This window comes from Burkholderia sp. WTPI3, assembly GCF_021483755.1.
Lineage (GTDB): Bacteria > Pseudomonadota > Gammaproteobacteria > Burkholderiales > Burkholderiaceae > Burkholderia.
The window spans coordinates 1-57383 of the sequence record NZ_JAGIXF010000010.1; the positions used below are offsets into that span (position 1 = coordinate 1).

Consider the following 57383-nt stretch of genomic DNA (forward strand, 5'->3'; position numbering starts at 1 on the left):
TCAGATCGTCAACAACTTTTTTAACTGCTTCGTCGCGACGGCTGGGGTTCAACTCCGTGTGCGCCAAGGCTTTGCAACAACCTCGACCGCACCGCTTCCCTTCTTCCCCCGCGCCTTGTTTCCGTTAGCGCGAAAGAGGCGTGATTCTATGCACCCGCCGCCGATCGCGCAAGAGGTTTCTCGAAAAAATTCAAGGCCCCGCACGCTGCCGCGTGCGGGGCCTTGAATAGAGGCACCCGAATCGTCAGGCCGCTCGTACCTGGCGCGCAACTATCTCCATATAGTGATCGAGACTCGGCGTCGCCTTGCCTTCTTCCTTGGCCGTATCGTCCCAGCGACGCAGACGCAGCGCGTCCTCCGCGAACGGGCGCTGCAGGAATGCCGCCGTCTCCTCTTCACTGAAGATACCGCCCTGCAACCCGAGGCTGCGCACCGAGTCCGGCGACAGGCTCTCGAAGTATCCTGCGTCCGTCCGGCACAGACACCGCTTCGCATCGACATGCAGGCGGATCGGCTCCAGCACCGCATCGGGAAACAACGGTCGCAGGAACGGCAGCACATAATACTGATGCAGATCGTCAATCCCGCGCGCGCTCGGCGTCTCGCCCTGCCGATTCAGCAGATGCCCGAGGTCGTGCAGGAATGCCGCCGCGACCAGCGCTTCATCGGCGCCCGCCTCTTCCGCGAGCAAGCCACTCTGCAACGCATGCTCCAGCTGCGTGACCGGTTCGCCGCTATAGGCAACATGGCCGTGCTCGCGATACAGCCCGTGAATCTCTTCGACAGTCAGTGCCATCCGCTCACTCCCAAGGCAGCGAAAACGTCTTCAAGTTCGTGAAGCTTTTCATCGCCTCCTGAACGCCTTCCTTATAGCCAAGCCCCGAATCCTTGATCCCGCCGAACGGCGACAGCTCGATCCGGTATCCAGGCACCTCCCAGACGTTCACCGTGCCGACGTTCAACTCGTTCACGAACCGCACGACCGCGGCCGTGCTGTCCGTGCAGAGCCCCGACGACAACCCGAACGCCGTCCCGTTGCAGATCCGGATCGCATCGTCGATCGTGTCGAACGCGATCACGGGCGATACCGGGCCAAAAGTCTCCTCGCGCACGATCGTCATCGACGGATCGACGTTGTCGAGCACGGTCGGCGAATAGAGCGCGCCGCGCCGCACGTTGCCGGTCAGCAGGCGCGCGCCTTGCGCAACGGCCTCACTCACCCGAGCCTCGAACAGCCGCGCCGCCGCGTCGTCGATCACCGTGCCCATCTCGTTCGCGGAATCGAACGGATCGCCGTAAGTCCAGGCGCGCGTCTTCTCGACGAGCAGATCGGTGAATGCCGGCGCAATCGAGCGCTGCACCAGCATGCGCTTGACGGCCGTGCAGCGCTGGCCCGAATTCCGGTACGAACCGAGCACGGCCAGCGACGTCGCCCGCTCGAGATCGGCATCGTCGAGCACGATCAGCGGATCGTTGCCGCCCAGCTCCAGCACGATGCGCCGGTAGCCGGCCCGAGCGGCGATCGCCTTGCCGATCGACACGCCGCCCGTAAAGGTAATCAGCGACGCATGCGGATGCGTGACGAGTTCGTCCGCGATTTCGCGCGGATCGCCGGTCAGCACCTGCAGCATCGGTTTGGGCAAACCGGCCTCGTAGAGCAGGTCCGCCAGATAGAACGCCGACAGCGGCACTTTCTCGGACGGCTTCACGATCACCCGGTTGTTGGTCGCGATCGCCGGCGCGATCTTGTGCGCAACCTGGTTCATCGGATGGTTGAACGGCGTAATCGCGACGATCACGCCGTCGAGCGGCTGCCGCTGCGAAAACACGCGGCGCGCCTTGCCGTGAGGTGTCAGGTCGCACGAGAAGCTCTGCGCGTCGTCACGCAGCGCTTCGATCGACGCGAACTTCAGCACGTCGGCGACACGGCCGATTTCGTAGCGCGAATCCCGTTTCGACAACCCCGATTCGAGCGTGATCAGATCCGATGCTTCCTCGGTACGCTCGCGCAGCAGCGCGGCCGCGCGCTCGAGGATCTGCGAACGTTCGTAGCGCGTGAGCGTCGGCCGGTACGCCATCGCGTAGTCGAACGCGGCACGCACGTCGTCGACGCTCGCCAGCGGCGCCGTCCCGACACGCGTGCCGGTATACGGATCGGTGACGTCGAACACGCGCTCGCGCGTCGCGCGCGTGCCGCACCAGCGCAGCGCCTCGGCGCGAAACGCGGGGTGATCCTGTCGGGGATGAGCCATCATGATGGGATCCGGTTCAGCACGAAATCGAAAACGTCGAAGTTGCGCGGACGACGCGCAGGGTCGTCCCGCTCGATCCGACGGTTGAACAGCAACGGCACTTCCTGCTCGGACACGCCGCCGTGCGAACGCAGCGGGACGGTCAGGCCGGACAGATCGTGTTCGCGCTCGCGTGTGCCGAGCGTCATGTCGCGCCGTGCGATCACGACGAGGTCGCCGATCCGGTCGGGCGGCAACTCGAAGCGCGCGGCCGCTTCCGCGTTGTCGAGCACGAGCTCGACGCCGTCGAGCCCGCCCACGCGCCACATCGCGTCAGCCCGGTCGACGCCGGACGCCAGGTACACAGTGGCGAACGACCCAAGCGCGCCGTGGTGCACGACATACGGGTCGGTGATCGGCAGGATCACGCGCACGGCTTGCGCCCCATACCAGCCGTCGAACGCATCCTGCAGATAGATCACGTTCGGGCGGCCCGTCGCAGGATCGTGCTTCGCGTTCATCCCGTGATCGGCGGTCAGCCCGATCGCCCAGCCGAGTGCATCGAGTTGCGCGAGGTAACCATCCATCATCGCGTAGAACGCATTCGCGCCGGCGCTGCCCGGTTCGCACTTGTGCTGCACGTAGTCGGTGGTCGACAGGTACATCAGGTCGACCTGACGCGTCTGCGCGAGCCGCACGCCGGCCGCGAACACGAATTCCGACAACGCCGCGCTGTATACGTCGGGCGACGGCAGTCCGACCCAGTCGAGCACGTCGACGATCCCGTTTTCCGCGAGGTTGGCCTGCGCGGCCTTCTCCGCGGAGAAGCAGATGCCTTTCATCTGCCAGCCGAGCAGCCGGCGCAGCTTGTCCTTCGCGGTGACCACCGCAACCCGCGCACCTGCACCGGACGCCGCCGCGAGCAGCGTTCCGGCCCGCAGGTAGGCCGGGTCGTTCATCATCACTTCGGCGCCGCGACCACCGTCGGCGGCCGGATCCCAGAAGTAGTTGCCGCAGATCCCGTGGACCGACGGCGGCACGCCGCAGACGATCGACAGGTTGTTCGGGTTGGTGAAGGTCGGCACGACGCAGTCCGCGCGCCACGCGGTGCCTTCCGCGATCATCCGGCCGATGAACGGCGAGACGCCTGCTTCCACCGCACGTTCGAGATAGTCGTACTCGCAGCCGTCGACGCAGACGACGACGGTCGGTTCGACCGGCAGGCGGTAGCGCCGGCCGTTCACTTCGACGGAACGTCCCGCGAGATCCGTCGACGCCTTGCCCGTAGCGGCTTGCTCGCCGGGCTGCCGCAATGCGAACGCGGCGTTCATGATACCGCCCGCTTGCCGCGCGGCACGCGCGCAGCGATCAGGAGCAGCGCCGCGAGCGACGCGCCGAGCATCAGCAGCGACAACGCCGATGCGGGAAGGTAATAGCCGCGCTCCACCTGGCCGATCACGACGATCGGCACGGTCGCGAAACCGGGCGGATAGACGGTCAGCGTCGCACCGAGTTCGCCGAGCGACAGCGCGAAACCGAGCGCGAGGCTCGCGCGCAGCGCCGGCACGAGTTGCGGCAGCAGCACGCGACGCAGCACCATCGCCGGCGGCGCACCGAGGCTCGCCGCGGCTTCGCGCAGCACGGTCAGTTCGGGACGCAACGCGGCAGCCGCGCACCGATAGCAGAACGGCAGGATCAGCGCGAGCTGCACGAGCACGACGATCGCCGCCGAGCTCGACAGGTCGAGCGGCTTCTGGTGATACGCGATCAGCACCGCGAGCCCGAGCACGACGCTCGGCACGCCGTTCGGCACCATCACGAGCGCGTCGACAACCGCACCGAGGCCGCGCCGGTCGCGCCCTTCGAGCGCAAGCGCGAGCCACAGCCCGAGGATCGTGCCGATCGCCGACACGCCGAAGCCGATTTCGAGGCTCGTCAGCAGCGCGTCGTATTCCGGCGACCCGAGCCGTTCGAACCAGCGCAGGCTGTAGCCGGCCGGCAGGATCGTGCCCGACCATTGCGTCGATACGCTCGACAACGCGACGACCACCACCGGCAGCACGAACAGCCAGAAGCACGCGAACGCGGCCAGCGCGAGCGCCGCACGCGACGCATGCTTGAGCAGCGTGTCGCCCCAGCCGATCTGGTGGCGCGGCACGGCTTGCCCGATACGGAATTCAGCGGACATCGTTCCCTCCCGTCGCACGCCGGTTCACCCGGCGATAAACCGCATACAGCGCCAGCGACAGCGCCAGCATCACGACCGCGCCGGCCGACGCGGTCGGCAGATCCAGGTCGACGGTCGCGCTGCTGTAGATCGCGACCGGCAGTGTCACGAGCCGCGCGCTGCCGAGCACGAGCAGGATCCCGAACTCGTTGAGCGTCAGCAGGAAGCACAGCACGGTGCCGGCGGCGATGCCCGGCCACGCGATCGGCAACACGACGCGGCGCGCGAGCATCCAGCCGGACGCGCCGAGGCTGCGCGCCGCTTCGATCAGGCGCAGGTCGAGCGTCGCGAACGACGCGAGCGTCGGCCGCACGACGAACGGCGTGTAGAACACGGTCTGCGCGAGAATCACGCCGCCGATGCCGAACAGGAAGTCGAGCGGCGGATTCTCGAGATGGAACAGGTGCTGCAGCCCGATGCTGACCGAGCCTTGCGAGCCGTACAGGAAGATCAGCGTGAACGCGACGAGGAACGACGGGAACGCGACGTACAGTTCGAGGAAGCGCGTGACGAGCGACGCGCCCGGGAACGGCTTGAAAAACAGCAGCGCGGCGAGTAGCACGCCGAGCACCGACGCGGTGCCGGCGCTTGCGAACAGCACGCCGATCGTCGTCAGCAGCACGTTGCGCGTATCGGGGTTGTCGAAGAACGTCCGGTACGCGGCGAAACTCAGCCCGTGATCGCCCGACACGCTCAGCAGCACGAGCCGGATCAGCGGATAGACGACGAGCGGGCCCAGCACGACGATCGCGAGTGCGGCCAGGTGCAGGTCGCCCATGCGCTTGCGGCGCCGCGCGACGGCGGCGTGCGCCGCGGCCGACGCGAGCACGTGCGGCGGCAGGCCGGCTTCAGGGCTCGATAAGGACGACATCGTCTGCCTCGCAATGCAGGGAAACGCGCGCACCGCGCTCGGGAGCCGCACCGCGGCCGCGTTGCATCGTGACGCGCACGGGTTCGCCGGGCGCCGCGTCGATCACGACCGAGATCGACAGGTCCGCACCTTGCCACTCGACGGACGACACCGTGCCGTGCAGGCCGCCGGCCGCCGGCGGCATCACGGTCAGGCGCTCGGGGCGCACGCATGCCACCTTGTCGCGCACGTCGTGGCGCGGATCGCCGAGCGGGAAAATCACGCGCGGCGGCAACAGGTTGGCCGGGCCGAGATAGCGCGCGACGTAGCCATCCTGCGGCGCGTCGTACAACTGCTGCGGCGTGCCGAGCTGCGCGATGTGGCCGTCGCGCATCAGCAGCGCGCGGTCGGACAGCACGAGTGCGTCGTCGCGGTCGTGCGTCACGCAGACGACGGTCAGGTTCGGCAGGCGCTCGTGCAGCGCCTTCAGTTCGCTACGCACCGATGCGCGCAGGTTGGCGTCGAGCGCCGACAGCGGCTCGTCGAGCAGCAGCACGTCCGGCTCGATCACAAGCGCGCGGGCCAGCGCAACGCGCTGCTGCATCCCGCCCGACAACTGCGCGGGCAGGTGGTGGCCGGCATCGCCGAGCTGCACGAGCTTCAGTGCGTCGGCGACGCGGCGCGTCACTTCCGACGAGGCCATTCCGCGGGCGCGCAGCCCGAATGCGACGTTCTCGAACACCGACAGGTGCGGGAACAGCGCGTAATTCTGGAACAACAGACCGAGGTTGCGCTTGTGCGGCGGCGCATGGGTCAGGTCGCGTCCGGCCACGGTCAGCGTGCCGGTCAGGCCGTCGGCCTTCACGAACCCGGCGATGAAGCGCAGCAGCGTGGTCTTGCCGCAGCCGCTCTTGCCGAGCACGGTCAAAAATTCACCGGCGCCGATCGACAGCGACAGATCTTCCAGCACCGTGCGTGCGCCGTAGCGCACGCTCAGGTGTTCGATCCGCACGCCGCCCGGCGCGCCGGACCGCAGCGTTGCATGCGGCTCGGCGGCGCCGAATGCACCGGGATGGGTCAGGGTGGTTTCCACCGGGTTCATCCTCTCGCTCACTATTACAGGCGGCGTACGCCGATCACTTCGGCTTGACGACGTCGAGTTGCTTGCCCGAGCTGCCGATCACGTCCTTCTTCCAGCGCTCGATCCACTCCGGCTTCTTCGCCATCACCTGATTCCAGTCGACCGAGATCAGCTTCACGCCCGCAATCGCCTTCTTCACCGCTTCACCGTTCTTGCCTGTCAGCGGCACGTCGGTGCGGCCCGGGATGCCGTACATGTCCGGCACCTTCGACTGCACTTCCGTCGACATCAGGTAGTCGATCAGCTTCTTGCCGGCGTCCTGGTTCGGGCCGCTCTTGATCAGGCCGATGCCGTACGGCAGCTGGAACGTGGTCGGCTGGTCGCCAGCCTTCGCAGCCAGGAAGATCGGCTTGACGGACAGCGCGCCATGCTCGGCGTCGTCGAGGTCCATCTGCAGGTCGCCGTTCGCGACGCTGATCTCGTTACGCGACAGCAGCACGTTCAGATAGCCGGTGCCCTTGGTGTGGAACTTCACGCTCTGCGACAGCTTCGCGAGATAGTCGAACGCCTTGTCCTCGCCCATCAGCGTGGTCGTCAGGATCAGCACGGCCATCCCGTCGCCGGCAGTGGCCGGGTTCGAGTACGCGACCTTGCCGGCGTAGCTTGGCGACAGCAGGTCGGCGAACGTCTTCGGCTGGTTCTTCACGACGTCCGGGTTGATCGCGAACGAGAAGTAGTTGTTCACGAACGTGGCCCACGTGCCGTCTTCCGCCTTCGCGATCGCCGGCACGTTCTTGTAGTTCACGCTCTGGTACGGCTGCAGCAGGCCCATCTGGCCGGCTTGCTGGATGAACGGCGGCAGCGTGACGATCACGTCCGCCTTCGGCGAATTCTTTTCGATGTTCGCGCGGTTGACGACTTCGCCGCTACCCGCCGTCACGATGTTGACCTTGACGCCCTCCTTCTTCTCGAATGCCGGCAGCACGTCGCGATACAGGTTCTCGAGACCGTCCGCCGTATACAGCACGACCGCGTTCGCGGCATGGGCGGGCATCGCCACGCCTTGCAGCAGACCGGCGGCACAGGCGGCCAGCGCGAGCTTGCGGAACGCGCCGGCAGCGGCGCGCGAGGAATTCTGCAGTGTCATCTCACTTCTCCATAGGCGGAACACCAAGCGGCCGGGGCACGATCCGGCTCTTTCAGTCGGGCAGACCGACAACCGGCCGGCCTCGCTGCCGCGCTGCAGGTGGTTTCGCGCGGCAACCGAAGGATCACAGCGTTCGATGACAAACCCGTGACGAGTGCCACAATTTCCAAAAAATGACACATTTTGCCAATATTATGCAAGTCATTCAGAAACGCCGACCGGCGTTTCGTCCGACCATTGCAGGAGAAAAACCATGTCAGCCCCGATTCTGCTCACGCCCGGCCCGCTCACCACCTCCGCCACAACACGCCACGCGATGCAACATGACTGGGGCTCGTGGGACGCCGCATTCAACGCGTTGACCGCCAGCGTTTGCGCGGATCTCGTCACGATCGCGCGCGGTGGCGACGAGTATGTATGCGTACCGATGCAGGGCAGCGGCACGTTCTCGGTCGAAGCCGCACTCGGCACGCTCGTGCCGCACGACGGCGTCGTGCTCGTGCCCGACAACGGCGCGTATTGCGCGCGCATCCTGAAGATCCTCGGCCGGCTCGACATCGACGCGATCGCGCTCCCGTTCGGCGAGGACGCAGCCGTCGACCCGGCGGCAGTCGAAGCGGCGTTCGCGCGCGAGCCGCGCATCACGCACGTCGCACTCGTGCACCTGGAAACGAGCGCCGGGATCCTGAATCCGCTCGACGCGATCGCGGCCGTGTGCCGGCGGCACGGCAAGCGGCTGATCGTCGATGCGATGAGTTCGTTCGGCGCGCTGCCGATCGCGCTCGCGGACAGCGGAATCGACGCGCTGATCTCGGCAAGCGGCAAGTGTCTGGAAGGCGTGCCGGGGATGGGGTTCGCGATCGTACGGCGCGACGCGCTCGACGCCTGCGAAGGCAACTCGCCGTCGCTCGCGCTCGACCTTCACGACCAGTACGCGTATCTGCGCAAGACGGGCCAGTGGCGCTTCACGCCACCGACCCACGTGATCGCCGCGCTGCGCGCCGCGCTCGACCAGTACCTCGCCGAAGGCGGCCAGCTCGCGCGCGGTGCGCGTTATGCGGAAAATTGCCGGACACTGGTCGAATCGATGCGCGCACTCGGCTTCATGCCGTTCCTCGACGCGAGCGTGCAGGCGCCGGTGATCGTCACGTTCCACGCGCCCGACCATCCCGCCTATGATTTCCGCCGCTTCTACGACGCGGTGCGCGACGCGGGCTTCATCCTGTATCCGGGCAAGCTGACGCAACTCGAGACGTTCCGCGTCGGCTGCATCGGCGCGATCGATGCCGGCGACATCCGGCGCGCGGTGGCGGCGATCGCGCAGGCGGTCGAATCGCTCGGGATTGCCATGCAGCGCGCGTGACGCTCGTGCCAGCCGGACGCTCAAACAAAAAAGCCCGGCGGCCTTTGAGGCCGCCGGGCGAACGCACCGAGAGTGCGTGGAGCCGTACTTACAGTTCGATCCGCTTGATGTCGCCGACGACGAAGATGTACGACAGCGCGCCGATCAACGCGATCACGCCGATGAACACAAGCGCGCCGACGAACGACCCGGTCGATGCGACGATGAAGCCGACGACGAGCGGCGTGACGATCCCCGCGAGGTTCGCCGCGAAGTTGAAGATGCCGCCCGTCACGCCGAGCAGGCCGTCCGGCGCGATGTCCGACACGAGCGTCCAGCCGAGCGCAGCCATGCCCTGCGCGAAGAACGCGACCGACATGATCGCGATCACGGCCTCGTTGCTCTGCACGTAGTTCGCGAGAATGATCGTCGAAGCCAGCAGCAGGCCCGCGATGATCGGCAGCTTGCGCGCGAGGTTCGCCGACTTGCCGCGACGCAACAGCCAGTCGGAGAAGATGCCGCCGAACATCACGCCAACCGACGCGGCGATGAACGGCATCACCGCGAAGAAGCCGATCTTCAGCCAGCCCATGTGGCGTTCGGTTGCAAGATAGGTCGGAAACCAGGTCAGGAAGAACACGAGCGTCGAGTTGCCGGCGAACTGGCCGAGGCAGATGCCCGCGAGCTGGCGCTTCTTCAGCAGCCGGCCGGCCATCGACCAGCTGAACTGCTTCTGTCCGCCCTTGCCGCCCTTTTCAGCTGCGCCGCCCTTGCGTGCGCCGTGCACGAGACCGCCGCCCGCTTCGATGTACGCGAGTTCCTCGGCGTTCGCGCCCGGATGGTTGCGCGGCTCGTGATAGAACTTCCACCAGACGAGACCGAACACGATGCCGATCGCGCCGACGACCCAGAACAGCGAGCGCCAGCCGAACGCGCCCATCAGCGCGAACAGCACGGGGCTGAAGAACGCGAGGCCGATGTATTCGCCGACGGTATAGGTGCCCGTCGCCATCGCGCGCTCGCTCTGCGGAAACCACGTCGCGACGACGCGGCTGTTGGTCGGGAAGCACGGGGCCTCCGCGACGCCGAGGCCGAGGCGGCACGCGAGCAGCGTCCCGACGCCAGGCACGAAGCCCTGCAGGAACGTGCACAGCGACCACAACGTCATCGACCAGTAATAGGTGACCTTGCTGCCCAGGCGGTCGAGAAAGAGACCGCCCGGCACCTGCGCCGCGACATACGTCCACGAGAACGCGGAGAACATGACGCCCATCACCGCAGCGTTGATGCCGAGTTCCTTGGTGAGCTGCGGCGCAGCGACCCCCAGCACGGTCCGGTCGAGGTAGTTGATCATCGTGCCGATCGCGAGCAGCGCGAGAATCTTGTAGCGCGCCGACGTTCGCCGGACCGTGCCGGCCGCCTGCGCGGGCGGGGCGTTCGTGGGAGTGGTGTGCTGCATGGTCGTCTCCTGGTCTCTCTTTACGTATAGATAGGGTCAGCGTGCGACGAGCGACTGAAAGTGGTCGAACATCCGCTCGGCGTCCGGCGTGCGTCCGGTAAAGATCTCGAACGCGTCGACCGCCTGATACACGGCCATCCCGCCGCCCGGCAGCGTCGCGCAACCGGCCGCGCGCGCGGCACGGATCAGTTCGGTTTCGAGCGGGAAATACACGATGTCGGCCACCCACATCCCCGCGTGGAGCATCTCGGCCGGCAACGGCAGGCCGGGGTGCTTGGCCATGCCGGTCGGCGTCGCGTGGATCAGGCCCGTGGCCGCCTGCATCGCGGCCGCGAGATCGCTGCCCGGCGTGACGCGCGCCGCGGGAAAGCGCTGCTGCAACTCGGCCGCGAGGCCGGAGGCGCGCGTACCGTCGACGTCGAAAATCGTCAGCTCGGCCGCGCCCATCTGCAGCGCGGCATGCGCGACGGCCGCGCCCGCGCCGCCCGCGCCGAGCTGGACCACGCGCTCGAGCGTCGCGTCGGGCAGCCCGCGCCGGAACGATTTCGCGAAGCCCGACCAGTCGGTGTTGTAACCGATCCGCTTGCCGTCCTTGAACAGCACGGTGTTCACCGCGCCGAGCGCGCGTGCGTCGTCCGACAGCGCGTCGAGGTGCTCGATCACGCGCTGCTTGCACGGATGCGTGATGTTCAGTCCGTTGTAGCCCATCCGCTGCGCGGCATCGAGCAATTGCGGCAGTGCGTCGACGGTCAGGCCGAGCGCGTCGAGATCGATGCGCCGGTATACGTAGCCGAATCCCTGGCGGAATCCTTCTTCCTCATGCATCGCAGGCGACAGCGAGCCGCCGATACCCTGGCCGATCAGGCCGATCAGAAAGGACGGGCGGCTCATCGTGCGGCTCCTCGGGCAAGAAGGGTTGACAGGCGCTGCAGCGCAAACAGGTAGCCGTCGGTACCGCAGCCGCAGATCACGGCTTCGGCGACCGCCGATACGTACGAGTGGTGACGGAATGCCTCGCGGCGATGCACGTTCGAGATATGCACCTCGATCACGGGCTTCGCGATCGCGGAAAGCGCGTCGGCCAGCGCGACCGACGTATGCGTGTAGGCAGCCGGGTTGATCACGATGCCATGGGTGTCGTGGCGCGCGGCATGCAGCCAGTCGATCAACTGGTGCTCGGCGTTCGACTGACGAAAGTCGACCTCCAGCCCCAGCCCCTCGGCCGCCGCATGGCAGCGCTGCTCGACGTCGGCCAGCGTTTCCGCGCCGTAGATATGGGGCTCGCGGGTCCCCAGGAGATTCAGGTTCGGGCCGTTCAGCACCAGCACCTTGTACTTGCTCATGACGATTCTGCTCCAAAAACAGGGACTGAACATGATCGGCTCAGCCCCGTGACATCGGGAAGTGACGCTAGTGTGCGCCGGCACACGCACACTGTCTTTTCGGGTTTTCGCTAATTTGTACCATCTAGTTAGTTTGTATAATCCGTCTCACTTCCCTAGTAAATTCGGGATATGGCGCTTTCCCGGAACTCAACGACTGGTTCATTCGGGTCCGATTCCGCCGACGCCATACCCCGCTCATCCGCAGGATTCGCCCATGCAGCGCTCGATCGCCACCGTGTCACTGTCCGGCACGCTCGCCGAAAAGCTCGCCGCCATCCAGGCAGCCGGTTTCGACGGCGTCGAAATCTTCGAGAACGACCTCGTCTACTTCGACGGATCGCCCGCCGACGTCAGGCGCATGGCCGCCGATCTCGGTCTAGACATCGTGTTGTTCCAGCCGTTTCGCGACTTCGAAGGCGTGAGCGCCGCCCAGCTCGCCCGCAATCTGGACCGCGCCCGGCGCAAGTTCGACGTGATGCACGCGCTCGGCACCGACCGCATCCTGGTGTGCAGCAACGTGTCGCCCGACACGATCGCCGACGATGCGCTGCTGGCCGACCAGCTCGGCGCGCTGGCCGAGGCGGCGCGAGAAGCCGGCGTGATCGTCGCGTACGAGGCGCTCGCGTGGGGCCGCGTCGTGAATCGGTACAGCCATGCGTGGCAGCTCGTGAACGCGGTGAACAGCCCGCACCTCGGGCTCGCGCTCGACAGCTTCCATACGTTGTCGCTCGACGACTCGCCGGATGCGATCGCCGACATCCCCGGCGACCGGATCGCGTTCGTTCAGATCGCCGATGCGCCGAAACTGGTGATGGACGTGCTCGAATGGAGCCGCCACTACCGTTCGTTCCCCGGCCAGGGCGACTTCGACCTCGCGCGCTTTACGGCCCGCGTGATCGAGTCCGGCTACACGGGGCCGCTGTCGCTCGAGATCTTCAACGACGGTTTCCGCGCCGCGCCGACCGCGATCACGGCCGCCGACGGCCATCGTTCGCTGCTCTATCTGGAAGAGCTGACGCGCGCGCGGCTCGCACAGGACGGCCGTGCGCCGGCGGCCAGCCAGCCGCTGTTCGCGCCGCCGGCACCGGCCGCGCACGTCGGATTCCAGTTCATCGAATTCGCGGTGGACGCGCAGGCGGCGGCCACCGTCGGCGAATGGCTCGGCCGGATGCGCTTCCGGCTCGCGGGCCGCCATCGATCGAAGGATGTGACGCTGTTTCAGCACGGCGCCGCGTCGATCGTGCTGAACGCCGAGCGCGACTCGTTCGCCGATGCGTTCTTCCAGCAGCACGGGCTGTCGCTGTGTGCATCGGCGTTCCGCGTCGACGACGCAAAAGTGGCGTTCGAACGCGCGGCCGGCTTCGGCTACGCGCCGTTTTCCGGGCGCGTCGGCCCGAACGAGCGCGTGCTGCCGAGCGTGCAGGCGCCGGACGGCAGCCTCGAATATTTCGTCGACGAGGCGCCGAACGCGCCGACGCTCTATGAGTCGGATTTCGTGCTGACCGACATCGACGGCCCGAGCGAGGTCGGCCCGCTGACGGGTATCGACCACGTGTGTCTCGCACTGCCGGCCGACGCGCTCGACACGTGGATCCTGTTCTTCAAGACGGCATTCGGCTTCGAAGCCGAGCGCAGCTGGCTGGTGCCCGACCCGTACGGGCTGATGCGCAGCCGTGCGGTGCGCAGCGCGGACGGCTCGGTGCGGATCGCGCTGAATGCGTCGGTCGACCGCCATACGGCCGTCGCGGAATCGCTCGACCGCTATCACGGCACGGGGCTGAATCACGTCGCGTTCCGGACCGACGACATCGTGAAGACGATCGCCGCGTTCGCCGCCGACGGCGTGCCGTTCCTGCGGATTCCGGCGAACTACTACGACGATCTCGCCGCGCGCTACGCGCTGCCGGACGAACTGATCGACACGCTGAGCGCCCACCACCTGCTGTACGACCGCGACGAGCACGGCGGCGAATTCCTGCATGCGTACACGGAACTGGTCGACAACCGCTTCTCGCTCGAAATCGTCGAGCGGCGCGGCGGCTACGACGGCTACGGCGCGGCGAATGCGGCCGTGCGACTTGCCGCGCAGGCTCAGCGCAGGAAATAAGGGAATGAGTGGAGTGTCGTTTTGGCGCCGAACCGGACGGAAAAACGGTGCGGCCCGGCGACGCACGCCGCCTTGCGCACCATCATGGTGAATTCCGGGGTTTCGCCCGCCCGGCAAGGCGCCCCGCTTGCGGCCGGAGACGGCCGCCCGGCGGGGGTTACATCCGGTAACGCTCGCCGCAGTGCAGCATCCGCGGCAGCACCGCGGTTTTAAGAATCGCTTAAGTCTTCGTCGGCACCATCCGCAACCAGTACCCGATGGATATCCCGAAATGGAGGACAGCGATGAGCGCCGTAGAAGCACCCGCGGGCCGCCCGGCCGCACCCCCTGCGAAGAAGACGATGCTGCGTCGTCTCCTCAGCCATCATGAAATCGCGACGCTGCTCGTGCTGCTGCACGCGCCGATCAGCGCAAACGCCAAACCCGAATTGCCTGCGTTGCAGGAAGCCGGCCTCGTCGAGATGGTCAAGCTCGACGCCGATACGGCACCGAGCTTCCGGCTCACCGAAGACGGCACAGCCATCCTGAAAGGGCTCGGCTACCGCTGAGCCGCCGCTTTCCCGTTCCAGCCCTCCCCCCTTCCACGCACGCGGCCGGCGAGTCGCATCATCCCGACCGGTCCTGCAGCATCAGCCGGTATTCGGTCGGCGTCATGCCGACCGTCGCCTTGAACTGGCGCGTGAACGCGCTGTGATCCGTATAGCCGCATAACGCCGCGACGTCAGTCACCTTGTCGTGCGTGACGAGCAGCGCCGTGGCCGCGTCGAGCCGCGTTTTCAACAACACCTGACGCGGCGTCAGGTGAAACACCTTGTGGAAGTAGCGTTCCAGTTGCGCGACCGACATCCCGGCCATCTGCGCGAGCTGCTTCAGGTTCAGCGGCTGCACATAGTGATCCTGGATATGCTGGACCACGTCGGCGAGCTTGCTGTACGCCGGATGCGACCCTTCGTGCGCTTTCAGGTCGCGCGAGATGCCCGCGAGCCCGACCACCTTGCCGGCCGCATCGCGCAGCGGCTCCTTGCAGGTCAGGCACCAGCCCGGCTGACGCCCCGGGTACAGATGCAGCTCGAGCTGGTCCGTCAGTTGCTGGCCGGCGTTGATCGTCGCCATGTCCTGCTCGAAATAGGTGCGGCCGAAGCGGCGCGGAAACGCTTCGTCGGTCGTCTTGCCGAGCAGGTCGCGCTTGTCCTTGTAGCCGCAGCGCATCGCGAGCGTGCGATTGACGAGCGCGTAGCGACCGTTCGCGTCCTTCACGAAGAACGCGACGTCGGGCAGCGCGTCGAACACCGGTTCGAGCAGGCGGAAGTGCGCGAGCATCGCGCCGAAATCGGCATTGCCGGGCTGGTAGCGCAACGTGTCGGACAGGCTCATGGGCGGTACGGCAAGCAAGGTCGTCATCCCGGCATCTGAAAAGCGAGTGGCTGATGGCGTCGATTATAGGAGCGCCCCCTCGAACGCGTGGCGGCGATCCCGGGAGGCAATGCAATCCGCCGGCACGGCAGATCGCGGTGGATAGTCGTCGGCTGGCGATGGCTGACTGGGCCGGGTGCTGCATGCGGTTGTATGCGCAACGACTCCGCCGCGCGTGTGTCGAGCTTTGACGCACGCTTCGCACCTTCCGCACCTTCCGCACCTTCCGCACCTTCCGCACCTTCCGCACCTTCCGCACCTTCCGCACCTTCCGCACCTTCCGCGCGTTTCGCGCGTTTCGCCGCGTCACACCACCTCTGCGCCGCGATGCCTGCGTACCGCATCGGCGCCCGGCCGCGCGCCCCCGAACCCGCCATCCTAAAAATGCCGACGCATCGCGTCTTGGCGCGTTTGCGCATCAAGGATGACGATTTAAGCATATATCAGGGTATTCGACGATATGCCGAAATCGTCGCCGGCTGCGTACCGAACGCGCAAGACGCGCGTATTTTCGCTACCTAGACTTCGCTCAACGGTCACGAGACGATATCCCGCCGCCGCCATGCACGCCGATTCCGGCACAGTGCGCAGCGTCCGGCGAGCCCGCACGGTTTTCATCCAGGCCGGCCAACCGATACGTCTCGCCCGGCTTACCGCACCGGCCAGCCAGCCGGCGGCGGCCCAACCACGCCATCAAGGGGAAGTGAAAGTGAAGCTGAAGGTATCGCACGTCGCGCTGGCCACCGCCTGCGCACTGTCGGGCGCACACGCCATCGCCGCCGACGTCGTCAAGATCGGTTTCGCCGCGCCGCTGACGGGGCCGCAGTCGAACTACGGCACCGACATGCAGAAGGGCGTGCAACTCGCGATCGCCGACTTCAACGCAACGCATCCGACGATCGGCGGCAAGGCGGTCACGTTCCAGCTCGACTCCCAGGACGACCAGGCCGACCCGCGCACCGGCACCACCGTCGCGCAGCGGCTGATCGACGACAACGTCAGCGGGATCATCGGCCACTTCAACTCGGGCACGAGCATTCCGGCGTCCGACCTGTACGATCGCGCGGGGCTGCCGCAGATCTCGATGGCGACGTCGCCGCAATACACGGCGCGCGGCTACAAGACCACCTTCCGGCTGCTCACGAGCGACGCGCAGGCCGGTCGCATCGTCGGCACATATGCGGTGAAGACGCTGCACTTCAAGCGCGTCGCGATCATCGACGACCGCACGGCCTACGGCCAGGGTATCGCCGACGAATTCGCGAAGGCCGTGCAGGCCGCGGGCGGCACGATCGTCAAGCGCGACTTCACGAACGACAAGGCGCTCGACTTCTCGGCGATCCTGACCAACCTGAAGGGCATCAACCCCGACGCGATCTTCTACGGCGGCGGCGATGCGCAATCGTCGCCGATGATCCGCAAGATGCGCCAGCTCGGCATGAAGTCGGCATTCGTGACCGGCGAGATGTCGCGCTCGCCGACCTTCCTGAAGGTGGGCGGCGAAGCGGCCGAAGGCGCGATCGTCTACATGGGCGGGCTGCCGAAGGAGAAGATGCCGGGCTTCGCCGGCTACGCGGCACGCTACAAGGCACGCTTCAACGAAGACGTGATCACCTACTCGCCCTACTCGTACGACGGCACGATCGCGCTGCTCACCGCGATGAAGAACGCGAACTCGACCGACCCGAAGGTCTATACGCCGTATCTCGGCAAGGTGTCGGTCAAGGGCGTGTCGGCGCCGAGCATCGCGTACGACGCGAAGGGCGACCTGAAGGATGCGCCGGTCACGATCTACAAGGTCGAGCACGGCGCGTTCAAGCCGGTCGACACGATCGCCGGCAACTGATCGCCAAACCTGGACCTCTGTCCTGCGCGGCGCGGCAAGCGGTTCATCCGCCTGTCGCGCCGCGTGCATTTCACGCTCGGCGAAGTCCGAAGCGTTCCTCGGCGCAGTCCCGCGCGCGCGTATTTCGCGCTCCTGTAGAATCCTCCCACCCGCTTTCACGCTTCGTCTGCGTTGCGCCCCATCCCGGTGCAATGGCGCGTGTCGCGTGCACTATCCGGCGCCCGGCACACTTTCGACGACGCAGGCGCGCCTAGCCAGTCCAGCCAATAGCGGGCCCTGGAGACGCAGCACCGACAACAACATTCGAATACCGATCGTTCTGACCATGCAAGCTTCCGAATTGAGCGGCGTGCCTCGCGCCGCCGAACGCGCGCTCACGCGCAGCGACTACAAAACCCTTGGCCTTGCCGCACTCGGCGGCGCGCTCGAGTTCTACGACTTCATCATCTTCGTGTTCTTCGCGCCCGCGATCGGGCAGCTGTTCTTCCCTCACGACATTCCCGACTGGCTGCGCCAGTTGCAGACGTTCGGCATCTTCGCGGCAGGCTATCTCGCGCGTCCGCTCGGCGGCGTGATCATGGCGCACTTCGGCGACCTGTTTGGCCGCAAGCGGATGTTCACGCTGAGCGTGCTGATGATGTCGGTGCCGACGCTGCTGATGGGCCTGCTGCCCACCTACGACACGGTCGGCATCCTCGCGCCGGTGTTGCTGCTGCTGTTCCGCGTGCTGCAGGGCGCGGCGGTCGGCGGCGAAGTGCCGGGCGCGTGGGTGTTCGTGTCCGAACACGTGCCGTCGCGCCACACCGGCTATGCGTGCGGCACGCTGACCGCGGGTCTCACGGCCGGCATCCTGCTCGGCTCGCTCGTCGCGGCAGGCGTCAACAGCCGTTACTCTGGCGCCGAAGTCACCGCGTTCGCGTGGCGCATTCCGTTCCTGCTCGGCGGCGTGTTCGGTCTGTTCTCCGTGTACCTGCGCCGCTGGCTGCACGAGACGCCGGTGTTCGCCGAAATGAAGGCGAAGAAGGCGCTCGCGGCCGAGATCCCGCTGAAGGCCGTACTGCGCGACCACGGGCGCGCGGTGATCGTGTCGATGCTGCTCACGTGGATGCTGTCGGCGGCGATCGTCGTCGTGATCCTGATGACGCCCGCGCTGCTGCAGAAGCAGTTCCACCTGGCGCCCGCGACCACGCTGTTCGCGAACAGCATCGCGACGCTGTGCCTGACGGCCGGCTGCATCACCGCCGGCTCGCTTGCGGGCCGGATCGGCGCGAAGCGCGTGCTCGGCATCGGCGGCATCGTGCTGGCCGCGTGCTATTACCTGCTGTTCGTGCAGGTCGCGGCCGACGCGTCGACGCTGCCGCTGTACTACGGGATCGCCGGCTTCATGGTCGGCACGATCGGCGCGGTGCCGTTCGTGATGGTGCGCAGCTTCCCCGCCGTCGTGCGCTTCTCGGGCATCTCGTTCTCGTACAACGTCGCGTATGCGATCTTCGGCGGCCTGACGCCCGTGATCGTGTCGCTGATGATGAAGTCGAATCCCCTCGCGCCGGTGGTGTACGTCGCCGTGATCTGCGTGCTCGGCGGGATCGCCGTGCAGTTCTCGAAGGATGCGAAGGACCCGAAGGACACACGCTGAACGCCGGCGCGCACGCGCCGCTTCATGAACGAAGGGCCGAATCCCGCATGCTGCGGGATTCGGCCCTTTTGATTGGCTTCAGCGCGACAGCGCGGGCCGGCTCAGCTCAGCGCAGCATGCCGTACGACGAACTCGGACGGCGCAGCGCATCGATGCTCACGCCACCGGCGCCCGTGACGAACAGCAGCAGGAAACCGCCGGAGATCGCGACGTTCTTCCAGAAGTGGATCACCATGTCGTGCTGGACGGCGGCGTTGGTCGCGTCCCAGAAATTGTGCCCGACCATCGCGGTCGCGATCGTGTAGACCGCCATCAGCAGCGCGAGCGGCCGCACCTTGTAGCCGACGATCAGCAGCAGGCCGCCCAGCCCCTCGATCGCGACGACCATCGGCGCGACGACCTGCTGATAGGGCACGTTCAGCGCGTGCAGATACGCGACGAAGTCGCTGTAGCCGAGCAGCTTCATGATGCCGCCCCACAAGAACAACGCCGCCAGCGCCAGGCGTGCGAAAAAAATGACGCCGGAATCGACGGTACGCGTCATGCCTTTCTCCTCGTATGCAATTCGGCCGTCCGCCCGGAGCGTGCCCGTGCGGTTCGGGCCGCGCCCCCCTGCGGGGCCCGCGGCAAATGGGCCAGCATAGAGGGTCTTTCCGCGGTGTCCAAGCAAAAGGTTGTAGCAAATCTTTACACTGCGGCGGGCGGACCGGCCGGCGGGCGCGACGAAAATGGCGTTTAATCCGCGTCGCTCAACAGCACGCCCTTCTTGAACAGGAAGCAGCCGTAGCCGCGCAACTCGCCGGTGACGACCACCGCATACGCGCGCTGCGCTCGCTCGTAGAACGCGAACCGGTCGATGCCCGCGAGCGGCACCGCGCGCCCTTCCGCGCGATCGATCTCGGCCTGCACCTCGCGCTGCACAGGCGGCACCGCGGCCGGATCACCGACGACTTCCATCCGCCATGCGGGCGTGTCGACGAACGTGTCGAGCGGCAGCACGGACAGCACCGCGCGCGCGACGCGCGCCGAGTCCGCGCCGTCGATGCGCAGCGCGCGGCCCACGACGGTGTGCTGCGCGACCGATTCGGCCGGAAAGTTCGCATCGCAGATCGCGACTTCATCTCCGTGGCCCATCGCGCGCAGCGCGTGCAGGATGTCGGCGTGCAGCAGCGGATCGAGATTCTTCAGCATGTCGGCAAGTCTCCAGGATCGGGAACGAATCGCATAACGTTACCCGATCCCGGCGGCGGCCGGGCGTGCATCGACGCCATTCGTTCGCGGCGATCCGACGGGTGACGTGCAAGCGCATCGCATACTCGCCGTGCGGGTACCATCGAGGCTCGCATTCACGTCCATAAAAAGCAAAAACAGCAACCATCGCGTCGAATGGATCGGAAACCGAATATTTCCGAGGGCGGCCGCAACACCAACGGTCGAACCGTCTGCCGTGGTCCGCGCCAAACCGAACAGGCATCCAATGAACCATGTCCAAAAAATCCGCCGAGCCCTGACTGCGATTGCGAGCGCGGATCAAGGCGCGTCGTTCAAGAGCATCATCGAATCCGATCGGGAGTGCTTTCACGGCCTGCACGTGATGTATGCCACGCGAGCCACGACACTCGACATCCAGGGCATACAGCTCGACAAAATCGAGCGTGAGTGCCCGCTACTAAAAAGTTTCTTCGACGGATCCGGGCTTTTGTTTTACACCGACGACATCTATCAGAAGTCATTGACCGGCAACGCGCCGATCAACATGGATTTTTCGGTCGGTCTCGACAAAAACGTAACCGATGCAATCCGCCTGTTTGTCGAAGGCAAGCAGCCGTCACAGCCGCATAACCTGTACACGCTGCTGCACCTCGTCTGCGGGCGCGGAGAACGAAGCTTCAACTTCGATTATTTTGCGTACCTCTCCGAAGAGTTCGAGCATTTCGCCAAGGAAGGGAACAATCGCCCGATTCAGACCTTGAGGGCACTCAAGAAACTCGATCACTTCGCACCGGGTGCGCTGGACGAGTCGCCGGGCAAGCCGATCTTCACCCTGTCCGAAGGCGAAATCGACACGATCGTTCAGCACATGCTCGATCCCGCCGTATTGGGCGCGGGCATGCGCCATCTGCAGACGCGCCGGCTGGTAACTTATGCCGTGCTCTTGAAAGCGGCATTGCTGAGTTGGCGCGGGAAGCATCGCAAGCCCGTCCAGGCGCTGGAAGAACTGGTGATGTTCAGTCTCGAGACCCTCGGAAGGTTCCCCAAAACGGATGTCTACTTCGCGTGGAAATTGCTGGGCGGTGCCGGGGAAGTCCCCCGATTCTTCACGCCGGTCACCCAGCCGACCTCGAAATCGCTCGAGCGCTTGCGAAGCATGTCATGGGATTTGACGTTGTTCAGAATGGCCGAACTCTCGTCCGCAACGCCGAGGACGATCGGAACGCACCAGGCCGACTTCTTCATCCCGTTCGTCGCCACCTACGACGGCAAGTTTCGCGATCTGGTCAGTGCATGCCCGCTGCGGGCGATCGTCATCGACTATTCGTTCAAGGCCGTCAATCTCGTGTTCCGCGACGAGATGCCGTTTCAGCTCGACCTGCAAGCTGCATCCGAGCGCGTCATGCATCAGCTCAACGATCCGCACGCGTCCGCACGTCGACTGCACAGCGATCTCGATCATGAACAACTCGAACGGGCGGTACGCACGCTCGAACAGGATGTCCTGGCTCACCTCGCCACTCGCTGATCCTGATAACGGCACGGAAATCGCGCACGGACAACCTTGATGCAACCGGTTGTCCGTGCGCGCATCGCCAACATCTCGTCGCCTGGCTGGTCGGAATCGAATCGACGGCGCCGGTTCATTCCCGCGCTTTCGACGGCAACGATCGGTCACGCGCGCCAGTCGCTCATTGCCCGGCGGCCGGCATTTCGTCGATGAAACCCGTGACCGATTCGAGACGCCCGGACGCATCGACGGTGCCGAAATCCGAGCCCTTCACGATCGCCGCGCCATCGGGCGACACGAGCGCCCACGAGAACCGCAGGTGCCGGCCGAATCCGTCGACGTCGGTCGTGCGGTGAAAACGGTACGCGGGAAAACGCTCCTGTACCGCGGCAATCATCGTGTCGATGCCTGCGTGGCCGTCGCCGGCCATCAGCGGATCGCGATAGGCCGCGTCGCTCGCGTAGGTCGCATCGATCAGCGCGCGACGGCGGGCGACGTCGGATTCGTTCCATGCATCGAAGTAGCGGTCGATCAGGTCGGCGTGAGCGGACCGGGCGGTTTGGGCGGTGTTCATGGCGAGGCTCCTTGTGTCGGTGAGAGACGATGTCGCGAACCCTTCGTGTCCGCGTGCCGCCATCGTCGCCGGCCTCGCGCGGGCGGTCGATTACGTGCGAGGTAACGAAATCGAAATCGCGCCCGCGCCGCCCGGCACGGTCAGCCGTCCGCGTAATCGACCGCGAGGCTCCACGCCGGATCGCCGTGCCTCGCCCAGTATGCGTCGGACAGCCGGCGCGTGAGCGCGCCCGGTCGTCCATCTCCGATCGCCACGTCGTTCAGTCGCGTGACCGGTCGGTCGCAGCCGATCGGCTGCGACCGACGAGCGCGGCCGTGGCCGCGCCGCAACGAAAAACGGGCGCCCGAAGGCGCCCGCATCGTCAGCCATGACCACCACGCGTATCAGGTCACCGGCGCCGGGTTGAACAGCGTCAGCGCGTTCGCGAGCTTCCATTGCTCGGCCCACGTGCGGCGCTTGCCGCTCGCGACGTCGAGCATCAGCCGGAACAGCTCCCAACCCACATCCTCGATCGTGGCCGCGCCGGTCGCGATCTGCCCCGCGTCGAGATCCATCAGGTCGTGCCAGCGGCGCGCGAGATCGCTGCGCGTCGCGACCTTGATCACCGGCACCTGGGCGAGACCGTACGGCGTGCCGCGGCCGGTCGTGAAAATGTGCAGGTTCATCCCGGCCGCGAGCTGCAGCGTGCCGCAGATGAAGTCGCTCGCGGGCGTCGCCGCGTACAGCAGCCCCTTCTGCCGCGCGCGGTCGCCCGGACGCACGACGCCGGAGATCGGCGCGCTGCCCGACTTCACGATCGAGCCCATCGCCTTCTCGACGATGTTCGACAGCCCGCCCTTCTTGTTGCCGGGCGTCGTGTTCGCGCTGCGGTCGACGCGGCCGCGCTGCAGGTAGCGGTCGTACCAGTCCATCTCGCGGATGATCTCGCGTGCGACGTCCTCGTTCGCCGCGCGCGACGTGAGTTGCGCAACGCCATCGCGCACTTCGGTCACTTCGGAGAACATGATCGTCGCGCCCGCGCGTACGAGCAGGTCGGCCGCGAAGCCGACCGCCGGGTTCGCAGTGAGCCCGGAGAACGCATCGCTGCCGCCGCACTGCACGCCGACGACGAGATCCGACGCCGGACAGGTTTCGCGACGGCGACGGTTCAGCCGCTCGAGATGCGATTCCGCCATCTTCATGATCGAGTCGATCATCGAATTGAAGCCGACGTGCGCGGCATCCTGAAGGCACACGACGCCGCCGTTGTCCGTCGCGCCGTCGGCCGCGACCGGAATCGCGCCGGGCGGCAGCAGGCGCTCGGGCTGCAGCTTCTCGCAGCCGAGGCTGACCGTCATGACCTCGCCGCCGAAGTTCGGGTTCAGACTGATGTTGCGCAGCGTGCGGATCGGGATGTCGGCATCGGGCGCATCGATCGCGACGCCGCAGCCGTACGTATGCTCGAGCCCGACCACGTCGTCGACGTTCGGGTAACGCGGCAGCAGTTCGTCCTTGATCCGCTTCACCGCATGCTCGACGACGCCCGACACGCACTGCACGGTCGTCGTGATCGCGAGGATGTTGCGCGTGCCGACGGAGCCGTCCGCATTGCGGAAGCCTTCGAACGTATAGCCTTCGAGCGGCGCGAGCGCCGGCGCGGCGCGCGTCGCGAGCGGCAGGTCGTCGAGCCCCGGCGGTTCGGGCATGCGCATCGTGCGTTCATTGACCCAGCTGCCGCGGCGCAGCTCGGTGAGCGCGTAGCCGATCACGACGTTGTAGCGGACGATCGGGTCGCCGGCCGCGAGATCGGCGAGCGCCACCTTGTGCCCTTGCGGCACGCCTTCACGCAGCGTGAGCCCGTCGGCGAACGTCGCGCCCTCGGGCAAGCCGCCGTCGTTGACGACGATGGCGACGTTGTCGTCCGGATGCACGCGAATATAGAGAGGGGAAGCAGTCATCGGAATTCCTGGAAGCTACCGGTGATATCGTTAGTCATCATACGACATTCAACACCAATCCGGGATAGTACGTAAACCCTTATCCGGAAAGACCCTACCTATAATCCGAGCGCAAACTGCTTGCGCCACCCTTTCCCTCGTTGTACGATGACATACAACGACATCGCCAATGTGGCTCGTATGCCGTTCCCGACGAACCCAGCACTCGCGCTAGACGGACGACCCAACCATGACCTCACCGCAAGAACTCAAACAGATCATCTCCCACGGCCTGCTGTCGTTTCCGCTGACGGACTTCGACGCAGATGGCAGCTTCCGCCCGACCACCTATGCCGAGCGCCTCGAATGGCTGGCGCCGTACGGCGCGACCGCGCTGTTCGCAGCCGGCGGCACCGGTGAATTCTTCTCGCTCACGCAGCGCGAATATTCGGACGTGATCCGCGTCGCGACGGAAACCTGCAAGGGCAAGGTGCCGATCCTCGCCGGCGCGGGCGGTGCCACGCGCGTCGCCATCGAATATGCGCAGGAAGCCGAGCGCCTCGGCGCGAGCGGCGTGCTGCTGATGCCGCACTACCTGACCGAAGCCAGCCAGGAAGGGATCGCCGAGCACGTCGAGCAGGTATGCCGTTCGCTGAAGATCGGTGTCGTGGTGTACAACCGCGCGAATTCGAAGCTGAACGCCGACATGCTCGAGCGTCTGGCCGACCGTTGCCCGAACCTGATCGGCTTCAAGGACGGCGTCGGCGAAATCGAGAGCATGGTCACGATCCGCCGCCGCCTGGGCGACCGCTTCGCGTACCTCGGCGGCCTGCCGACGGCCGAAGTCTACGCAGCCGCGTACAAGGCGCTCGGCGTGCCGGTGTACTCGTCGGCGGTATTCAACTTCATCCCGAAGACGGCGATGGAATTCTACGAAGCGATCGCGAAGGACGACCACGCAACGGTCGGCCGCCTGATCGACGAGTTCTTCCTGCCATACCTGAATATTCGCAACCGCCGCGCGGGCTACGCGGTCAGCATCGTGAAGGCGGGCGCGAAGCTCGTCGGCCACGACGCGGGTCCGGTGCGCGCACCGCTCGTCGACCTGACCGATGCCGAAGTGGCCGAGCTGGACGTGCTGATCAAGAAGATGGGCCCGCAGTAAGCGGGTACGGCCGGCGCGGCGCCCTCTGCGGCGCGGCGGCCGGCTGGTTTGCCTGTCAGGCATCGCGGCCGGCTTTTGCCGGCCGCAGTCGTTTGTAGCGACAGCCGCGCGACGCACCCGCCGCGCAGCACGCCATTCACATCTGCGCGATGACGCCGATGATCCGGTGACGCACGTTGCCGAGCTTGATCCGGGTCGCCTCGATCCGGCCCTGCGCACCCGCACGCACGCGCGCGTTCGATTCGCCGCCGAGAATCTGCCCCAGCACGTCGCGGTCGACGACCGCATCGAAGAACCGACCGACCGTGATCGTCGCGGACTGCTTCGCGGTGGTGAGCTGGCTGTTGGCCTGCATCAGCGCTTCGGTGCGCAGGTTCTGGTCGCGTTCGTCGATGCCGCGGCGATGCTCGAGCGCGAACACCAGCGCCTCCATGTCCTGCCTGAAGCGTCGCACGGCAAGGCCGAACATGAGCGAATGCGCGTCCGAGTCCGTCACGGGCCGCCCCTGGTTGATCGTCACGTCGAATTCGCTGCCGCCCAGGTCGCGCTGGAATTCCAGCAGCGCATTCGCGAGCACGCGCCCTTCGCTGTACTGGCCGATCCGGCTGCGCACGGAATGCGCGACGTCGCCGATCGCTTTCCACAATCCGGCGGCGAACAGGTGATCGCCGCGCTTGCTGATGTTCATCGGATGGCTCCTCGTTAGTCTTTTGTCGGGCTCTCAGGCTCGCCCGCGGGCCGGCCGGCCCGAGGCTTCGCTACTGTAGGAGAAATTCCGGCGACGCGGAAGCCGCCATGAAAAAAGCGGAGGCAGCCAGCCGGCCACCCCCGCTTTCATTCGTCCGGCAAGCAGGCCCGGGCTTGCGCCCCGAGCCGCCGCCCCCTTACTCCGCCTTGCCGTCCCGCAGACGCGGAATCGCGAGCGGATTGCTTTCCTGCAGTCCTTCGGGGAGCAGATCGTCCGGGAAGTCCTGGTAGCACACCGGCCGCAGGAAACGCTCGATCGCGGTCGCGCCGACCGACGTGACGGCCGGGTTCGACGTCGCCGGGAACGGCCCGCCGTGCACCATCGCGTCGCACACCTCGACGCCGGTCGGGTAGCCGTTGACGAGCAGGCGCCCGGCCTTGCGTTCGAGGATCGGCAGCAGGCGGCGCGCGAGCGGCTTGTCGTCGGCGTCCATCTGCAGCGTAGCCGTCAGCTGGCCTTCCAGCGCGTCGAGCACGCGCGCGACTTCGTCGAGATCGCGGCAGCGCACGATCAGCGATGCCGGCCCGAACACTTCGTGGCTGAACGCCGGCTCGGCCAGGAACGCCTGTGCGGCGACTTCGTACAGCGCTGCGCCCGCCTGACATTCGGTCTGCGCCGCTTCGCCCGAGCCGATTTCACGCACGCCCGGCAGTTCGGCCAGCTTGCCGCGACCGTTGCGAAACGCGTCGGCGATGCCGCGCGTGAGCATCACGCCAGCCGGCTTCTTCGCGAGCGCCTGCGCGGCGACCGACTCGAAGCGGTCGAGATCGGGACCGTCGATCGCCAGCACGAGGCCGGGGTTCGTACAGAACTGGCCGACGCCAAGCGTCAGCGAATCGACAAAGCCCGTCGCGATCGCATCGCCGCGCGCGGCCAGCGCGGACGGGAACAGCACGACCGGGTTGATGCTGCTCATTTCCGCATAGACGGGAATCGGCTGCGGGCGCGCGTTCGCGAGGTGCACGAGCGCCATGCCGCCCTGCCGCGATCCGGTAAAGCCGACGGCCTGGATCGCCGGGTGGCTGACGAGCGCCGCGCCGATCACGCGGCCGGGGCCCATCAGCAGCGAAAACACGCCGGCCGGCATCCCGCATTTCGCGACGGCGGCGCGGATCGCGCGGCCGACCAGTTCGGACGTGCCGAGGTGCGCTTCGTGCGCCTTGACGATCACCGGGCAACCGGCCGCAAGCGCCGACGCGGTATCGCCGCCGGCCACCGAGAACGCGAGCGGGAAGTTGCTCGCGCCGAACACGACGACAGGCCCGAGTCCGACCTTCTGCAGCCGCAGGTCCGAGCGCGGCAGCGGCGTGCGCGCCGGCTGCGCGGGATCGATCGACGCGGCGAGGAAACGCCCGTCGCGCACGACGCGCGCGAACAGCCGGAGCTGGCCGACGGTACGGCCGCGCTCGCCCTGCAGGCGTGCGACGGGCAGGCCCGTTTCTGCGTGTGCGCGTTCGATCAGCGCATCGCCGAGCGCGACGATTTCGTCGGCGATCGCTTCGAGAAACGCCGCGCGGGCCGCGAGCGGCTGTGCGCGGTACGCGTCGAAGGCGTCGCGCGCGAGTTCGCACGCGCGCTCGACGTCGGCCTGCGTCCCGACGCCGAACGCCGGCGCATCGATCGGCGCGCCCTTCGTCGGGTCGAACGCGCGCAAGGTACCGGCCGAGCCGGCCACCGCGTCGGCGCCGATCAGCATCTCTCCAGTCAGTTGCATGAGGTGTGCTCCGTGGTTCGGGAATGATGGGCTCATTGTAGCTCAACAGATACGATGTCTGCCGACGACATTTCAATATTCGCATGGCGTGCCGAACCTGCCATCGCCATCGCGAAAGCCTTATATATCTAGTGTACCCGCGTGTTTCTTACCTTTTTGCGTCATCTTTCAAAGGGAAAACCCGAGGTTTCTGCATCCTGTCATTACTCATAAAATTCCCGCCATGTCATACGACGACGTACATTAAAGTGCCCAATCAGACCACCTCTCGCGATCTCCCGATCGATCTCGCCGGCACCGCGCGCCGCACCGCCGTGCGTTACTGGATCCTGGCGATGCTGTTCGTCGTCACGACGCTCAACTATGCGGACCGCGCGACGCTGTCGATCACCGGCACGCCGATTCGCAAGGCCTTCGGCATCGATCCGGTGACGATGGGCTACATCTTCTCGGCGTTCAGCTGGGCGTACGTGCTCGCGCAGTTGCCGAGCGGCTGGCTGCTCGATCGCTTCGGCGCGCGGCGCGTGTATGCGACGAGCATCTTCCTGTGGTCGGCGTTCACGCTGCTGCAGAGCACGATCGGCCTCGGCGGCAGCGCGGCGTTCGCGGTGACGGCGCTGTTCGTGATGCGCTTCGCGGTCGGCATCGCCGAAGCGCCCGCGTTTCCCGCGAACGCGAAGGTCGTCGCGAGCTGGTTCCCGACCGCCGAGCGCGGCACGGCGTCGGCGATCTTCAACGCCGCGCAGTATTTCGCGGCGGTGGTGTTCTCGCCGCTGATGGCGTGGCTCACGCATGCGTACGGCTGGCATCAGGTGTACCTGTGGCTCGGCCTCGCCGGCATCGCGCTCGCGTTCCTGTGGCTGCGCGTGATGAAGGATCCGGCCGACCATCCGGCGGTGAATCGCGCGGAACTCGAGCATATCGAGCAGGGCGGCGGCCTCGTGCGCACGACGAGCCGGCCCACCGGGGCCCGCGCCAACGGCACGGCGTCCGCGGGCAATCGCGTCGCGGGCTGGTACTACGTGCGCCAGTTGCTGTCGAACCGGATGCTGCTCGGCGTCTATCTCGGCCAGTATTGCGTGAACGTGCTCACCTACTTCTTCCTCACGTGGTTCCCGATCTACCTCGTGCAGGCGCGCGGGATGTCGCTGCTAAAGGCCGGTTTCATGACGTCGCTGCCGGCGATCTGCGGGTTCCTCGGCGGCGTGCTCGGCGGGATGCTGTCGGATACGCTGATCCGTCGCGGCGTGTCGCTGACGCTCGCGCGCAAGATTCCGATCGTCGGCGGGATGCTGCTGTCGATGGTCATCATCGGCTGCAATTACGTCGACAGCGAAGTGCTCGTGATCGTGCTGATGGCCGTGTCGTTCTTCGGCAAGGGGATCGGCTCGCTCGGCTGGGCGGTCGTCGCGGACACCGCGCCGAAGGAAGCGATCGGCCTGTCGGGCAGCCTGTTCAACATGTTCGGCAACACGGCCGGCATCGTCGCGCCGATCGCGATAGGCTACCTGGTCGGCGCGAGCGGCTCGTTCAACGGCGCGCTCGTGTTCGTCGGGCTGAACGCGCTCGTCACGGTGTTCAGCTATCTCGTGATCGTGAAGGACATCAAGCGCGTCGAACTGCGTCACCGCGACGCGTGAATGTCGCCGGAAGGGGAAAACGGCGGCGGCCGCGCATGAGCGCGCCGCCGTTTTTTACATCGATCAGATCGATGCATGCGCGACGCGCAGCATGTCGTGCACGCCGGACGTCATCAGCGCGAGAAACGCGAGCAGGCCGACGTAGCAGAGCGCGTAGGTTGTCTTCGTCTCGACCGACGTCGCGTAGTACATGCGGTTCTCGCGCGCGTCGGGATCGTAGCGCCACGCGCAGGCACGCGCGGTCGGCAATGCCGACCGAACCGGAATGCTTACCTCGCAGGTCATGTCCGGGGCGCGCGGGATTGCCTATCATCGTGGGCATGAACCCGACCGCCGCCCTTCATTCGCTCCCCCCGTCCGCCGGCCGCGCGTCCGGCATCGGCCCGCTGCTGCGCACGTGGCGTCAACGCCGGCGCCTGAGCCAGATGGCGCTCGCGCTCGAAGCGGAGGTGTCCGCGCGACACCTGAGCTTCGTCGAATCGGGGCGTGCGCAGCCGAGCCGCGACATGGTGCTGCATCTCGCGGAACGCCTCGACGTGCCGCTGCGCGAGCGCAATGCGCTGCTCGTCGCGGCCGGCTATGCGCCGCTCTTTCGCGAGCGGCCGTTTTCGGATCCGCAGCTCGATGTGGCGCGCGGCGCGGTCGAAGCGGTGCTGCGCGGTCACGAGCCGTATCCGGCGCTCGCGGTGGATCGTCACTGGACCTTGCTCGCCGCGAACCGGATGCTCGGCGCGCTGGTCGCGCAGGCCGATCCGGCACTGCTGCAGCCGCCCGTCAACGTGCTGCGCCTGAGCCTGCATCCGGACGGCCTCGCGTCGCAGATCGTCAACTGGAACGAATGGCGCGCGCATATCCTGCATCGACTGCAACGGCAGATCGACGCGAGCGGCGACCGCACGCTGCATACGCTGCGCGACGAACTCGCCGCGTACCCGACGCCGGCCGGCCAGCCCGACGACGCGGCCGCGCGCGCCGATTACGCGGACATCGCGGTGCCGCTGCGGCTGCGCACGGCGGCCGGCGAACTGACGTTCTTCAGCACGACGACGGTGTTCGGCACGCCGGTCGACGTCACGCTGTCGGAGCTGGCGATCGAGGCGTTCTTCCCCGCGAATCCGCAGACGGTGGATGCGCTGCGCGCGCTGGCGGACGCGTTGCCGGCGCAGTGAGCCTCGTCAACGGCGCTCGAGCGCCAGCTTCATGCCCGGCGAGAGCAGCACCGTGCCGCTCACCCGGTGCATGCGGATCAGGCGGCGCGGTTTGCGCCGGATCGTCGCCGACCGCATCCCGGCGCGCAACGCGACCGGCCCCTTGACGAGAAACGTCGGCCCTCACGCAGATCGAAGGCGTGCGCAACGCCGAAGCCGGGATTCCGCCGAAGCGCATCAAGCAGACGGTGCGCCTGCCGATCCAGGCATCGGCAAAACGCGCGCCGCGCGCCGCTTTCGTCCGATCATTGGGCCGGGACACTACAATGACACCCGTTCGTACAAGCTCCTGACATGCCGCTTGCCATCCGGGCCACGCCGGCGGCGGCCCCCTTCACTTGACGATACCGGCTCGCCCCGCTCCACCGGGGCCATTCCGGCAACGATTCCGCTCGGTCGCTCGCCTGTCTCATGATTCCCGCTCCGATTTTCTCCGGCACCTTCTTCGTCGTTCTCGCCATTTCGTTTCTGGCGGCCGTCGCCATGCTGCTCTGGGCCGTCGCGCTCGCGCTGTTTCCGCGTGCACGGCAATCGTTTCGCGCGCATCGCGGACGCTCCACCGCCATCCTCGCCGCACTGGGCGTGACGAGCAGTTTCTTCGTCTTGATGTGCGTGATCAGCCTGCGGGTCGAGCTGAACACCAGGAAGGAAGAAGCCGCGAAACATCCCGTGCTCGAGAAGCGCGAGCATCTGCTCGGCATCGACATGCCGCCCGGCACCCGGCTGTCGCTCTTCAACGCCGGCGACATGAAATCGATCGAGAAGGTCGAGTTCCCGCACGTGGTCGATGTCCACGGCATTCCGGCGGTGGCGATGAACGTCGGATCGGAATTCGACGATGAAGCGCCGCGGAACGACCAATACCCGCCCAGCCTCACCGCACTGCGGCTGACCACCACCGGCCCCCGAACAATCGACGGATGGATCTGCGGCGCGAACGAGCCGCTGGAAATCGTGTTGCGCAACGACGCGCGGATCCGGACGCTCTGGTTGTGCCACCTGGCCGACGGCAATCGCGTGGCCGGTGTCGCCGTGCCGGCCGGCTCGCGACTGATGAGAAGCACGACCGCCTACGGGGACGGCCTGCGCGACAACGACTATTGGGAGATCCGGGTCGCCGACGGCGCCGTGTTCGAGCTGTCGTCGCTACCGCTGCGGCATCCCGACGTGAGACTCGACCGGAACCGCAACATTCTCGCATTCGATTACGCGACGCTGGCGCGCGCGGCGAGCGTCGGCGACCTCACCTACCCGGCCGGCACCGACGTCAGGTTCGGCGTGCGCGGACTGCGCGAACACTATCCGGGCGCATGGCTTTTCAAGACCGCCCGGGGGCAGCACGCGGTCAGCAAGATCATCGGCCCGCTCGCCGATGGCGCATCGGTCGCGCAGGCGCCATCGGGCAAGGTCTACGCGATCTTCCCGCCCGAAGCGGAATGATCGGGCGACGCGATGGCCGGCGTCGGCGCCACACCGGTGCGTAACGCCGAAACGCGTCAAACCGGCGGCGCGTCCGCATCCAGAAACGCAACCGGTCGCCCCGCCGGCTGCCCGTTCAGCGCCCCGTCGCGCACGGCAGCCTGCCCGCGCACGACCGTATGCACGGGCCACCCGGTAACTGCGCAACCGTCGTAAGGCGTCCAGCCGCTCACGCTCGCGATCCATTCATTGCGGATGATCCGGCGCGCACGCAGGTCGACGATGCTGAAATCGGCGTCGTAGCCGAGTGCAATCCGCCCTTTGCCTTCGATGCCGAAGATCCGCGCCGGGCCGGCACTCGTGAGATCGACGAGCCGTTCGAGGCTCAGGCGGCCGGCATGCACGTGGTCGAGCATCAGCGGCAGCAGCGTCTGCACGCCGGTCATCCCGCTCGGCGACTGCGGATACGGGCGGCCCTTTTCTTCACGCGTATGCGGCGCGTGATCGCTGCCGATCACGTCGACCAGGCCGTCGCGAACGGCCTGCCACAGCGCGTGCCGATGATGCCGCTCGCGCACCGGCGGATTCATCTGCGCGAACGTGCCCAGCCGCTCGTAGCAGTCGGGCGCATGCAGGCTCAGGTGATGCGGCGTGACTTCGACCGTCACGCGCCGCCGATGCCGCGCGAGAAACGCCATTTCCTGCGCGGTGGAGACATGCAGCAAGTGCAGACGCCGCCCCGTCTGCGCAGCCAGTCCGACGATCCGCCGCGTCGCGATCAGCGCGCTTTCGTCGTCGCGCCAGCGCGGATGGTCGCGCACGTCGCCGCTCGCTTCGACGATCGCCTTGCGTGCGCGCAGCCGCGCTTCGTCCTCGGCGTGCACGGCCATGCGCCGACGGCCGTGCCGCAGGATGCGGCGCAATACGGTGTCGTCGTCGGCCAGCAGGTCGCCGAACGAACTGCCCATGAACACCTTCACGCCCGCGCAGCCGGGCAGGTTTTCGAGCAACGGCAACCGTTCCGCGTTCACGGCCGAGCCGCCGACGTAGAACGCGTAATCGGACCACGCCCGGCCGCGCGCAAGATCCAGCTTCGCTCGCAGATCGTGTTCGTCCAGCGTCAGCGGCTGCGTATTGGGCATCTCGAAGACGGTCGTGACACCGCCGAGCACCGCGCCGCGCGTGCCGGCCTCGAACGTCTCCTTGTGCATCAGGCCCGGTTCGCGGAAATGCACCTGGCTGTCCACGACACCCGGCAGCACGTGCAGTCCACCGGCATCCAGCAATACATCAGCGCCCCAGCTTCCGCGCAATGCGCCCAGCGCGACCACGCGGCCGCCCGCACACGCCACGTCGATCCGCTCGGCGCCGCAGGGCGTCATCACCGTGCCGCCGTGAACGAGCAGATCCGCATGACGCCGCGCTGCCGCGTCGAATGCGTCACCGTCGCCGGCTGGCTGTCGCATGCGCTCGGTCATCGGTCAGAACTCGTTCTGGATGTGCTTGTAGCCGAGCACCAGCGCATTGTTCGTGCGCGCGACGTCCTCGGAGAAGTCGCTCGCATCGGCGGTGACCTGCGGCAACGCCGCGAGGTCGGTTTCCGGCCCGATGCGCTCGGTCGAGCGCACATAGAAGCCCGGCGGCAGACGGCAGCCGTCGACGACCGCGTTGTAGCGCACGACGCAACCGTCGTCGATCGTGCAGTTGAACAGCACACTGTTGAACCCGACGAACACGCCGTCGCCGACCTTGCATGGCCCGTGCACGATCGCGCGATGCGCGATCGACGTATGCCGGCCGATGGTGACGCTCGCACCCGACTTCGAATGGATCACGACGCCGTCCTGGATGTTCGAATGCGCGCCGATCACGATCGGCGCGATCTCGCCGTCGGCATCCGTTTCGTCGGCGCGGATCACCGCGTACGGGCCGATGAACACGTTCTCCTCGACGATCACGCGTCCGCACAGAATGGCGGTCGGATCGACGAACGCGTTCGGGTGGATTTGCGGCAGGTCGCCGCGCGGGTTCTTTCTGATCATCTGGATTCCTGCGTTGAATGGATGCGATCGCGCGCGAGCCGGTCGAGCAGGCCGGGATCGCGCCACTGCGCGGCGATGGCCGGCGAGAACACGATCGCGTCGAGGTCGATGCGGCCCATGCGCGGATTGAACGCATCGTCGTGAAAGCACTGCGCGTAGCCCGTCTCGGTTTCGTGAACGATCACCGAGTGCAGGCGCACGTCGGCCTCGCCATTCGACATCGCGGCGCCGGACAGCACTGCATCGACAAGACGAAACAGCACGCGCGAGAACTGCTCGGCGCTCGGCGAAACGGGCAGCAGCACCCAACGCTCCGAGTGCCGGCGCATGCTGTCGACGTAATCGCGATCGTCCCCAGACCACAGCGTCACCGCATGGTCGAACGCGTCGATCAGGTCGCGCACGTCGCCTTTGAGAAGCCCGAAGTCGTACACCATCTGCCCGTTGTCGAGCGCATGCGCTTCGAGCAGCAGTTCGACCTTGTACGAGTGGCCGTGGATCGAATGCGAGCAGCGCCGTGTGCTGCAGCCGCGCACGATGTGCGCGTTCTCGAACCGGAACAGCTTGCGGATCAGCATGCGGGAACCCCGTCACGCGCCGGCGCCGCCCACGCGACCGCATCGTGCGGATGCAGGCTCTCCAGATGGCGCACGTGAACGCGCGGATTCGCATAAGCACTGTCCAGCGCCGCCTGTACGCGCCGCGCGGCATCCTCGACGAACATCAGGTTCTGGCCGTTCAGCACCGCGAACGCCTGTTCGTCCGCGCGCTTCACGGCGGTCTGCACCGGCGTGCCGAGAGCATGCTCGACGCGATCGATCAGCGCGATCAGCCCGAGGGGCGCGTGGCCGGCAGCAAGCCCGACGTCGACGACCGCTTCGCTGCGCTGACTGTGCGGCGTCGCTGCGGTTGCGTGTCGCTGCAGCCATGCGGCGACCGCGGCCGGTTCCACGCGATCGTCGCGGCCGAACGCGGCGAGAAACGCCTGTTCGACCCAGTGCCGCGACAGTGCGGCCGAGCACGGACACGTCGACGCATAGACGATCGTCACCTGCGCGTGCAGCGCAAACATATCGCCCGTCAGCGTCGCGTCGAGCCGCACCGGATACGACTTCCAGCCGGCCAGCCCTTCGGTAACGAGCGCCGGGCGGCGCGCCAACAGGTCGAAATGCAGCCGCAGCCGTGCGCTGCGCGTGCCGCAGTCGCGATGACTGTCGACCATCTCGTGCAGCAAGTGTCGCAGGCAGGCCGCCGACAGCGCTTCGCCGTCGCCCAGCGTGTCGAGCAGCCGGTACAGCCGCGACATGTGGATGCCTTTCACGTGCGGCGCGGGCAGATCGACCTGTACGCCGGCGCGCGCATGCACGTCGCGCCGGCAGCCGGGCTCGGCCACCGCAACAGGGAGGTCGATGCCCTGCATGCCGACCCAGTCGAGCGGGCGGTGCCGCGGCGCGGCGTCGGTCACGGAAATATCGGGAAGCGGTGCATTCATGCTCGGAGTCCGGTGGAGCGCCTTCTCCATCCGGTTCGATGCAGGAAGCGCGTTCGGGTCAGGTCCAGTCGTGAAACGGGTTGTCCCACGTGATCCATCGTTCGGGGCCGGCGGCCATCTCGGTGTCGGTCAGCAGACACGCATCGAAGCGGGCACGCAGCGCCGGCTCGTCCATGTCCATGCCGATCAGCACGAGCTCCTGGCGCGCGTCGCCGACGCGCTCGTCCCACCGCGCGCGAATCTGCGCGACGGCCTCCGGATCCTGCGGCCAGCGCTCGGGCGGCACGGCCGCCCACCAGTGACCGGCCGGCCCGTGCCGCGCGACCGCGCCGGCCTGCGACCACGAACCCGCGATAGTCGGATGGGTGGCCATCCAGAAGAAGCCCTTCGAGCGGACGACGCCCGGCCATTCGCTTTCGACGAGATCGAAGAAGCGCTGCGGATGAAACGGCCGCCGCGCCCGATAGACGAAGCTGCGGATCCCGTATTCGTCGGTCTCGGGGGTGTGCGTGCCGCGCATTTCCTGCAGCCAGCCCGGCGCGAGCGACGCCGCATCGAAATCGAACAACCCGGTGTCGAGCACGCGCTCGAGCGGCACCTTGCCGAATTCGGCGATCTCGATCCGCGCGCGCGGATTCAGGCCGCGCAGCAGTGCGATCAGCCGCTCGCGGGCCGGCGCGTCGATCAGGTCGACCTTGTTGACCACGATCACGTCGCAGAACTCGATCTGGTCGATCAGCAGATCGACGACCGTGCGCGCATCCTCGTCGCCCATCGATTCGCCGCGCGCCTGCAGGCTGTCGCGCGACGCGTAGTCGCGCAGGAAGTTGAACGCGTCGACCACCGTCACCATCGTGTCGAGCCGCGCGACTTCGCCGAGGCTGCGGCCGTCCTCGCCTTCGAATGTGAACGTCTCGGCCACCGGCAGCGGCTCGGAGATGCCGGTCGACTCGATCACGAGCTGGTCGAAGCGCCCTTCGCGCGCGAGCCGGTCGACCTCGATCAGCAGATCCTCGCGCAGCGTGCAGCAGATGCAGCCGTTGCTCATCTCGACCAGCTTCTCGTCGGTACGCGACAACCCGGCGCCGCCGTCGCGGACGAGCGCGGCGTCGATGTTGACCTCGGACATGTCGTTGACGATCACCGCGACGCGGCGGCCTTCGCGGTTGTTGAGGATGTGGTTGAGCAGCGTGGTCTTGCCCGCGCCGAGGAAGCCGGACAGGACGGTCACGGGAAGCCGCGCGGACGGCGGGTGGGCGGTGTTCATCGGGCGATTCCGGAAGCGGGACGTTGGATAGGAAATGATATATTGTATCGCTACGATATAACATATCATTTCAGGCGTCCAGCATATGACGGCAAGGCGGCAACGAAAGCGCGGCCCTGGCGCCGCCCGCGGCATGCCGTTTGAAAGGTGGGGTTGATAAGCTGCCCGGCGAGACCGTCGGCCCTCTCCAAACACCATGAAAAACAAAACGCTTGCCACGCTGTTACTGTGCGCCGCCGTCCCCGGCGTCGCACTCGCCCAATCGGTCGCGGCGCCCGCGCTGAAGCCGGGCGATACCTGGACCTACATCGACACGGTCGAAATCGGCCCGAACGGCTGGCGCCAGACGCGCGACCAGATTTCCGTGCAGCGCACCACGTCAGATCACATCTACGTCGAAACCCGGCAGAGCGGCACGACGCAGGCGCCGCGCGAATTGATCGTCGACGCGGACTGGAGCCGTTCGCGCAACGTCAACGGCACCGAAACCGTGGTGAACCGGCCGCTTGCGTTTCCGCTGACGGCCGGCAAGATGTGGACGGTCAAATACAGCGAAGCGCACCCGAATCCGCAGCACGCATCGGAAGCGTACGACACGCATTACAAGGTGGTCGGCCCCGATACTGTCACCGTCGCCGGCGGCAAGTTCGATGCGATCAAGATCGAGGCCGAAGGGACGTGGAACGCGCAAACCGCGCCGGGGCAGTCGATCACGTCCGGCGTATCCCGCAACGCAGGCGGTTCGACGATCGTGATGCAGAGCCGCAACAACGGGACGGTGGAACTGACCGGCAAGACCTACAAGGCGTTCTGGTACGTGCCGTCGGTGGGCCGATGGGTCAAGTCGGTCGAGGAGTACTACGACGTGAACGGCGTGCGGACAGCACGCTATTCGAACGAACTGGCGTCGTACCAGCGCGCCGGGACAGCCAGCGGCGCGCCGTTGGCCGGCGGGCCGGCGACCGTGTCGCCGGAAGGCCCGCCGCCCGGCGATCAATGACGTAGCGCGCTCGGTTACGTATAAAGCGACGCCTGCGGCAATTCCCCCGTCAGCGCAAACCGGCCGACATCGCGCAACCGATAGTCGAGCGGATCGTGCAGCGTATGCGTGCGGGCATTCCGCCAGAAGCGGTCGAGGCCGAGCGTCGCGGCCGTCGCGCGTGCGCCGCACGCATCGAACAACGCCTCGCCGTTCTCGAGCGCCGCGCGTTGCGCGACGATCTTCGCTTCCGACACGGCGAGCGCCGCTTCCGCGCGTTCGTCGGCCGTCAACGCGTGCCGGCGCGTCCACGCGCGCTGCAGTTCGGCGGCCGCGCGATCGGCCAGCGACGCGGCGGCAACGGCCCGCACGCGCATGTCGCCGAAGCGCTGCAGCGTATACGGATCGTCGCTCGCCTGTGCGACGCCCGAATGTATCCACGGCCTGCCCTGCTGGCGCACGTAGTCGCGCGCCTCGGCGAGCGCGCCTTCCGCGAGCCCGACGAACAGGTTCGTCAGCACGAGCTGCGACACCAGCGTGCGCAGCGTCGCGCGCGGCGTCGGCGGCGCTTCGGAGCGATGCAGCACTTCGTCCGGCGCGAGCGTCACGCCGTCGAAGCGTACGCTGCCGCTGTCGGTCTGGCGCTGGCCGATCGGATCCCAGTCTTCGTTGACGGTGATCCCGTCGCGATCGGTCGGCACCACGCCGAACACGGAGCGGCCGGTTGCCGGATCGTGCGCGGACACCGTCATCCGCTGCGAACCGCGGGTGCCGGAGCAGAAGCCCTTCACGCCGTCGAGCCGGTAGCCGCCGTCCGGCGTCGCGGTAGCGACGAGACGCGTGTCGAGCGGATTGACCGCATTGCCCCACCACCAGCGATGCTCGACCGTGCCGCGCAGATAGCGTTCGCGCTGTGCGGCGCTGCCCCACACGTCGACGCTCACCACTTGCAGGACCTGGAACCCGACCAGATGCGCAAGCGCGCTGTCGACGCGCGCGATTCGCCGGATCGTGTCGTAGATCTCGGGCCAAGCGGCTTCCTGTCCGCCGAATTCGCGCGGCACGGCGAGCGTCAGCAGGCCCGCATCGGCGAGCCATTGCTTCTCGTCGGCCGCATGACCGCCCGCGCGATCGCGCGCGGCGGCCGTCACGCGCAGCGCGTCGACGGCACGCGCCAGCGCATCGGCGTCGATGCCGTGCGCCCCGGTATCCGGCGCAAGCGTCGCCGGGCCACGTGGATCGTTCATGTAACGATTTCCTGTTCAATGGTTTCGTGCGCAACGACCGCGCCCGACAACGGCACGAGCGCGTCGAGCCGGCGGCCGGTCAGCCGCGCCAGGATTTCGCGCCGCCAGTCGTCGTAAATCGCGCGGTATTCGGCGATATCCGCGCCGAACACATGCGCAGTATGCGCGTATTCGTCGTGAAGATAGCCGTCGAGCCGCGCCTGCGTTTCCTCGTCGGCGGCGATCACGCGGTCGATCAGCGCATCGCGCTCCACGGCCGGCAGCGCCTTCAGCGTATCGAACCACCACTGGACGATCTGCACGCGATGCCACTCCTCGTCCGGCCGGATACGGTTCTCGCCGTGCTCGCGCATCGCGCCGTCGGCGATGCGGCCGGTCTTGCGCTGGATCCACAGCTTCGCGAGGATGTGCAGCTCGTAATGCCATTCGAACGCGAGGAAGCCGGCCACGTCGCGCACCGCGATATCGCCGATGCGCTCCCAGTGCGCGGCGACGAGCTGCTCGACTTCCGGCAGCGGATCGCGGCCCGTCAGTTCGGTCACGCGCTCGCGGCCGATCACCGCGTGCGCGCCGTCGTCGCCGAGCTGGCGCGACAGGATCAGCTGGAAATGCGGATCGTCGCGAAACAGCGTGTCGATCGCTTTCGCGACGACCTGCACGATGAACAGGTCGTGCGACGCCATCTTCGTGTAGTAGTCGGCGACGGCAGCGAGTTCGTCGTCGTTGCGCGGCTCGCGCGGCGGCGTGGCGAGCTTGTCCGGAAAGCCGGGACGATGGCGTCGCGCGACCTCCAGAAACAGCGCTTCCTCGAATTGTCCGTTCCACTCGCGCGGCGCGCCGATGGGCAAGGTCATGGGTATCGTTCTCTCAGGGTCGTCGATGAAAAGAGCCGGCGCTCGTGGCGCCGCTCAGGTACGCCGGGTCACGTGTCGGACCAGGCGGTCGCCGGTGATTTGCACGGCGGAAACGAGGGCGATCAGGATCACGATCACGGTCGCCATGACGGTGGTGTCGAAACGCTGGTAGCCGTAGCGGATCGCAAGATCGCCGAGCCCGCCCGCGCCGACGGCGCCCGCCATCGCGGTCGAGCCGATCAGCGCGACGACGGTGATCGTGAAGCCGCCGAGCATGCCGGGCAGCGCTTCGGGCAGCAGCACGTGCCACACGATATGGCGGCGCTTCGCACCCATCGCGAGCGCGGCCTCGATCAGCCCGCGATCGACTTCGCGCAGGCTCACTTCGGCGATCCGCGCGAAGAACGGAATCGCGGCGATCGACAGCGGCACGACGGCCGCCCAGACGCCGATGGTCGTGCCGATCAGCACGCGCGTGAACGGCAGCAGCGCGACGAGCAGGATGATGAACGGCGTCGAGCGGAACACGTTGACGAGCGCGCCGAGCACCGCGTTCACGCCGCGTCGCTCGTAGATGCCGCCGGGCGCGGTCGTCACGAGGATCACCGCGAGCGGGATGCCGATCAGCGCGGCGATCGCGGCCGATGCGGCGACCATCGACAGTGTGTCGCGAATCGCGTCGAGCAGTTCGGGCCACCAGAGATCAAACATAGCCGAGCACCTCCGCGTGATTCGCGTGGCGACGCGCCCGTTCGAGCAACGCGGCGACCGCGCCGCCACGTGCCGACGACGGGCCCGCTTCGTCCATGCGCGGCGATGCCGCGATCACGAGACGCCCCTGCGCATGCCCCTGGATGCGTTCGATCCCGCCGTGCAGGAAATGTAACGAGCCGCCGAGCGCCACCGCGAGCGCGCCGACGTCCGGCTCGCCGCCGCTTTCGCCCGTATACCGGAGGTCGAGCACGACCTGCGCGCCGTCGGGAAGCGCGGCCAGCCCGGACAATGGCTGCACGCGCGCGGCCAGTTCGGCCGGCAGGTCATGCACGAGCGTACTGAGCAGCGCGCGCGTCGCGCCATGTTGCGGCGCGCCGAACACGCGCCACACGGGGCCGGTTTCGACGACCTCGCCCTGTTCGATCACCGCGACGGTGTCGCACACCGCACGGATCACTTCCATCTCGTGCGTGATCAGCACGATCGTCAGACCGAGCCGGCGATTGATGTCGGCGAGCAATGCGAGGATCGACTGCGTCGTCTCGGGATCGAGCGCCGACGTCGCCTCGTCGCACAGCAGCACCTCCGGATCGTGCACCAGCGCCCGCGCGATGCCGACGCGCTGCTTCTGGCCGCCCGACAGGCTCGCCGGATACGCGTCGCGCTTCGCGGCGAGCCCGACGAGTTCGAGCAAGGCATCTACCTTGCGCACGCGCTCGGCCTTCGGCACGCCGGCGATCTTCAGCGGCAGCGCGACGTTCTCGAATACCGTCTTCGCCGACAGCAGGTTGAAATGCTGGAACACCATCCCGGTGCGGCGGCGCAGCGCGACGAGCCCGTCCTCGTCGAGCCCGCCGACGTCGACGCCCTGCACCCGCACGCTGCCCGAGCTCGGGCGCTCGAGCCCGTTCACGAGCCGCAGCAGCGTCGACTTGCCTGCGCCGCTGCGGCCGATGATGCCGAACACCTCGCCGCGCCGCACGTCGAGCGTCACGTCGCGCAGCGCGGCGGCCTGGCCGCGCGGCGTCGCGAACACCTTGCCGACATGCGCGAGCGACACGGCCGCGCCGCCGGCCGGCGCAACCGCCTCGTCATGGGCAGCCGGCCCCGCGGCGGCCCGCACGGCCGAGGCCTCGACGAAACCCAGCGTATCGAACAATTGCGTCATTGCTTCGCTCCGTCACGTTCATGCATGCGCGGGATGCGCAGCGGAATGGGCGGCGTCACGCGCGCGGGCCGGCCGGTGCTGCGCACCGGTGTGCCACGCAGGCAGTCGCGCGCCGCCGCCGAACAGCTTCTCGCGCAGCGTCGGCGCGGGGTCGTAGTCTTCCTTGTAGACGCCGCGGTTCTGCAGCTCGGGCACGACCCAGTCGACGAAATCCTCGAACGACTCGGGCATCACGGTGCGCGTCAGGTTGAAGCCGTCGATGCCGGTCTCGTCGATCCACGACTGCAGTTCGTCCGCGACCTGCGAGGGCGAACCGACGATCGGCGCATAGCGGCCGCCGAGCGACATCTGTTCGAGCATCCGGCGCACGGTCCAGGTGCCGGTCGTGCTCTTGCGCGAGATCGCGTCGACGGCCGACTGGATCGAATCGGTCTTCACGTACGAGATCGGCTCGTCGAGGCCGTACTTCGCGAAGTCGATGCCGGTCGAGCTCGCGAAATGCGCAAGGCCGGCTTCCGGGCTCGCGTAGCGCCGGTATTCGTCGAACTTCTCGCGGGCGAGCAATTCGGTCCCGGCCGTCACGACGCTCACGCCGGCAAAGATCTTGATCGACGCCGGATCGCGGCCCTGCCGCGCGGCAGCCGCGCGAATGTCGAGCGCGGCCGCACGCGCGGCGGCCTTGCTCTGGCCGTTCACGAACACGCACTCCGCGTGCCGCCCCGCGAACTGGACGCCGCGCGCCGACGAACCGGCCTGGTACAGCACCGGCGTGCGCTGCGGCGACGGCTCGCTCAGATGAATCGCATCGACCGAATAGAACGGCCCGTCGTGCTTCACGCGCCGTACCTTGGCCGGCTGCGCGAACACGCGTGCGTGCGCGTCGCGGATCACCGCGTCGTCGTCCCAGCTCTGCTCCCACAGCTTGTAGACGACGTCCATGTAATCGTCCGCGCGCTCGTAGCGGTCGTCGTGGCCGATCTGTTGCGCGAGGCCCATCCCGCGCGCGGCGCTGTCGAGATAGCCGGTCACGATGTTCCATCCCACGCGCCCCTTGGTCAGGTGATCGAGCGTCGACATCCGGCGCGCGAACAGATACGGCGGCTCGTAGGTCAGGTTCGCGGTCACGCCGAAGCCGAGATGCCGCGTGACTTGCGCCATCGCCGGCACGAGCAGCAGCGGATCGTTGACGGGCACCTGCACCGATTCGCGCAGCGCGGCGTCGGGGCCGCCGCCGAACACGTCGTACACGCCGACGATGTCCGCGAGAAAGATCCCGTCGAACTTGCCGCGTTCGAGCGTCTTCGCGAGATCGGCCCAGTAGTCGAGATCGGTGTAGTGCGCGGAGCGGTCGCGCGGATGGGTCCACAGCCCGTGGTTGATGTGCCCGACGCAGTTCATGTTGAACGCGTTGAGCAGGATCTTCTTGCGGTTCGCCGTCGTCATGTTCGCCTCCGTCACCACGCGATCGCGTACAGCGAGCCGAACGCGTTGTCTAGCGCACGGCGCACCGCCGGCGAATGCTGGTAGATCGCGATGAACTTGCGGATGCGCGGATCGTTCACGCTGTCGGGACGCACGACCCACTGGATCGCGAAGTTCTTGTTCTCGGTGCCGTCGAACAGCAGCGCGCTGTTCGGGTCGGTCGTGCCGGCGAGCTTGATGAAGCTCGGGTAGCCCTGCGCGAGATCGACGTCGTCGAGCGAGCGTGCGAGCTGCGACGCTTCGAGCGGAATGATCTTCAGGTGCTTCGGATTCGACACGATGTCGTGCGTGGTCGCGCGGTAGTCGGCGCCCGGCTTCAGCGTGATGAGGCCCGCGCGCTGCAGCAGCAACAGCCCGCGCCCGCCGTTGACCGGATCGTTCGCGATCGCGACGCGCGCGCCGTCCTTCAGCTCGGCGAAGCTTTTCACCTTCTTCGAATAGAGGCCGATCTTCATGATCGTGCCGGGCGCGATCGACACGAAGTCGTAGCCGCCCTGTTTCTTGGCGTTCTCGAGAAACGGGATGTGCTGGAAGTAGTTGACGTCGATGTCCTTGTTCGCGAGCGCCGCGTTCGGCGTATTCCAGTCGGTGAATTCGATGATCTTCACGTCGAGCCCCTGCGCCTTCGCCTCCTTCGCGGCAACCTTCAGCGCTTCGATCTGCGGGCTGGTCGAGATGCCGACCTTCAGCGGCGCGGTGTCGGCGCGCGCGCCGCTCGGCAGCGCGAGGCCGAGCGACACCGCGAGCAGCGCGGCCGCGAACAGGCGGGCCGGCCGGATCAGCCGCGCGATGCGGCCGGAGGAAAAGCGGGCGGGAAACACGGGATGCAGCATGGGAACCACTCTCCTGTCCAAAGACGGTGTCGACGGATGAGCGACGCCGCGGCGAACGCGCGGGCGTTCTCCGGACAGTCGTCGTCGCGTCGGAAAAGGATCAGCCGATGATAGAGAGCGGCGGGAAGGTGGTCTACGAAGCGATTGTGCGAAGAAAATCGCGCGCGGCGATATGGCGCGCAAATCAGGACGCGATCAGGGCGCAAGCAAGCCCCCGGCCGGCGCCCAGGCCGAAATCTCGGCCTGGGCGCCGGGCCGATTCCGAGATCTCGGCCAGCCCGCTGCGCCCGGCCTTTCGGCAGACAAAATAAATCCCTTACGAATCAATGAATTGAAAATATTCCGGCAGGCCGGATTTCTGGCACGGGGGTTGCGTAATAGACGGCACACGATGCCGCGAAGCAAAGCAGGCATTCCAACATCAGGAGACACGTCTTGCAGACCTCTATCCATACCCAATCCCATCCGGAGCCGATGTCCGAAGCCGGTCCCGCCGTGCGCGAACGCTTCTGGCCGGAAGGCTGGTGGAAGCTGATGGAAATCCGCATCGGCATCATTCCGCTGCCGGTCTACGTGATCCTGTTCGCGCTGATCGTCGGGTTCGTGGTGACGGGCAAGGTGCCCGGCGAGATCTCGATGGCGATCGCCGTGCTCGCGTTCTTCGGCTTCACGTGCGCGGAACTCGGCAAGCGCCTGCCGCTCCTGCGCAACATCGGCGCGGCCGCGATCTTCGCGACCTTCGTGCCGTCGGCGCTCACGTACTACCACGTGCTGCCGAAGCCGGTGCTGAACCTGACGGTCGAGTTCACGAAGTCGACCAACTTCCTGTACCTGTTCATCGCGTCGATCATCGTCGGCAGCATCCTGAGCATGGACCGGCGCGTGCTGATCCAGGGCTTCGTGAAGATCTTCATCCCGCTCGCGGCCGGTTCGATCGCCGCGGCAATCGTCGGCACGGCCGTCGGCACCGCGCTTGGCCTGGGCGCGCGCCACACGCTGCTGTACATCGTCGTGCCGATCATGGCGGGCGGTGTCGGCGAAGGCGCGATTCCGCTGTCGATCGGCTATTCGGAACTGATGCACCTGCCGCAAGGCGAAATGTTCGCGATGGTGCTGCCGCCGGTGATGCTCGGCAGCCTGACCGCAATCATCCTGTCGGGTGCGCTGGACATGCTCGGCAAGCGCATGCCGCACCTGACCGGCAACGGCCGCCTGCAGGTCGGCGAAAGCGGCGACATGACGCCGGAAAGCGAAGAAATCCGCGGCCATGTCGACGTCACGCACATCGCGGGCGCCGGCATCACCGCCATCACGCTGTACCTCGTCGGCCTGATGGCGCACAAGCTGTTCGGCCTGCCCGCGCCGGTCGCGATGCTGTTCCTCGCGGTGCTGGTAAAGCTCGCGCGCGCGGTGTCGCCGCCGCTGCAGGAAGGCGCGTTCGTCGTCTACAAGTTCTTCTCGACCGCCGTCACGTATCCGCTGCTGTTCGCGATCGGCGTGGCGATGACGCCGTGGGACAAGCTGACCGCCGCATTCACCGTCGTCAACGTCGTGACGATCGTGTCGACCGTCGCGACGCTGATGGGCACCGGTTTCGTGGTCGGCCGCCTGCTGAAGATGTACCCTATCGACACCGCAATCGTGAACGCCTGCCACAGCGGGCAAGGCGGCACCGGCGACGTCGCGATCCTGACCGCCGCGAACCGGATGCAGCTGATGCCGTTCGCGCAGATCGCCACCCGCATCGGCGGTGCGATCGTCGTCACGGTGACGCTGATCCTGGTCGCGCACTTCGGATGATGCGCGGCCGCGCGCACCGTCGCGCAGGCTGCCTCGCACGCGCCGCCGCCGGCTCTGCCGGCGCGCGGCGCGCGTCGTTCCGGGCCCGGGCCTGTTCACGCTGACCGCTGACAACAGGCCCCGGCGGCGGGCTTCGATGAGGACGAACGTGCAGAAGAGCTTCAAGGGAATCCCGTGGTGGGGCTGGGCGTCGGCCGCCGTGCTGTATGTCGGCGTGACGGGCGCGGCCGTCGATTTCGCGTGGGAACGCGCGATCGACGCGCTCGAGGAAACAGGCGCGCACCGGCTCGACCTGTATGCGTCGAGCCTGAAGAGCGAACTCGGCCGCTTCGAGATCCTGCCGGGCCTCGTCGCGCGCCAGGACAGCGTGCGCGCGATGCTGAAGGCCGCGCCGCACGACGCGCTCCCGCTCGTGCACACCGTCGACACCTACCTCGAAGCCGTGAACCGCGACGCGGGCAGCGGCGCGGTCGACGTGATCGACCTGCAGGGCGAAGTGATCGCCGCCAGCAACTGGAACGAGACGATCAGCTTCGTCGGCACGAACGTGTCGTACCGGCCGTACTTCAAGGATGCCCTCGCGCACGGCAGCGGCCGCTTCTTCGGGATCGGCACCAATACCGGCGTGCCGGGCGTCTACTTCGCGAGCGCGGTACGCGACGACGGCGTGCCGATCGGCGTGGCCGCGGTGAAGATCAGCGTCGACCCGCTCGAATCCGCGTGGCGCGCGCCGGGCGTCGCCGCGATGGTGGTCGACAGCAACGGCGTGGTCGTGATCTCGACCGAACCGGCGTGGAAATTCACCGCGTTGCGCCCGATCACCGCGCAGCAGCAGCGCGACATCCAGGCGTCGCGCCAGTACGCGGGCCGCACGGTCGACGCGCTGCCGTACCGCCGCATCGGCGATCGCAGCGCGGCCGCGTGGTTCGGCACGTTTCCCGACCCGCACCACGCCGGCCGCAACACGCGCTATCTCGTGATGTCGCGCCCCGCGCCGCAGGCCGGCGATTCGCTGATGGTGTTGCTCGATATCGCCGGTGCGCGCCGCCAGCAGCAGACCGCGTTCGTGTTCGTCACCGGCGCGTTCCTGATCGCCGCGCTGCTCGCCGGCTACGCGATCCAGCGGCGCCGGGCGATCGCCGCGCGGCTGAGCGTGCAGGATGCGCTGCGCCGCGCGAACGACCGGCTGGAGCTGACGGTGGCGCAGCGCACGGCCGCGCTGACGGCCGCGAACGAACGAATGCAGCGCGAGATCGTCGAACGCGAGCGCACCGAACAGCGGCTGCGCGATTCGCAGCAGGAAGTGGTGCACGCCGGCAAGCTCGCCGTGCTCGGGCAGATGGCCGCCGGCCTCACGCACGAGCTGAACCAGCCGCTCGTCGCGATCCGCACGCTGTGCGACAACGCGCGCACGTTCTTCGAGCGCGGCCAGCCGGCGCCGGCCTACGCCAATCTCGAACGGATCGGCAAGCTCGTCGACAGCATGGCCGTGCTCACCGGCGAGCTCAAGACCTTCGCGCGCAAGCCCGACGTCGAGCGCGTCGCCGTGTCGCTGAGCGAGGCCGTCGCGCATGCGCGGCTCATCTACGACGCGCGGATCCGCGACGAAGGCGTGCAGCTCGACGTGAACATCGCGCCCGGCACGGCCGTGTCCGCCGAATCGAGCCAGCTGCAGCAGGTGATCGTGAACCTGCTCGGCAACGCGCTCGACGCGGTGCACGACGCGCCGGTCCGCCGCATCGTCATCGACGCCGCCGGGCCGGACGACGAAGGCCGCGTGCGCGTCACGGTCGCCGACAGCGGCGCGGGCATCGCGCCCGAGGTGCTGCCGCACCTGTTCGAGCCGTTCGTCACCACCAAGCCGCGCGGCCAGGGCCTCGGACTCGGCCTCGCAATCACGTCGCGCATCGTCGAGGCGTTCGGCGCGAAGATCGCCGCGACGAACCGCGACGAAGGCGGCGCGCAGTTCACCATCGAATTCGCGGCGGCAACGCCGCAACAAAGGACAGAGCATGGAAGATGAGATTCGGGTGCTGGTCGTCGAGGACGATGAAAACGTCCGGATCGGCGTCGAGCAGGCGGTCGAGCTCGCCGGGTTCCCGGTCGACGCCTTCGCTTCGGCGGCCGACGCGCTCGCGCACGTCGCACCCGGCGCCCCCGTCGTGATCGTGTCGGACGTGCGGATGCCGGGCATCGACGGGCTGCAGCTGCTCGAACGCGTGATGGCCGTCGACGCGCAGATTCCGGTCGTGCTGATCAGCGGCCACGCCGACATTTCGACGGCCGTCGGCGCGATGCAGGACGGCGCGTACGACTTCATCGAGAAGCCGTTTTCGTCGGACGTGATCGCCGGGCGCGTCGCGCGCGCGGTCGAGAAGCGGCGCCTCACGCTCGAGGTGCAGGGCTTGCGCGCGGCGCTGAACAACTGGCACGGCATCGAGGCGTTCGTGCTCGGCAAGTCGCCCGCGATGGCCGACGTGCGCAAGAAAATCCTGCGCCTCGCCGATACGTCCGTGTCGGTGCTGATCACCGGCGAAACGGGCACCGGCAAGGAGCTGATCGCGCGCAGCCTGCACGACTTCGGCGGGCGGCGCGATGCGCATTTCGTCGCGCTGAACTGCGGCGGCCTGCCCGAGCAGATCTTCGAGAGCGAGCTGTTCGGGCATGAAGCCGGCGCGTTCACCGGCGCGATCAAGAAGCGCATCGGCAAGATCGAATGGGCGCACGGCGGCACGCTGTTCCTCGACGAGATCGAGACGATGCCGATTCCATTGCAGATCAAGATGCTGCGCGTGCTGCAGGAGCGCGTGATCGAGCGGCTCGGCGCGAACGAGCTGATTCCGGTCGACTGCCGCGTGATCGCCGCGTCGAAGGCCGATCTCGCGGAACTCGCGACCGACGGACGCTTCCGCGCGGACTTGCTGTATCGCCTGAACGTCGCGCAGATCGAGCTGCCGCCGCTGCGCGAGCGGCGCGAGGACGTGCCGCTGCTGTTCGAGCATTTCGTACTCGCGGCCGCTCGGCGCTTCGGGCAGCCGGCACCGGTCGTCACGGCTGCGCAGGTGTCCGAACTGATGACGCATGCATGGCCCGGCAACGTGCGCGAACTGCAGAACGTCGCGGACCGCTTCGTGCTCGGCCTGACCGGCGACAGCCTGCTGTCCTCCGGCGGCACGGCCACGGCCGGCGGCACGCTCGCCGAACAACTCGCATATTTCGAGCGGATGCTGATCGAGGACATGCTGCGGCGTCACAACGGCAACGTTGCGGACGCAAGCGATGCGCTCGGCATGCCGAAGAAAACGCTTTATCACAAGCTGCGCAACCTGCGGATTCCCGCGCGCGGCGACGCGGCGGCCGACGGCGGCGAATGACGCGAACGAGGATACGCACAACAGCATGGATCGCATCGATATCGCCGCCCACGGCAGCGTCACGGGCCAGCCCCGCGGCCACCTGATCCGCGGCGTCACCCGCGCAAAGAAAACCTTCCGTCCGAGCGACTGGCCCGAACGGCTCGCGGGCGTCATCACGCTGTTCGTCGGCGAGCGGCGGCCCGGCTATCCGTGCGCGCTGTCGCGGCTCGCGATGCCGGTCGTCAACGGCGGCGTCAAATGCCTGTTCGTGTCGGACGAATTGCGCGACGTGTGCGCCGATGCATTCGACTTCGCGATGCAGTTCGCCGCCGACAACGACCTTCCCGTCGAACTTCAGGCCGCGCCCGCGCCGGCGGCGCGCTGACGCACGGGCCGCGTCCAGCGGCCTTTTTTCCGCTCGTTTCCCGCTGCGATGCGCGCGTGCGCAGGCGCCCGCAAATGCTTTCGATTCCCAAACAAACCGTCAGACGATTGAAGGATTCGGCATGGCGACCACGCTGCGACAAGGGTTTTCGGCCGAACCATCAATAAAATTGATCGTCACGATGAAAATTATGCGTTTTCCTTGCAGCTCGCCATGATGCATAGTTGCGTCGAGTTGACGCACCTTTGAGTCTTTTAGTCATGAACATGCGAATCGAGCCGTCCGTGCTCGCGAACCCCGACCTGCAATTTGCGACGCTTTCGTCGGGTATCAGCCTGCCGTATGTCGAGCGGGGCAGCGGCGCGCCGATGGTCTTCGTACATGGATCGTTGTGCGACTACCGTTACTGGGATCCGCAACTCGCATCGCTGTCGTCCCACTACCGCTGCATCGCGCCGAGCCTCAGCCACTACTGGCCGGCCGTCGAAGCAGGCATTCAGGACGACTTCAGCTGGCAGAACCACGTCGACGAGCTCGCCGAATTCATCGACGCGCTCGATCTCGGCCCCGTGCATCTCGTCGGCCACTCGCGTGGCGGCAGTGTCGCGTTCAACGTCGCGCGCCAGCATCCGCATCTCGTCGACACGCTCACGCTCGCCGATCCGGGCGGCCCGCTGCAACAGCCGGGCGTGCGCGAAGCCGTGCTGCCGGCCGCCGCGATCGCGCTGCGCACGCAGGCCGTGAACCTGATCGATCAAGGCGAAACCGAAGCCGGCCTCGAGATGTTCGTCGATTCGGTAAGCCTGCCCGGCGCATGGAAGAAGAGCACGTCGCGCTTCCGCACGATGGCGATCGACAACGCAAGCACGCTGCCGAAGCAGCTGCGCGATCCGCTGCCCGCGTATTCGCAGCACACGGCCGGCGACATCGCATGCCGCACGCTGCTGATCGACGGCCAGCGCAGCCCGAAGATGTTCCGCAACAACGTCGAGACGCTGTCGCAGTGGATCGGCGACGCGCAACGCCAGACCGTCGCCGGTGCGTCGCACGGCATGAACGCGGCGAGCCCGACGGTGTTCAACCGTTACGTGCACGAGTTCGTCGCGGCGTAATTTCACGGGCGGCGTTCGTTCCGCCCGATCTTCCCCGGTCCATTTCCCCGACGATGCGGGCGCCTGCCCGCATCGAGCCGCCCGGCTACGCAGCCGACTCCGCGTTGCGCGTGACCGCATCCGGCAACCCGAACACGCAATCGAACGACCAGTTGTACACGAACGTGAAGATCGGGAAGAACACGATCAGCACCGCGTCGAACAGGAACGCCTGCCACAGCGACACATCGAGCCGCCACGCGATCAGCGGGATCAGGAACGTCACGAGCACGACCTGGAACCCGACCGCGTGCAGCACGCGCCGTCCCACGGTGCGCGTCGTCGCCGCACGCCGCCGCTCCCACGCCTCGAATGCGAGGTTGTAGAGGAAATTGACGGTCACGCCCGTCGTCGAGATCATCACGCCCAGCAGGCCGCTCGTTTCGGCGTTCGCGCCGCTCAGCATGCCCAGCACCGTCGATGCGATCAGGATGCCGAGCACCTCGAACATCACGACGTAAACTACGCGTCTCTTCCAGCCTTGCATGAGCATCCCCCTTCGAATCGAACAAGGGGGCGAGACTAGCAGCGGGTACCCTGTCCGCCAAAGTCAGGTCCTTTCAATTTTTCTGACAGGAGGCAACGCATGCTGACCAGCGACCACATCGACATGCTGCTGACCGTCATCGACCAAGGCTCGTTCTCGGCGGCCGCGCGTGCACTCGGCCGCACGCCGTCGGCGGTCAGCATGGCGATCGCGAACCTCGAGGCCGAACTCGATCTCGTGCTGTTCGACCGCGGCACGCGCGAACCGACGCCGACCGCTGCAATGGTCGCGCTGTTGCCCGACGCACGCTCGATCGCCGAACGGCTGCACGCGCTGCGCGCGCATGCGCAGCACCTGTCCGAAGGCGTCGAGGACACGCTGCGGCTCGGCCTCGCGGCCGAGATCGACGGCGCCCCCGTCGCCCGCGCGCTAACGGCCGTCGCCGCGAAGTATCCGGCGCTCGCGATCAGCGTCGTCACCGCGCCGCAGGACGCGATCGTCGATGCGCTGCATCGTGGCGCCGTCGATCTGTGCGTCGCGTACGGCGGCCTCGACCTGCATCCGCAGGAACAGATTCACGCGCTGTGGACCGAGACGCTGATCGCGGTCGCCGCGCCCGACCATCCTGCGATTGCCGATGCCGCGCATCCGGAGGCGATCGAGCGGTTATCCGGGTTTCGGCAGATCGTGATCGCCGATCCGGAACGGCCGTTGACCGACGTGCGGCCGCTGATCGGCAGCCGCACGTGGAAGGTGACCGACATGGCGACCGCGATCGCGCTCGTGAAAGCCGGTCATGGCTGGGCGAATTTGCCGGAATCGGTCATTGGCCGGTATGCGGTCGATGGGGAACTGGCGCCTCTCGTGTTCGCGAACATCCGTAACGGGTTGCCGCTGCCCGTGTATTTGCGGCGGCCGAAACATACAGGGCTCGGCAAGGCGGCGAGCGAACTGGTGCGGGCCCTGCGGGCCGGACGCGCCGAGGACCGAGCGCTGCCGGCGGCGACAGCACTCGTCAACGCGTGCGCTTCGCCACGCGCGGCCGTTTCCCGGTCGGGCTCCGCCCCGTAGCCGCCCCCGCGAACATCGTCATGTCGTGCAGCAGGCAATTCAGCAGCGTATCAGCCGCAACGCCGAGCGGCCGCCCCACCTTCACGAGCAGGCGCGCTTTCGCGGAATCGAACAATGGATGCGCGATCGGCAGCGCGACGAGTTCGCCGCTCTCGAGTTCGCGATATGCCGCGAATGCGCCGATCAACGTAATTCCGTCGTGGCGCTTCACGAAATGGCGCAATACCGCGAGGGAGTTGGTCGTCAGCGTCGGACGGATCGGCAGGTTCTCGGTATAGGCGAGCATCTGCGCGACCTGGCCGAGGCCGAACGCCGGCGGCATCAGCGCGAGCGGATATTCGCCAAGTTCGTGCGCGCGCACCGCGCCGCCACGCACCGCGAGCGGATGGCCGGCATGAACGAGCGCCACCACCGGCTGCGACGACGTGGCGAGATACTCGATCTCCGGATGGGCTGGCGGGTTGTAGGCGAGCCCGATGTGCGCGCGGCTCTCCGCCACTTCCTGCAGCACGTTGTTGACCGGGAGGACGTCGACGATCACGTCGAGCTTCGGATAACGCATGCAGAAATCGGTCAGCACCTCGTCCATCAGCACATCGACATAACCCTCGCTGGTGACGATGCGCACCTGGCCGGATTGCAGCCGCCGCAACGCCTGCAGGCGCTCCTCGAACAATTCCTGCTGCGAGCGGCACCCGCGCCAGTACTCGAGCAGATGCGCGGCCGCCTCGGTCGGCCGCAGGCCGCGCGCCTGCCGCTCGAACAGCTTGACGCCGACCTCCTCCTCGAGCAGCCGGATCTGCCGCGTGATCACGGACGGCGCGGTATTGATGCTGTCGGCCGCGCCGCGGATGGAGCCGTGAGTCAGCACCTCGTGGAAGTAGCGCAAGCGGCGCTGGTTGAGTTCGCGCATGGAGTATCCCGGTTCGCCCGATCGTTGCCTGTTGAGCAACATTAGATCACTTAAGTTGCTCTTGCTCTGCTTTTTCGGCTCTCCGACGATGCGGCAATCGGAACCCATTCCGCAAGACGCTCACGCCACTGGAGAGAGACATGTCCGCCGTCCCATCCTCCCGCCTTTCGGTCGCGCATGACAGCGCGCCGGTGCAGGCGCTGTACCGCAAACTGAACTGGCGCCTGCTGCCGCTGCTATTGCTCTGCTATACGTTCGCGTATCTGGATCGCGTCAACATCGGCTTCGCGAAACTCCACATGCAAAGCGCGCTCGGCCTCTCCGACGCGGCCTACGGCCTCGGCGCGGGCATTTTCTTCCTCGGCTACGTGCTGTTCGAGATTCCGAGCAACCTGATGCTGCCCCGGATCGGCGCGCGCAAGACCATCAGCCGGATCATGGTGCTGTGGGGGCTGACGTCCGCCGCGATGATGTTCGTGCACGACACCACGTCGTTCTACTTGCTGCGCTTTCTGCTCGGTGTGTTCGAGGCCGGCTTCGCGCCGGGCATGATTTTCTACCTGACCTACTGGTACGGCCCGCGCCGCATGGCCGGCGTAATGGCCGTCGTGATGCTGGCCGGGCCGGTCGGCGGCATCGTCGGCTCGCCGTTGTCGACCTGGCTGATGACGGCCCTCGATGGCGCACACGGACTGGCCGGCTGGCAGTGGATGTTCGTCGCGGAAGGTTTGCCGTGTGCCGTGCTCGGCCTGCTGGTACTGAAGGTACTGGCCGATCGCCCGGACGATGCGGCGTGGCTGAGCGACCGCGAGAAAAGCCTGCTCGCTACCGAACTACAGGTGCCCGCGGCCGGCCACCACGCGTTCGGGCAGGCCGCGCGCGACCCGCGCGTCTACCTGCTGGCCTTCGCGTACTTCACGATGATCTGCGGAATCTATGCGGTCAGCTTCTGGCTGCCGTCGATTCTCAAGGCCAACGGCGTGACCGACACGATGCAGATCGGCTTCTATTCGATGATTCCGTATATCGGCGCCGCGTGCGCGATGCTCGTCATCGGCCGGCACTCCGACCGTCGCGGCGAGCGCCGGTTGCACAGCGCGGTGTCGGCGATCGTCGGTGCCGCCGCGCTGGCCGCCGCGACCTGGGCCGGCGGCAATCTCGCGGTATCGCTCGCCTGCATGACGATCGCAACGGCGCTGTTGTGGGCGGCCTACACCGTGTTCTGGGCCATCCCGTCGCAATACCTGACGGGCAACGCGGCCGCCGGCGGCATCGCGCTCATCAACACGATCGGCCTGCTCGGCGGCTTCCTCAGCCCGACGCTGATCGGCGAGATCCGCACCGCGACCGGCAGCATGCAGGCGGGATTGCTCGTGATCGTCGCGCTGATGATCGCGGGCGCCGTGGCGCTGATCATGAACCGCCTGCCCGCCGCGGCGCGATGACCGATCGCGTCGCGACGGCGCCGTATCGCCCATGGACCACGTACACCGACCTGCTTTACTGGACTCAGCCTCATGACCCGACGCATTCTCGTTGCCGGTTTCCAGCATGAAACCAACACCTTCGCGCCCACCAAGGCCGCCTATGCCAACTTCGAACGCGGCGAAGGGTTTCCCGCGCTGGTGCGCGGCGCCGACGTGCTCGCCCTGCGCGACGTCAACATTCCGGCCGGCGGCTTCATCAACGCAGCCGAGCGGCGCGACTGGCGCTTGGTGCCGGTGATCTGGGCCGGCGCCAGCCCGTCGGCGCACGTCACCGAGGACGCCTTCGAGCGCATCGCCGGCGAGATCGTCGATGCGGCACGACGCGGCGGCTGCGACGCGGTGTATCTCGACCTGCACGGCGCGATGGTCGCCGAGCACACGGACGACGGCGAAGGCACCCTGCTCGACCGCGTCCGCGCCGCGGTCGGCCCGGACGTGCCGGTGGTCGCGTCGCTCGACCTGCACGCGAACGTGACCGACCTGATGCTGAGCCGCGCCGACGCGTTGGTCGCCTTTCGCACGTATCCGCACGTAGACATGGCGGAAACCGGCGAACGCGCGGCCGCGCTGCTCGAATGCCTGCTCGAACGCCGGCTCGCAGGCCGCGGCCCGCTGCGTCGCGCGGCGCGGCGGCTGCCGTTCCTGATCCCGATCAACGGGATGTGCACGCTGCTAGATCCCGCACGCTCGATGTACGCACGCCTCGCGGCACTCGAAACCGGCGGCGTGATGTCGCTGTCGTTCGCGCCGGGCTTTCCGGCTGCGGATTTCCCGGAATGCGGGCCGGTCATCTGGGGCTATGGCGACACCGACGCGGTCGAAGCCGCCGTGCAGACACTGCACGACGCGATGCTGGCCGACGAGGCGAAATGGCAGGTCCCGTTCCTGTCGCCGGACGACGCCGTACGCGAAGCCATGCGGCTTGCCGCGGATGCGAGCAAGCCCGTCGTGATCGCCGACACGCAGGACAACCCCGGCGCGGGTGGCGATTCGAATACGACGGGCCTGCTTCGCGCGTTGCTGCGTCATGGCGCGCGGGACGCGGCGCTCGGCCTGCTGTGGGACCCGGCGGCGGTGGCCGCGGCATGGCACGCAGGTGTCGGCGAAAGCATCGACCTGTCGCTCGGCGGCTCGGGCGTGCCCGGCGACGAACCGCTTCGCGCGCGCTTCGAGGTCGTCGCGCTGTCCGACGGTATCTGCCGCTACGACGGCCCGATGATGAACGGCATGCAGGCCGACGTCGGGCCGGTCGCATGCTTGCGGATCGACGGCGTGCGGATCGTCGTGAGCGCCGGCAAGGCGCAGATGCTCGATCGCAATCTGTATCGGGTGGGCGGCGTCGAGCCGGAGGCGATGAAGATCCTCGTCAACAAGAGCTCGGTGCACTTCCGCGCCGATTTCCAGGACATCGCGCACGCGGTGCTGGTCGCCAAGGCGCCGGGGCCGATGCAGGCCGACCCGGCAGACCTGCCGTGGACCCGACTCGCGCGCGGGATGCGTATGAAGCCGTTGGGGCGCGCGTTCGGCGGCGCGTGATGCGGTGACGCGGCGGCGTGCGGCGGGACGCCGCCGCACCGTCGGGAGGTGCGGGCGGAACTGACCGTTAGTTGCGACACGCGATGCAATAAAAAGGATTCTTCGTGGATTTCCGTGGACGCCGCTTTCCGACGCGGAGCTGCCGTTCGCGTTTCGATGGCCAATGTCTGCTATGAAGTGCTTACCGGCTGTTGCCCACATGCAAGCTGGCCGGATGCGCGGAAAGAGGCGTTTGCATATAACCCGATGAACCACATCCAGCGCCTGTAAAGCTCAGCCGGCCGCTCGGCTTTCGTCACGGCGGACATGACTTTCCATCCGTGCGGAATCCAGTGCACATCATTCGATGCGGTACAGGCTGCCAACACCGCCTCCCTCCACTGACGTGCTGTCGGCGCCACCGGACATCGGAAGACCCTGTCCCCATCCGGCTGCCAAGACCTGCACGTCATGCAAAGGATCGGACGCCTTGGCTCGTTCATTGCGGATGCGGCAGGTTTCAGGATCTGTGGCGAACAACCCGCGTGCGAAGACCCGGCCCTGTTCCGCCAGCCTCGCGGTTTTGGGGGCGCGAATTTTCGCAAACGCCTGGAAGGTCTCTTCCAAGCCCCCACTTGCACCCTCTAAGCACCGGGCCAAATGCCACGCATCCTCCAGCGCTTGGCAGGCACCTTGCCCTGACGTCGGCAACGGCGCGTGTGCGGCATCCCCGACCAGCAGTACATTCGCCCGACTCCAGGTATGCAGCGGCTCCAGGTCATGCACCGCAATCAGCCGGATGGCATTCGCGGGCGTCGCCCGGATGATACGCGCCACCGGCTCGGGCCATTCCGCGAACCGATCCTCGACCTCCTTGCGCATATCTGCGGTGGGCGTGGCCTTATTCAGGGGCCGTGCCTGCGCTGCTGCCCAATACACCAGTCCGGGGCGAACCGGCACGCAACCAAAGCGCTCACCCGCGCCCCAGAAGTCCTGAATCGACATATCGTCCACCAGCGCATGTGGCCCCTGCGCCACGCCGATCCAGTTCACAAAGCCTTGATAGATGGGTGTGTTGTCACCGGCGACAAACTTGCGCGCCACTGATCCCATGCGGCCGTCAGCGCCAATGAGCAGATCCGGGCGGATGCTCGCGCCATTTTCGAAATGGGCCACGGCTCTGCCATGAGCATCCAGCTCAATGGCCACCGTCCGGCGCCCGAACTCCACCGGAATACCCGCCCGTGTCGCATGGTCCAGCAACACCGCCTGCAAGTGCCTGCGCAGCACCGTGTAGGTTGGGTATCCCA

50 protein-coding genes and 3 pseudogenes (1 of these 53 running past the window's edge) are annotated in these 57383 nt (G+C 67.1%); 20 read left to right on the top strand and 33 right to left on the bottom strand.

What is annotated here, in order from left to right:
• Positions 1–226: hypothetical protein (locus J7024_RS07735; RefSeq protein WP_234744964.1), on the top strand; the 226-nt coding region annotated here is incomplete at its 5' end.
• An 18-nt stretch (positions 227–244) separates the two neighbouring features.
• Here the strand turns inward: J7024_RS07735 and J7024_RS07740 are convergent.
• From J7024_RS07740 to phnS, 7 genes are read right to left on the bottom strand one after another with little or no spacing between them, the layout of a single operon-like run.
• Positions 245–796 carry a phosphonate degradation HD-domain oxygenase gene (locus J7024_RS07740; protein ID WP_124830142.1) on the bottom strand — a complete coding sequence of 184 codons (552 nt, stop codon included), beginning with the start codon at positions 794–796 and terminating at the stop codon, positions 245–247.
• A 4-nt stretch (positions 797–800) separates the two neighbouring features.
• On the bottom strand, positions 801–2255 hold the full coding sequence (phnY, locus tag J7024_RS07745; RefSeq protein WP_124830143.1) for a phosphonoacetaldehyde dehydrogenase: 1455 nt from the start codon (positions 2253–2255) through the stop codon (positions 801–803).
• Positions 2252–3562: a phosphonoacetate hydrolase gene (gene phnA, locus J7024_RS07750; RefSeq protein WP_124830144.1), complete on the bottom strand. Its 1311-nt coding sequence runs from the start codon at positions 3560–3562 to the stop codon at positions 2252–2254. The genes phnY and phnA overlap by 4 nt, the downstream gene beginning before the upstream one ends.
• Complete coding sequence (gene phnV, locus J7024_RS07755) at positions 3559–4419, bottom strand: 2-aminoethylphosphonate ABC transport system, membrane component PhnV (protein WP_124830145.1); 861 nt, start codon at positions 4417–4419, stop codon at positions 3559–3561. The genes phnA and phnV overlap by 4 nt, the downstream gene beginning before the upstream one ends.
• Positions 4409–5329, bottom strand: a complete 921-nt coding sequence (locus tag J7024_RS07760) for a 2-aminoethylphosphonate ABC transporter permease subunit (protein WP_124830146.1) — start codon at positions 5327–5329, stop codon at positions 4409–4411. Before J7024_RS07760 ends, phnV begins: the two co-directional genes overlap by 11 nt.
• Positions 5307–6410, bottom strand: a complete 1104-nt coding sequence (gene phnT, locus J7024_RS07765) for a 2-aminoethylphosphonate ABC transport system ATP-binding subunit PhnT (RefSeq protein ID WP_124830147.1) — start codon at positions 6408–6410, stop codon at positions 5307–5309. The genes J7024_RS07760 and phnT overlap by 23 nt, the downstream gene beginning before the upstream one ends.
• Positions 6411–6444: 34 nt before the next feature.
• Positions 6445–7536 (bottom strand): 2-aminoethylphosphonate ABC transporter substrate-binding protein, encoded by a 1092-nt coding sequence (phnS, locus tag J7024_RS07770; protein WP_124830148.1) that lies wholly within the window; start codon positions 7534–7536, stop codon positions 6445–6447.
• A 253-nt stretch (positions 7537–7789) separates the two neighbouring features.
• On the opposite strand from phnS, the gene J7024_RS07775 reads away from it, so the two are divergent.
• Entirely contained in the window at positions 7790–8899 is a 1110-nt protein-coding gene (locus J7024_RS07775; protein WP_175760745.1) for a 2-aminoethylphosphonate--pyruvate transaminase, read from the top strand.
• Positions 8900–8987: 88 nt separating this feature from the next.
• Here J7024_RS07775 and J7024_RS07780 read toward each other — a convergent pair whose 3' ends face one another.
• The 3 genes from J7024_RS07780 to aroQ are packed head-to-tail and all read right to left on the bottom strand — an operon-like array spanning position 8988 to position 11680.
• Complete coding sequence (locus tag J7024_RS07780) at positions 8988–10337, bottom strand: MFS transporter (RefSeq protein ID WP_124830150.1); 1350 nt, start codon at positions 10335–10337, stop codon at positions 8988–8990.
• A gap of 36 nt (positions 10338–10373) precedes the next feature.
• Positions 10374–11228, bottom strand: coding sequence for a shikimate dehydrogenase (locus J7024_RS07785; protein ID WP_124830151.1), 855 nt, complete (start codon positions 11226–11228; stop codon positions 10374–10376).
• A complete protein-coding gene (gene aroQ, locus J7024_RS07790; protein ID WP_124830152.1) occupies positions 11225–11680 on the bottom strand; it encodes a type II 3-dehydroquinate dehydratase in 456 nt (151 codons plus the stop codon). The genes J7024_RS07785 and aroQ overlap by 4 nt, the downstream gene beginning before the upstream one ends.
• A gap of 256 nt (positions 11681–11936) precedes the next feature.
• Here aroQ and J7024_RS07795 point away from each other — a divergent pair, with 256 nt between their 5' ends.
• Positions 11937–13829: a bifunctional sugar phosphate isomerase/epimerase/4-hydroxyphenylpyruvate dioxygenase family protein gene (locus J7024_RS07795; protein ID WP_124830153.1), complete on the top strand. Its 1893-nt coding sequence runs from the start codon at positions 11937–11939 to the stop codon at positions 13827–13829.
• A gap of 284 nt (positions 13830–14113) precedes the next feature.
• Positions 14114–14377 (top strand): hypothetical protein, encoded by a 264-nt coding sequence (locus J7024_RS07800; RefSeq protein WP_124830154.1) that lies wholly within the window; start codon positions 14114–14116, stop codon positions 14375–14377.
• A 58-nt stretch (positions 14378–14435) separates the two neighbouring features.
• Here J7024_RS07800 and J7024_RS07805 read toward each other — a convergent pair whose 3' ends face one another.
• On the bottom strand, positions 14436–15230 hold the full coding sequence (locus tag J7024_RS07805; protein WP_124830155.1) for an AraC family transcriptional regulator: 795 nt from the start codon (positions 15228–15230) through the stop codon (positions 14436–14438).
• A gap of 721 nt (positions 15231–15951) precedes the next feature.
• Here J7024_RS07805 and J7024_RS07810 point away from each other — a divergent pair.
• Positions 15952–17088 carry a branched-chain amino acid ABC transporter substrate-binding protein gene (locus tag J7024_RS07810; RefSeq protein ID WP_124830157.1) on the top strand — a complete coding sequence of 379 codons (1137 nt, stop codon included), beginning with the start codon at positions 15952–15954 and terminating at the stop codon, positions 17086–17088.
• Between the two features lie 325 nt (positions 17089–17413).
• A complete protein-coding gene (locus J7024_RS07815) occupies positions 17414–18724 on the top strand; it encodes an MFS transporter (RefSeq protein WP_124830158.1) in 1311 nt (436 codons plus the stop codon).
• A 106-nt stretch (positions 18725–18830) separates the two neighbouring features.
• On the opposite strand, the gene J7024_RS07820 is transcribed toward J7024_RS07815, so the two are convergent.
• On the bottom strand, positions 18831–19268 hold the full coding sequence (locus J7024_RS07820; RefSeq protein WP_124830159.1) for a DoxX family protein: 438 nt from the start codon (positions 19266–19268) through the stop codon (positions 18831–18833).
• 191 nt (positions 19269–19459) lie between these two features.
• Positions 19460–19915, bottom strand: coding sequence for an RbsD/FucU family protein (locus tag J7024_RS07825; RefSeq protein WP_124830160.1), 456 nt, complete (start codon positions 19913–19915; stop codon positions 19460–19462).
• A gap of 286 nt (positions 19916–20201) precedes the next feature.
• On the opposite strand from J7024_RS07825, the gene J7024_RS07830 reads away from it, so the two are divergent.
• Entirely contained in the window at positions 20202–21464 is a 1263-nt protein-coding gene (locus tag J7024_RS07830) for a hypothetical protein (protein WP_175760747.1), read from the top strand.
• A gap of 163 nt (positions 21465–21627) precedes the next feature.
• Here J7024_RS07830 and J7024_RS07835 read toward each other — a convergent pair whose 3' ends face one another.
• Together J7024_RS07835 and garD are read right to left on the bottom strand one after the other, a co-directional pair.
• On the bottom strand, positions 21628–22020 hold the full coding sequence (locus J7024_RS07835; RefSeq protein WP_124830162.1) for a nuclear transport factor 2 family protein: 393 nt from the start codon (positions 22018–22020) through the stop codon (positions 21628–21630).
• 383 nt (positions 22021–22403) lie between these two features.
• Positions 22404–23957 carry a galactarate dehydratase gene (gene garD, locus J7024_RS07840; protein ID WP_124830163.1) on the bottom strand — a complete coding sequence of 518 codons (1554 nt, stop codon included), beginning with the start codon at positions 23955–23957 and terminating at the stop codon, positions 22404–22406.
• A gap of 229 nt (positions 23958–24186) precedes the next feature.
• Between garD and kdgD the strand changes: the two genes are divergently transcribed.
• A complete protein-coding gene (gene kdgD, locus J7024_RS07845; RefSeq protein ID WP_124830164.1) occupies positions 24187–25101 on the top strand; it encodes a 5-dehydro-4-deoxyglucarate dehydratase in 915 nt (304 codons plus the stop codon).
• A 136-nt stretch (positions 25102–25237) separates the two neighbouring features.
• Here kdgD and J7024_RS07850 read toward each other — a convergent pair whose 3' ends face one another.
• Positions 25238–25789, bottom strand: coding sequence for a hypothetical protein (locus tag J7024_RS07850; RefSeq protein ID WP_124830165.1), 552 nt, complete (start codon positions 25787–25789; stop codon positions 25238–25240).
• A 196-nt stretch (positions 25790–25985) separates the two neighbouring features.
• A complete protein-coding gene (locus J7024_RS07855; protein ID WP_175786746.1) occupies positions 25986–27563 on the bottom strand; it encodes an aldehyde dehydrogenase (NADP(+)) in 1578 nt (525 codons plus the stop codon).
• A gap of 248 nt (positions 27564–27811) precedes the next feature.
• Between J7024_RS07855 and J7024_RS07860 the strand changes: the two genes are divergently transcribed.
• Positions 27812–29203: an MFS transporter gene (locus tag J7024_RS07860; RefSeq protein ID WP_124830167.1), complete on the top strand. Its 1392-nt coding sequence runs from the start codon at positions 27812–27814 to the stop codon at positions 29201–29203.
• 63 nt (positions 29204–29266) lie between these two features.
• Here J7024_RS07860 and J7024_RS07865 read toward each other — a convergent pair.
• A pseudogene (locus J7024_RS07865) lies at positions 29267–29431 on the bottom strand (site-2 protease family protein); the annotation flags it as partial.
• A gap of 92 nt (positions 29432–29523) precedes the next feature.
• Here J7024_RS07865 and J7024_RS07870 point away from each other — a divergent pair.
• A complete protein-coding gene (locus J7024_RS07870) occupies positions 29524–30372 on the top strand; it encodes a helix-turn-helix domain-containing protein (protein WP_234744965.1) in 849 nt (282 codons plus the stop codon).
• Between the two features lie 6 nt (positions 30373–30378).
• On the opposite strand, the pseudogene J7024_RS07875 reads toward J7024_RS07870, so the two are convergent.
• Positions 30379–30534, bottom strand: a pseudogene (locus J7024_RS07875) (LysE family translocator); the annotation flags it as partial.
• A gap of 288 nt (positions 30535–30822) precedes the next feature.
• Here J7024_RS07875 and J7024_RS07880 point away from each other — a divergent pair.
• Positions 30823–31851 (top strand): hypothetical protein, encoded by a 1029-nt coding sequence (locus tag J7024_RS07880; protein WP_175750640.1) that lies wholly within the window; start codon positions 30823–30825, stop codon positions 31849–31851.
• Between the two features lie 56 nt (positions 31852–31907).
• On the opposite strand, the gene J7024_RS07885 is transcribed toward J7024_RS07880, so the two are convergent.
• From J7024_RS07885 to zigA, 5 genes are read right to left on the bottom strand one after another with little or no spacing between them, the layout of a single operon-like run.
• Positions 31908–33308, bottom strand: coding sequence for a dihydroorotase (locus J7024_RS07885; protein ID WP_124830169.1), 1401 nt, complete (start codon positions 33306–33308; stop codon positions 31908–31910).
• Between the two features lie 3 nt (positions 33309–33311).
• Positions 33312–33872, bottom strand: coding sequence for a gamma carbonic anhydrase family protein (locus tag J7024_RS07890; protein ID WP_124830170.1), 561 nt, complete (start codon positions 33870–33872; stop codon positions 33312–33314).
• Positions 33869–34450 carry a 6-pyruvoyl trahydropterin synthase family protein gene (locus J7024_RS07895; protein WP_124830171.1) on the bottom strand — a complete coding sequence of 194 codons (582 nt, stop codon included), beginning with the start codon at positions 34448–34450 and terminating at the stop codon, positions 33869–33871. The genes J7024_RS07890 and J7024_RS07895 overlap by 4 nt, the downstream gene beginning before the upstream one ends.
• Entirely contained in the window at positions 34444–35364 is a 921-nt protein-coding gene (gene folE2 / locus J7024_RS07900) for a GTP cyclohydrolase FolE2 (RefSeq protein WP_124830172.1), read from the bottom strand. The genes J7024_RS07895 and folE2 overlap by 7 nt, the downstream gene beginning before the upstream one ends.
• A gap of 58 nt (positions 35365–35422) precedes the next feature.
• On the bottom strand, positions 35423–36631 hold the full coding sequence (gene zigA, locus J7024_RS07905) for a zinc metallochaperone GTPase ZigA (protein ID WP_124830173.1): 1209 nt from the start codon (positions 36629–36631) through the stop codon (positions 35423–35425).
• 196 nt (positions 36632–36827) lie between these two features.
• On the opposite strand from zigA, the gene J7024_RS07910 reads away from it, so the two are divergent.
• The gene (locus J7024_RS07910) at positions 36828–37631 is read left to right on the top strand and encodes a hypothetical protein (RefSeq protein WP_124830174.1); all 804 of its coding nucleotides are present in this window, start codon (positions 36828–36830) and stop codon (positions 37629–37631) included.
• A gap of 14 nt (positions 37632–37645) precedes the next feature.
• Here J7024_RS07910 and J7024_RS07915 read toward each other — a convergent pair whose 3' ends face one another.
• From J7024_RS07915 to J7024_RS07940, 6 genes are read right to left on the bottom strand one after another with little or no spacing between them, the layout of a single operon-like run.
• Positions 37646–38857 carry an acyl-CoA dehydrogenase family protein gene (locus tag J7024_RS07915; RefSeq protein ID WP_124830175.1) on the bottom strand — a complete coding sequence of 404 codons (1212 nt, stop codon included), beginning with the start codon at positions 38855–38857 and terminating at the stop codon, positions 37646–37648.
• Positions 38854–39711, bottom strand: a complete 858-nt coding sequence (locus J7024_RS07920) for a hypothetical protein (protein WP_124830176.1) — start codon at positions 39709–39711, stop codon at positions 38854–38856. The genes J7024_RS07915 and J7024_RS07920 overlap by 4 nt, the downstream gene beginning before the upstream one ends.
• A gap of 54 nt (positions 39712–39765) precedes the next feature.
• On the bottom strand, positions 39766–40422 hold the full coding sequence (locus tag J7024_RS07925; protein ID WP_124830177.1) for a methionine ABC transporter permease: 657 nt from the start codon (positions 40420–40422) through the stop codon (positions 39766–39768).
• On the bottom strand, positions 40415–41593 hold the full coding sequence (locus tag J7024_RS07930; RefSeq protein ID WP_175795799.1) for a methionine ABC transporter ATP-binding protein: 1179 nt from the start codon (positions 41591–41593) through the stop codon (positions 40415–40417). The genes J7024_RS07925 and J7024_RS07930 overlap by 8 nt, the downstream gene beginning before the upstream one ends.
• Positions 41594–41611: 18 nt before the next feature.
• The gene (locus J7024_RS07935) at positions 41612–43036 is read right to left on the bottom strand and encodes an LLM class flavin-dependent oxidoreductase (RefSeq protein ID WP_124830179.1); all 1425 of its coding nucleotides are present in this window, start codon (positions 43034–43036) and stop codon (positions 41612–41614) included.
• Between the two features lie 11 nt (positions 43037–43047).
• Entirely contained in the window at positions 43048–43908 is an 861-nt protein-coding gene (locus J7024_RS07940; protein ID WP_124830180.1) for a MetQ/NlpA family ABC transporter substrate-binding protein, read from the bottom strand.
• 435 nt (positions 43909–44343) lie between these two features.
• On the opposite strand from J7024_RS07940, the gene J7024_RS07945 reads away from it, so the two are divergent.
• The 5 genes from J7024_RS07945 to J7024_RS07965 all read left to right on the top strand — a co-directional run bounded on the left by J7024_RS07945 (position 44344) and on the right by J7024_RS07965 (position 50561).
• Positions 44344–45708 carry a 2-hydroxycarboxylate transporter family protein gene (locus J7024_RS07945; protein WP_124830181.1) on the top strand — a complete coding sequence of 455 codons (1365 nt, stop codon included), beginning with the start codon at positions 44344–44346 and terminating at the stop codon, positions 45706–45708.
• 136 nt (positions 45709–45844) lie between these two features.
• Positions 45845–47731: a sensor histidine kinase gene (locus J7024_RS07950; protein WP_124830182.1), complete on the top strand. Its 1887-nt coding sequence runs from the start codon at positions 45845–45847 to the stop codon at positions 47729–47731.
• A complete protein-coding gene (locus tag J7024_RS07955) occupies positions 47721–49082 on the top strand; it encodes a sigma-54-dependent transcriptional regulator (RefSeq protein WP_124830183.1) in 1362 nt (453 codons plus the stop codon). The genes J7024_RS07950 and J7024_RS07955 overlap by 11 nt, the downstream gene beginning before the upstream one ends.
• A gap of 25 nt (positions 49083–49107) precedes the next feature.
• Entirely contained in the window at positions 49108–49449 is a 342-nt protein-coding gene (locus J7024_RS07960; RefSeq protein ID WP_124830184.1) for a DUF3579 domain-containing protein, read from the top strand.
• A 260-nt stretch (positions 49450–49709) separates the two neighbouring features.
• Positions 49710–50561, top strand: a complete 852-nt coding sequence (locus J7024_RS07965) for an alpha/beta fold hydrolase (RefSeq protein WP_124830185.1) — start codon at positions 49710–49712, stop codon at positions 50559–50561.
• Between the two features lie 85 nt (positions 50562–50646).
• On the opposite strand, the gene J7024_RS07970 is transcribed toward J7024_RS07965, so the two are convergent.
• Complete coding sequence (locus J7024_RS07970; protein WP_124830186.1) at positions 50647–51087, bottom strand: PACE efflux transporter; 441 nt, start codon at positions 51085–51087, stop codon at positions 50647–50649.
• 99 nt (positions 51088–51186) lie between these two features.
• On the opposite strand from J7024_RS07970, the pseudogene J7024_RS07975 reads away from it, so the two are divergent.
• Positions 51187–52059: pseudogene (locus J7024_RS07975) on the top strand (LysR family transcriptional regulator); the annotation flags it as partial.
• A gap of 43 nt (positions 52060–52102) precedes the next feature.
• Here J7024_RS07975 and J7024_RS07980 read toward each other — a convergent pair.
• Positions 52103–53071 carry a LysR family transcriptional regulator gene (locus tag J7024_RS07980; RefSeq protein WP_124830187.1) on the bottom strand — a complete coding sequence of 323 codons (969 nt, stop codon included), beginning with the start codon at positions 53069–53071 and terminating at the stop codon, positions 52103–52105.
• Positions 53072–53211: 140 nt separating this feature from the next.
• On the opposite strand from J7024_RS07980, the gene J7024_RS07985 reads away from it, so the two are divergent.
• Together J7024_RS07985 and J7024_RS07990 are read left to right on the top strand one after the other, a co-directional pair.
• Positions 53212–54516, top strand: a complete 1305-nt coding sequence (locus J7024_RS07985; protein WP_124830188.1) for an MFS transporter — start codon at positions 53212–53214, stop codon at positions 54514–54516.
• Positions 54517–54588: 72 nt separating this feature from the next.
• A complete protein-coding gene (locus J7024_RS07990) occupies positions 54589–56094 on the top strand; it encodes a M81 family metallopeptidase (protein WP_124830189.1) in 1506 nt (501 codons plus the stop codon).
• Positions 56095–56433: 339 nt separating this feature from the next.
• Here J7024_RS07990 and J7024_RS07995 read toward each other — a convergent pair whose 3' ends face one another.
• Positions 56434–57383, bottom strand: the 3' portion of a protein-coding gene (locus J7024_RS07995) for an FAD-dependent monooxygenase (protein ID WP_124830190.1). The gene runs 277 nt beyond the window's last position; only the last 950 of its 1227 coding nucleotides appear in the window; its start codon lies beyond the right edge, outside the window; it ends in the stop codon at positions 56434–56436.

Coding starts and splice junctions, on each gene's coding strand:
- J7024_RS07885 (WP_124830169.1), bottom strand. CDS start 33,308: ATGACCGAGCGCATGCGACAGCCAGCCGGCGACGGTGACGCATTCGAC.
- J7024_RS07825 (WP_124830160.1), bottom strand. CDS start 19,915: ATGCTGAAGAATCTCGATCCGCTGCTGCACGCCGACATCCTGCACGCG.
- J7024_RS07920 (WP_124830176.1), bottom strand. CDS start 39,711: ATGACCTTGCCCATCGGCGCGCCGCGCGAGTGGAACGGACAATTCGAG.
- J7024_RS07780 (WP_124830150.1), bottom strand. CDS start 10,337: ATGCAGCACACCACTCCCACGAACGCCCCGCCCGCGCAGGCGGCCGGC.
- J7024_RS07990 (WP_124830189.1), top strand. CDS start 54,589: ATGACCCGACGCATTCTCGTTGCCGGTTTCCAGCATGAAACCAACACC.
- J7024_RS07960 (WP_124830184.1), top strand. CDS start 49,108: ATGGATCGCATCGATATCGCCGCCCACGGCAGCGTCACGGGCCAGCCC.
- phnT (WP_124830147.1), bottom strand. CDS start 6,410: ATGAACCCGGTGGAAACCACCCTGACCCATCCCGGTGCATTCGGCGCC.
- J7024_RS07930 (WP_175795799.1), bottom strand. CDS start 41,593: ATGACGCAATTGTTCGATACGCTGGGTTTCGTCGAGGCCTCGGCCGTG.
- J7024_RS07935 (WP_124830179.1), bottom strand. CDS start 43,036: ATGACGACGGCGAACCGCAAGAAGATCCTGCTCAACGCGTTCAACATG.
- J7024_RS07880 (WP_175750640.1), top strand. CDS start 30,823: ATGATTCCCGCTCCGATTTTCTCCGGCACCTTCTTCGTCGTTCTCGCC.
- J7024_RS07870 (WP_234744965.1), top strand. CDS start 29,524: ATGAACCCGACCGCCGCCCTTCATTCGCTCCCCCCGTCCGCCGGCCGC.
- J7024_RS07760 (WP_124830146.1), bottom strand. CDS start 5,329: ATGTCGTCCTTATCGAGCCCTGAAGCCGGCCTGCCGCCGCACGTGCTC.
- folE2 (WP_124830172.1), bottom strand. CDS start 35,364: ATGAATGCACCGCTTCCCGATATTTCCGTGACCGACGCCGCGCCGCGG.
- phnY (WP_124830143.1), bottom strand. CDS start 2,255: ATGATGGCTCATCCCCGACAGGATCACCCCGCGTTTCGCGCCGAGGCG.
- phnS (WP_124830148.1), bottom strand. CDS start 7,536: ATGACACTGCAGAATTCCTCGCGCGCCGCTGCCGGCGCGTTCCGCAAG.
- J7024_RS07940 (WP_124830180.1), bottom strand. CDS start 43,908: ATGCTGCATCCCGTGTTTCCCGCCCGCTTTTCCTCCGGCCGCATCGCG.
- J7024_RS07795 (WP_124830153.1), top strand. CDS start 11,937: ATGCAGCGCTCGATCGCCACCGTGTCACTGTCCGGCACGCTCGCCGAA.
- J7024_RS07835 (WP_124830162.1), bottom strand. CDS start 22,020: ATGAACACCGCCCAAACCGCCCGGTCCGCTCACGCCGACCTGATCGAC.
- kdgD (WP_124830164.1), top strand. CDS start 24,187: ATGACCTCACCGCAAGAACTCAAACAGATCATCTCCCACGGCCTGCTG.
- aroQ (WP_124830152.1), bottom strand. CDS start 11,680: ATGAGCAAGTACAAGGTGCTGGTGCTGAACGGCCCGAACCTGAATCTC.
- zigA (WP_124830173.1), bottom strand. CDS start 36,631: ATGAACACCGCCCACCCGCCGTCCGCGCGGCTTCCCGTGACCGTCCTG.
- J7024_RS07815 (WP_124830158.1), top strand. CDS start 17,414: ATGCAAGCTTCCGAATTGAGCGGCGTGCCTCGCGCCGCCGAACGCGCG.
- J7024_RS07915 (WP_124830175.1), bottom strand. CDS start 38,857: ATGAACGATCCACGTGGCCCGGCGACGCTTGCGCCGGATACCGGGGCG.
- J7024_RS07950 (WP_124830182.1), top strand. CDS start 45,845: ATGAGGACGAACGTGCAGAAGAGCTTCAAGGGAATCCCGTGGTGGGGC.
- J7024_RS07955 (WP_124830183.1), top strand. CDS start 47,721: ATGGAAGATGAGATTCGGGTGCTGGTCGTCGAGGACGATGAAAACGTC.
- J7024_RS07775 (WP_175760745.1), top strand. CDS start 7,790: ATGTCAGCCCCGATTCTGCTCACGCCCGGCCCGCTCACCACCTCCGCC.
- J7024_RS07965 (WP_124830185.1), top strand. CDS start 49,710: ATGAACATGCGAATCGAGCCGTCCGTGCTCGCGAACCCCGACCTGCAA.
- J7024_RS07855 (WP_175786746.1), bottom strand. CDS start 27,563: ATGCAACTGACTGGAGAGATGCTGATCGGCGCCGACGCGGTGGCCGGC.
- J7024_RS07895 (WP_124830171.1), bottom strand. CDS start 34,450: ATGCTGATCCGCAAGCTGTTCCGGTTCGAGAACGCGCACATCGTGCGC.
- phnA (WP_124830144.1), bottom strand. CDS start 3,562: ATGAACGCCGCGTTCGCATTGCGGCAGCCCGGCGAGCAAGCCGCTACG.
- J7024_RS07980 (WP_124830187.1), bottom strand. CDS start 53,071: ATGCGCGAACTCAACCAGCGCCGCTTGCGCTACTTCCACGAGGTGCTG.
- phnV (WP_124830145.1), bottom strand. CDS start 4,419: ATGTCCGCTGAATTCCGTATCGGGCAAGCCGTGCCGCGCCACCAGATC.
- J7024_RS07890 (WP_124830170.1), bottom strand. CDS start 33,872: ATGATCAGAAAGAACCCGCGCGGCGACCTGCCGCAAATCCACCCGAAC.
- J7024_RS07925 (WP_124830177.1), bottom strand. CDS start 40,422: ATGTTTGATCTCTGGTGGCCCGAACTGCTCGACGCGATTCGCGACACA.
- J7024_RS07910 (WP_124830174.1), top strand. CDS start 36,828: ATGAAAAACAAAACGCTTGCCACGCTGTTACTGTGCGCCGCCGTCCCC.
- J7024_RS07830 (WP_175760747.1), top strand. CDS start 20,202: ATGAACCATGTCCAAAAAATCCGCCGAGCCCTGACTGCGATTGCGAGC.
- garD (WP_124830163.1), bottom strand. CDS start 23,957: ATGACTGCTTCCCCTCTCTATATTCGCGTGCATCCGGACGACAACGTC.
- J7024_RS07740 (WP_124830142.1), bottom strand. CDS start 796: ATGGCACTGACTGTCGAAGAGATTCACGGGCTGTATCGCGAGCACGGC.
- J7024_RS07850 (WP_124830165.1), bottom strand. CDS start 25,789: ATGAACATCAGCAAGCGCGGCGATCACCTGTTCGCCGCCGGATTGTGG.
- J7024_RS07800 (WP_124830154.1), top strand. CDS start 14,114: ATGAGCGCCGTAGAAGCACCCGCGGGCCGCCCGGCCGCACCCCCTGCG.
- J7024_RS07970 (WP_124830186.1), bottom strand. CDS start 51,087: ATGCAAGGCTGGAAGAGACGCGTAGTTTACGTCGTGATGTTCGAGGTG.
- J7024_RS07805 (WP_124830155.1), bottom strand. CDS start 15,230: ATGACGACCTTGCTTGCCGTACCGCCCATGAGCCTGTCCGACACGTTG.
- J7024_RS07985 (WP_124830188.1), top strand. CDS start 53,212: ATGTCCGCCGTCCCATCCTCCCGCCTTTCGGTCGCGCATGACAGCGCG.
- J7024_RS07785 (WP_124830151.1), bottom strand. CDS start 11,228: ATGAGCCGCCCGTCCTTTCTGATCGGCCTGATCGGCCAGGGTATCGGC.
- J7024_RS07820 (WP_124830159.1), bottom strand. CDS start 19,268: ATGACGCGTACCGTCGATTCCGGCGTCATTTTTTTCGCACGCCTGGCG.